Raw genomic sequence first — 57,671 nt, 5'->3', positions numbered from 1 at the left:
CAAGTAAATTTTAAGTCTTAGTTTTATGTTTAAATCGTAAATAAATTAAAGCATTGAAATAAAGATATTCAATGAGATAAAAATCAGCTAATAATAAAATTATGATTATGAGGTATATACGCACTTTTGAACACAAGGATGCGTCATGACAATTTATGACCTAAAACCCAAATTCCAAGCTCTATTACGCCCTTATGTAGAATGGTTATTCGCAAAAGAGATCACTGCAAATCAGGTCACGCTTTCTGCCTTACTATTATCCATTGTCGTTGGTGGATTGCTTTTGCTTTATCCTTATCCTCGTTTATTTTTATTACTCCCTGTTGTCCTTTTTTTCCGTATGGCACTTAATGCCATCGATGGCATGCTTGCACGAGAACATAATCAAAAAAGTGCACTTGGGGCGATATTAAATGAAGCCAGTGATGTTATTTCAGACATTGCACTTTATCTCCCTTTTGCCTTTATTTTTCCACAAGCCTACTGGTGGATCATGCTGGCACTTTTTTTAATGATAATGACTGAGTTCTTAGGGGTTCTTGCCCAAACAATTAATGCCACTCGTCGTTATGATGGCCCGATGGGAAAAAGTGATAGAGCCTTTATTTTCGGCACTATTGCCTTTTTTATCGGATTATTCCCCTCGCTGACATCATCAGAAAACACGCATTATCTTTTTATTATTATTAATTTATTACTTTTGTTGACTTGTTATCACCGAATTCATCGCGCACTAAAAGAAGCAACGATGACAGATAAAGATAAGGATACATCGTTATGAATCAACAACCACAATATCAAACTCAAAGGAATATGATTGAGTCTGAATTTACCACCAGCGATAAAACACCGTTGTATTATCGCCATTGGCCAGCTCAAATTACCACTGAGCCAAAAGCAATTATTTTATTTCATCGGGGGCACGAACACTCAGGCAGAGTTTCTCATCTAGTTGATGAGTTAGATCTTCCTGATTTCTCAATGTTTGCTTGGGATGCTCGTGGGCATGGTAAAAATGAAGGTGCTCGTGGTTATAGCCCATCAATGGGAACGTCAATAAAAGATATCGATGAGTTCGTCCATTATGTTGCATCTAACTATAATATTCCGATGGAGAATATTCTTGTTGTTGGCCAAAGTGTAGGCGCTGTTTTAGTCTCAGGTTGGGTACATGATTACTCACCAAAAATTCGCGGTATGGTATTAGCGTCCCCTGCATTTAAAGTAAAATTATATGTTCCTTTTGCACGCACTGGCCTTGCCTTGATGCAAAAAATTCGTGGACTTTTTTATGTTAATTCCTATGTAAAAGCTAAATATTTAACCCATGATCAAAGTCGTATAGACTCTTTTAATCAAGACTCGCTAATCACTCGCCCTATTGCCGTTAATATTTTATTAGAACTTTATAAAACGGCCGATCGCGTGGTTGAAGACGCAAATGCGATTACCTTACCAACACAATTATTTATTTCGGGTAATGATCATGTTGTTCACGCAAAACCTCAGCATCTTTTCTATGAGCGTTTAAATACCTCAATTAAAGAAAAACATGTTTTACCCGGTTTTTACCACGACACTTTGGGCGAGAAAGACAGGGCAATCCCCATCAATAAAATGCGTCACTTTATTGAAACCTTGTTTGCACAACCGCTTTATCAACATGATTACCAAAATGAAGATATATGGAGCCATAGTGCTGATGTTTATCGTTCATTACAGACACCACTTCCTCAATTTTGCCCCAAAAGACTCTATTACAAAGTGCTTAGTCGTTCGATGAGCACGTTAGGTAAAGCATCTGAAGGTGTGGCACTAGGTTACGATAAAGGTTTTGATTCTGGATCGACACTTGATTATGTCTATCGCAATCAGCCACAAGGAAAAGGCTTATTTGGCCGTATCGTTGATAAACAATATTTGAACAGTATTGGTTGGCAAGGTATTCGCCAACGTAAAATCAATATTGAAAATACTATCCGATACGCTATTCGCCAATTAACACAAAATAATATGCCAGTACATATTATGGATATTGCTGCTGGGCAAGGCCGCTACCTTTTTGATGCGGTTAATGACTATGGTAAGGTCGATTCAATTTTAATGCGTGACTATAGCCCGATTAATGTTGAACAAGGCCGAATTGCCATTAAAGAACGTCACTTAGAAGACAAAGTGCGTTTTGAAGAAGGTAACGCCTTTGATGCAGAAAGTTTGAGTACCGTTTCACCATCACCAACTTTAGGTATTGTCAGCGGACTCTATGAATTATTCCCTGAAAATCATTTGCTAAGAGAGTCTTTAAAAGGACTATCGCAAGCCATTCCAAGTGGCGGTTTATTAATTTATACCTGCCAACCTTGGCACCCTCAGCTTGAAATGATTGCCCGTGTATTACCCAGCCACCAAGATGGTCAACCGTGGATCATGCGTTGTCGCAGTCAAGGTGAAATGGATGCACTAGTAGATGAAGCTGGTTTTGAAAAGCTCGATCAACAAATTGATCACTGGGGTATTTTTAGTGTATCGATAGCAAAACGTCGCTAATAAAATACACTATGGCTAAATTAATTATCGCTATATGGCAACATCAACATATAGCGATAATTTTAAGCAAACTGCAAAAATAGAAAAAACGATAAACAAAAAAAGGAAATTTAGTATGGAGGGAACTCAACACTCTCAAATAACATCATCAAGAAAAAGTATCTGGCTTGCTGGGATTGTATGGCTGTTATTTCTAGCCCCTTTTTTCTATTTAACTTATATGCAAGTCAATGCTTATACTTCTACTTTATCTGATGTTCCTTCTTTTGTTTATTCGTGGGAAAACGCTATTCCCTTTTTACCGTGGACAATCATTCCTTATTGGAGTGTGAATATTGCCTATGGTATTTCACTGATTATTTGTACAACGTTAAGAGAACAATTTATACATGGACTACGTTTAATTGTTGCCTCTCTTATTGCTTGTGCTGGTTTTTTATTATTTCCTTTAAAATTTAGCTTTATTCGCCCAACAACAGAGGGATTTTCTGGTTGGTTATTTACCCAATTAGAAGGTTTCGATTTACCTTATAACCAAGCCCCTTCTTTACACATTATTTTATTGTGGATTATTTGGTTACGTTTTCGCGCACATACTCCAAAATCATGGCAATGGTTTTTAAATTTATGGTCATTGCTTATTGCTGTTTCTGTACTGACAACGTGGCAACATCACTTTATCGATATTATTACGGGTTTTGGTGTCGGCGTGTTTATTTGTTATTTATTACCAATAAACTCTCGTTGGAAATGGCATTTTACTGGCAGTAAACGCAGTTTACGTATTGGTAAAAACTATGCGTTATCAGCAATGGTGTTTTATCTGTTATCTTTTGGCTTACAAGGATTCTTTTGGATCTTTCTATGGCCAGCAATCACATTAACTTTTGTGACTTTGGGCTATTTAGGCGCTGGTGCTTCTATTTTTCAAAAAAATACACAAGGTGAAATTCCACTTTCTGCACAGATAATCCTATTACCTTATCGCTTCTTTGCATGGTGTACTTATCGTTATTATTTAAAACAATGCCAAACACCGAGTTTAGTCACTGAAGGCATTTTATTAGGTGGGCGCCCTCTTTATGATCTCAACGCCAATGCGGTATTTGATTTAACTTGTGAGTGGCCAAGAAATAAGTTTAGTCAAAATAAGCTTTATTTAGCACAGCCTCAAATCGATTTATTACCTTTATCTCCAGATGATATTAACAGAGCAATGTTATCAATGGAGCAACTCAATCAAACGGGTATTGTTTATATTCATTGCAAACTAGGCTATTCGCGTAGTGCAACCATTGTCGTTGCTTGGTTGGTTTACAATGGCACAGTAGCAACGTTAGAAGATGCGATAAAAAAAGTCTCTCAAGTTCGTCCTCAAGTGATTTTAAATCCAGAAACACGAGAGGCACTACAAATTTGGTATTCACATTTTCAGCACATTAAATAACGAGACAACCATGTTAACAACTAAAACTAGCGGTAAAGTGATTGTATCTTTAACACAAAGTTGGCGCTATTTACTGTTTTTATCGCTTTTTCCTTATTTGAGTACATGGCCTGTATTTAGTCTACACTTTCATCATCAACTGACTTTTTTTGTTGCTTCTTTTTTATTTTTATTTACCCAATATTTTCTTTTTCGTTTATGGCTTGATAGTCATTTTTTTCGGGCTCTTTATCGTTATCAAGATGATATTAGCTTTGATGAAAGTCTCTCTATATTATTTCCTAAACGCCCCCAAAAACAGACAATGGAAGCTCGCTGGCTAGGGACTAAACGTCTATTTTCTTTTGCAATAATTGGCGTTTCAGTTCAATGGATATGGTGTTTGACGATGCTCTTTTTTACGCTTTTTAGTTATTAAAAGGCTCAGTTAATAACCTTATTTAGCATATAAAACAATATGTTATAACAATTAAATATAAAGATTTATATCAAATTAATTGAACATTTCTATCACAGTAATTCTTTTCTCAAAAAAATGACTCATGTTACTATCATTTACCTTACAAATGATTTTTTATGAGTATTATGGAAAACACCGCACCACAAACATCACTTAGCAAAGGTCTTATTCTGCTAATGGCCGTTGCTACAGGCATGGTTGTCGCCAGTAACTACTACGCACAACCTCTACTTGATTCTATCGCAAATTATTTTCATATATCAGCGACTTTAGCCGGATTTATTGTCACCACGGCACAACTCAGCTATGCCGTAGGACTGATGCTATTAGTGCCTTTGGGCGATATTTTTGAACGCCGTTCACTCATTATTACCATGACATTAATTTCTGCTAGTGGGCTATTAATTACTGCGATGGCAACGAATATTTGGGTGATGTTAATAGGTACCGCACTCTCTGGTATGTTCTCTGTTGTCGCTCAAATTCTAGTTCCTTTTGCAGCCACTCTCGCCGCACCACACCAACGAGGAAAAGCCGTTGGCACAATTATGAGTGGCCTTTTGTTGGGTATTTTACTGGCTAGAACAGTATCTGGGCTGATGGCGTCATTTACAAATTGGCAAGGTATATTCTGGGTTGCGAGTGTTTTTCTAACAATCTTAGCTATTACGTTATGGCGTTGTTTACCCACTTATAGAAGTCAAACAAACTTAAATTACTTTCAGTTATTAGGTTCTATCTTCAAATTATTTGTTACAACCCCGGTACTTCGAACTCGCTCAGTAATTGGCGCGCTGATTTTTGCCCACTTTGGCTTATTGTGGACATCAATGGCCTTTTTGCTGGCGGCAGATCCATTTAACTACTCTGATGCAGTTATTGGATTGTTTGGTCTTGTGGGCGCTGCGGGCGCATTGATGGCAGGAAAAGCAGGCGTATTAGTCGATAAAGGGAAAGGCAAGAAAACCACCACTATCGGATTAATTATCCTCCTTTTGTCTTGGGGTTTTATTATCATTGCACCTTATTATCACTGGGTTGGACTCATCAGCTTTATTATTGGTGTTGTCCTGCTAGACTTAGCTGTTCAGGGTGTACATGTCACAAATCAAAGCACCATTTATCGTATTTTACCTGATGCTAGAAATCGCCTAACCGCAGCTTATATGACAAGCTATTTTATTGGTGGGGCATTAGGCTCTTTATTATCAGGTTATGCCTATCATCAATATGGGTGGATGGGGGTTTCTATTGCTGGACTGGTCATTGGCATTATCGGTCTTATTGTTTGGTTATTAGGTTATAAAAATGATCCAATAATCCATGCTGAATAATTTTCAGACCCAAGGATGGGCTATATTATTCCTATAATCCCACTCTAATCAGAATAAAATGTGAATGTTTTAACAGCGTGATTACTATTGATGTATATCATCATCCCATTCTTTATTAAGAAAATTATATCAATCTTATCAATAAAGCACTGTATAAATAATTTCAATTCGGTATTATCCACATGGTAAGCATTGGTGATTAAAATAAATTTATTACGTGTTTTATCGTAAAAAACGATCCATTTTTTCGCAAATAGACTACTATTCATTGTCAGATAAGTGATAAATTGATTTTATTAACTTATTGCAAAGAGATAAGTACCTATCCTTTTTTTGTGTTATCATTCATAAAATTTATGAATCAGGTAACATAATCAAAAAAACATAGTGACTATAAATAATAAAAATTGCTAAATTGTGTGTTTAATATACCATTTAACATGTTGATAACAGCATTATCCTAATTTTCGAAACTAACAAGGTGTCTAAAAATGGAAAGCTCATTTACGCCAACAGAAGAATTACTAAACACTCGCGCTACACAACAGAAATCGCTTAACAAAGATATTCCTTATCAAGAAATTTTGTTAACTCGCCTTTCTATGCATGTTCAAAGCAAACTTCTTGAAAGTCGTAATAATATGTTGAAGTCTCAGGGTATTAACGAGACGTTATTTATGGCACTAATGATTTTAGATACGACAGAAAATCGTAGTATTCAACCTTCAGAGCTAAGTGCTGCGCTGGGCTCTTCAAGAACAAATGCAACACGCATTGCTGATGAACTTGAAAAACAAGGTTGGATTGAGCGTCGTGAAAGCCATAATGACCGCCGTTGTTTGCATCTCCACTTAACGGATGCCGGTGAAGAATTTTTAAATAGCTTATTACCTCCACAGCATCAATGTTTAAAACAAATCTGGTCAGTGTTAGATCAACAGGAACAAAAACAGCTTGAAACGCTAATGCGTAAGTTGTTATTACAACTGGATACTTTGGCTGAAAAAGAGTGTGAATAAGCCATATAATAAATAGTTTTATTGATCTAATCCTATTTACGCCATAAATCGGCAAACATACTTACCCATTAGCATTTATAATTTACCTTCACGCTAATAATTATTCTAAGATTGACTTTATAATTATGTTTCCAGTTTCAATACTGGAAACATATCTAATGATGTTTTTCTGGTTTTATGGAGATCTTCTAAATGAGTGTTAATGAGGAAAATACCCCCCCTCAGGCTCCCATTCGCAATAAAAAACGAACTCGCCGAAATGTTCTACTGCTGCTGACTATTCTATTTATTTTAGCTGGGGTGGCTTACACCGCTTATTGGTTTATGGTGTTAAGACATCATGAAACAACTGATAATGCTTATGTCACAGGCAATCAAATCATGATTATGCCGCAGATTTCTGGTTCTGTTACCACCGTTTATGTTGATAACACCGATTTTGTAAAAGCGGGTGACCCTTTAGTTTTATTAGATTCAAGTGATGAAAAACTGGCTTTAGAAAAAGCAAAAACAGCATTAGCGAATAGTGTTCGTCAAATGCATCAACAAATCATTAATGGTCGCCAATTAAAAGCAAACATCGTTTTACGCGAAACAGAACTAACTAAATTACAAAATGACCTTCGTCGCCGTGAAGTTTTAGGCGAACGCAATGTGATTGGTAAAGAAGAACTTCAACACGCCAGAGAAGCTGTTTCCACTGCAAGGGCGGCTTTAGAAGTTGCTAAAGAGCAATACAATGCTAATCAAGCGATTATCTTAAATACACCAATTGCACAACAACCTTCCGTTCTACAAGCATCAACCGATGTTCGTAATGCATGGCTTGCCTTAGAGCGTACTAAAATTTTAAGTCCAACAGATGGCTACGTTTCACGCCGTAGCGTTCAAGTAGGTGCACAAGTCGCACCAGGCAAACCTTTAATGGCTATTGTTCCCGTAACAGGTATGTGGATTGATGCCAATTTTAAAGAAACTCAGCTCGCTAATATGCGTATCGGCCAACCAGCAAAAATTACAACTGACTTTTATGGTAAAAAAGTAATTTATCATGGCACTGTATTAGGTTTAGATATGGGAACTGGAAGTGCTTTCTCATTATTACCTGCTCAAAATGCTAGTGGTAACTGGATAAAAGTTGTTCAGCGATTACCTGTTCGTATTTCATTAGATGAAAAAGAATTAGCAGAAAAGCCACTGCGTATTGGCCTTTCTTCAGAAGTTACCGTTGATACGATTAACCTCGATGGAAAAGTATTATCACACAGTGAACGCCAAGTACCTGCTTATCATACTGATGCATTAACTATTGATATGTCAGCGATTAATAAACTGATCAATGAAATTATTGAACAGAATGCGGGACAATAAAGGCGAGGTGTAAAGGTGATTAAAGAGCCATTACAAGGAGGAAGACTTGCCTTAATGACCATCGCCCTTGCGTTGGCTACCTTTATGCAAGTTCTCGATTCTACAATCGCTAACGTCGCTATTCCAACAATTGCAGGAAACTTAGGTGCCTCTAATTCACAAGGTACTTGGGTTATTACCTCTTTTGGTGTAGCAAATGCTATTTCTATTCCAATTACAGGTTGGTTGGCAAAACGCATTGGTGAAGTTCGACTCTTTATGTGGTCAACGGCACTTTTTGCATTAACGTCTTGGCTTTGCGGTATTTCACAAAGCCTTGAAATGCTGATTTTCTTTCGTGTGCTTCAAGGGTTGGTCGCTGGACCACTAATTCCTTTATCACAAAGTTTATTATTGAATAACTATCCACCAGCTAAGCGAAATATGGCACTTGCACTCTGGTCAGTAACCATTGTTGTCGCGCCAATTTTAGGCCCCATTTTAGGGGGCTATATTAGTGATAACTATCATTGGGGATGGATATTCTTTATTAACGTTCCATTTGGTGTGTTGATTATTATGTGTATATCAAACACCTTAGCTGGGCGAGAAACAAAAACCGAAATTAAACCAATTGATACCATTGGTCTTGTTTTACTTGTTGTTGGTATAGGTGCTTTACAAATCATGCTCGATCAGGGTAAAGAACTTGATTGGTTTAACTCAACAGAAATCATTGTACTCACCATCGTGGCAGTTGTTGCCCTTAGCTTCTTAATTGTCTGGGAGCTTACAGACGATCATCCAGTGATAGATCTTTCACTCTTTAAAAGTCGAAACTTTACCATTGGGTGTGTCACACTTAGCCTCGCCTATATGATCTATTTCGGTACCATCGTTTTACTGCCACTGCTTTTACAAGAAGTCTTTGGCTATACAGCAACATGGGCGGGATTAGCATCAGCATCGGTAGGTTTATTGCCTTTAATTATCACACCGATTATAGGTAAGTTTGGTGGTAAAGTGGATTTACGCTATATCATCAGCTTCAGCTTTATTATGTTTTCTGTGTGTTTTTATTGGCGAGCTTATACCTTCGAACCAGGAATGGATTTTGCCACTGTGGCATGGCCCCAATTTTGGCAAGGTTTAGCGGTTGCGTGTTTCTTTATGCCATTAACGACAATGACATTATCTGGATTACCCCCAGAAAAAATGGCATCAGCGTCAAGTCTTTCGAATTTCTTAAGAACATTGGCTGGGGCAATTGGTGCATCGTTAACGACGACAATTTGGACACAAAGAGAATCACTTCACCATGAAACCTTTGTAGAAAAAATTAATCCACTTGATCCTGATTCACAAATGGCATTCCAACAAATGAATGATCTTGGTCTTTCAAATGAACAGGCATCTGCCTATTTAGCGAAAACCATTACAGAACAAGGATTAATTATTTCAGCCAATGAGATTTTCTGGTTAGCAGCAGGTATTTTCCTTATCATGATGATTGTGGTTTGGTTTGCTAAACCGCCATTCTCTCCAGGAAAATAACGCAATTCACATAGATCTTATACATAAAAAAACCGCTTAAATCACAATGACTAAGCGGTTTTTTATCATTCTTTCTTTAAAACTATAAAGCAATTAGCCTTGGTGCTGACGCCACCATTCAGCTAATAATACACCTGAAGCAACAGAAACGTTTAAGCTCTCTACGTGCCCTGTTCCGCCGATGTAAATGCTCATATCACCTTGATTTAAAGTGCTTTCACTTAAGCCATCTTTCTCTTGACCTAAGATAAGTACCATTTTTGCAGGTAATTGTGCTTTTGATAATGGCACACTGCCTTTATGGCTTGATGTTGCCACTAGCGTATAACCCGCTTTTTTAAATTTATCTAAAGTTTGAGCAAAGTTATCAGCATCAATACCTTGGATATATTCAGCACCACCTTCTGCGGTACGAACAGCCGCACCAGATTCTAATACAGCAGAATCAGGAGAGATAACCCCTTTTACGCCAAAATGCGCACAACTACGCATAATTGCACCTACGTTATGTGGATTACCTACATCTTCCAGAGCTAATACACAATCACTCTCAGGAGCATCTTTCAGATAAGTTTCTGCATCATGACCAACACGCTTTTTAATTAAGAAGCATACCCCACCATGGTGATCGGTGCGGGCGGCTTTGACCATCTCTTCTTCTTCAACAACGTGATAGGCTTTACGATTTGCAGCCATCCATTTTAATGCGTCACGAAAACGTGGCGTAACGTCTTGTAAAAACCAAGCACGAACAATCGCATCAGGACGGTTTTTAAACATTGCCTGACAGGCATTTTCACCATAAATACGTGTTTCTTCTAAGCGCTGACGACGAAGTTGTTCAGGATCGATTTGACTCTTACCCGTAATGCCATCGTGCTCTTTTATTGCCTCTTCACCAGCAGGGCGAGAAACAGTTTTCCATGGAGAAAAACTTCCGCCTTCGCTATCGCGAGAAGGTTTTGATTCATTACGTGATGCGCCACGCCCTGAAGGCTTACCTGCACCGCGGTCATCATGACGAGAAAATTTGTTATCACCACGTCTGTTATCGCGATTTTTATCATCACGGCTATCACCGCGTCTGTTATCACGATTTTTGTCGTCACGGTTATCACCGCGTCTGTTGTCACGGCTATCACCACGACCATTTTCAGGACGACGGGATGGTTTTTTAGGTTTATTATCGGCATTGTCCTCACTACGGACATACATCACTTTTACTTTGCCGTTTTTACCTTCATAAGAATCGTTCATTTGTCTCTCCAACTGCAATAGGGGCGCAGATTACATGATAGTTTAGCAACTGTCACCGAGAGAATCACGCATAGGAATCGATAAACTAATCAGGATCAATTGATAATTAAATTCAGCATAGATATAAGCAATATATCAATATGATTTTTATGAAAAAAAAGTGCTGAATAGTTTGTTTGTTTTTAACATGATAAAATCCGTTTCTTTTTTATTAGTGTTGGTTTATTTGCTATGCATGACAATGCAGTCTCTCGACTTCGTCAATATCGACTTTCAGTTTCAACCCGTCCTTTTAAAGCCAGAGGATTTCGGATAAAACGCTGTAGCTTCTGCTTATTACCTGAAAAGCAGTGCCTTTGTGACACAATTGTCAGCCAACCTGCAAAAAGCCAATTTTGTTTATTGATGTATGATACTGAAGTAATGAAACCAAGTAATACAGGGAAATTAATTGCCGATGTATTATCAGACACGCAGGCATTTTTATGGTCCCGTACTACTCCTGAACAGGCCTTGCTTGACCTAATCAATACACCAGATAAGCAAGCTTATGTTGTTTTCCCTGAAAGCTATGCTTCGAGTGGACGTGTTGTATACAACCAGCTCCCAGTTAATAGCAAACCCCCTCTGTTTATCCTTTTAGATGGTACATGGAGTGAAGCGCGTAAAATGTTTCGTAAAAGCCCTTACCTCGATTCATTACCTATCTTTTCACTTAATGAAGCCAGTAAATGTGATTACGTACTTCGCCAAGCCGCAAGAGAAGATCAACATTGTACTGCTGAAGTAGCTGCGTCTATTTTAGAAAATGTGGGTGATATAAGTGCATCACAACAACTCTTTTCCCATTTTAGTTACTTTCGTCAACAATATTTAATCGGAAAACCAGACCGCCGTCAGGCAAAAGAAGAGTAAATCAGCTACATTGAATAAAAGTTGATAAGCAAACTCTGGAGTGGATATGAGCCAACGAGGTCTTGAAGCACTATTGCGTCCTAAATCTATTGCGGTAATTGGTGCCTCTGAAAAATTAGGTCGTGCAGGAACCACTATGATGAAAAATCTACTCAGTGGTGGATTTAACGGACCTGTGTTTCCAATTAATCCCTCTCGTGGCTCTGTCTCAGGGGTTTTTACTTATCCGTCTATTGATAAATTACCCCAAGTTCCTGATCTAGCAATTATCTGTACCCATCATCACCGTAACCTTGAATTACTAAAGCAATTAGGTGGATCAGGTTGTAAGGCTGTTATTGTCCTTTCAGCACAGCCTGAACAGTTTCAACCAATAAAGTTGCTCTGCCAGCAATATCATATCCGTTTGCTAGGCCCTAATAGTTTGGGTCTTTTAGCACCTTGGCAGGGACTAAATGCCAGTTTTTCACCTCTCCCTGTTAAAAAAGGAAAACTTGCTTTTATTTCACAATCGGCGGCTGTCGCCAATACTATTTTAGATTGGGCTTATTATCGCAATATTGGGTTTTCTTACTTTATTGCCTTAGGAGATAACCAAGATATACAAGTCGATGACTTACTGGATTTTCTAGCAAGAGACAGCAAAACTAGCGCTATTTTATTGCATTTAGAGCATATTAAAGATGCTCGCCGTTTTATGTCTGCCTCTCGAAGTGCTTCACGCAACAAACCTATTTTGGTCATAAAAAGTGGTCGTACCCAAAAAGCGCAGCTGTTATTGGGTGATACGCCAAGTTATGACATCGCTTATGATGCCGCATTTCAACGCGCAGGGTTATTACGCGTACAAGATACCCATGAAATGTTTTCTGCCGTAGAAACTCTTAGCTATATGACGCCCCTAAAAGGCGAAAGATTGATGATTATGAGCAATGGCTCTGCACCTGCGGCCATGGCAATAGATGAGCTATTCTTGCATTCAGGCAAGCTGGCGAAACTGACAGATGAAACAACGCAAAAACTACAAAGTGTTATTCAAGAAAAAAACACCATCCGTAATCCATTAAACTTGGGTGATGATACAACCGTTGATCGCTATGTTGCAACGCTCAATTGCTTATTAGATAGTCATGATCATGACGCTTTATTACTTATTCATACCCCAAGTGCTATTGCACCTAGTATTGAAACAGCACAACGCGTCATAGAAGCCATCAATAAACACCCTAGACGTAAATGGCTTACTGTTTTTACTAACTGGGGCGGAGAATATTCATCTCAACAATCACGAAAATTATTTAGTGAAGCGGGTATTCCTACTTATCGCACCCCTGAAGGTGCTGTTACTGCATTTATGCATATGGTGGAATATCGTCGGAACCAAAAACAATTAAAAGAAACACCTGCATTGCCTTTAGATGTCAAAATGAATACGCAACAAGCGCACCGTTGTATTGAAGAGGCATTACAGAATAAGCAATATCGATTAGATACACACCAAGTTCAGCCAATTATGGAAGCTTATGGTTTCAATACACTTCCTACTTGGATTGCTCATAATGCACAAGAAGCGGTAAGTATAGCGGAAAAAATTGGCTATCCCGTTGCACTAAAATTACGTTCTCCGGATATTCCTCATAAATCTGAAGTTCAAGGTGTCATGCTTTACCTACGTGACAGCACTGAAGTTTCATCAGCGGCTCATGCCATTATTGAACGAGTAACAGAACTCTACCCTCAGGCTCAAATTCAGGGTTTATTAGTGCAAAGTATGGCAAATCGAGCAGGCTCTCAAGAGCTGCGAGTGGCAATTGAGCAAGATCCTATTTTTGGCCCATTAATTCTATTGGGTGAAGGGGGAGTTGAGTGGCAAATTGAAACTAAGGCCGCCGTTGCATTACCGCCTCTGAACATGGCACTTGCCCGTTATTTGGTAATTAACGCCATTAAAAGTGGAAAAATACAGCCAAGAAGTGCTTTACAGCCTCTAAATATCTTAAGCTTAAGTCATTTTTTGGTACAGGTTTCTCATCTACTTTTAGATTGCCCACAAATAGTTAGGCTAGATATTCACCCATTACTGGCTTCTGGCAATGATTTTACACTATTAGATGTTGCAATGGAGTTAGCACCACTGCAAGGTGATCCCCACCAAAGACTTTCTATCCGCCCTTATCCTAATGAATTAGAAGAAACATTTTATCTAAGAGATAGCAATCCTTGTTTTATTCGTCCTATTTTACCTGAGGACGAACCTCTACTAAAAACGTTTATTAACCAAGTGACAAAAGAAGATCTTTACTATCGTTATTTTAGTGAAATAAGTGAATTTACTCATGACGATCTCGCGAATATGACTCAAATTGATTATGATCGAGAAATGGCATTTGTCGCCATTCGAAATCCAGATGATCAACCTGAAATCATTGGTGTAGCCCGTGCAATGGCAGATCCGGATAATCAACATGCTGAATTTGCTATCCTTGTACGATCTGATTTAAAAGGAAATACTCTAGGTCATCAACTTATGACTAAACTTATCAACTATACTAGAGTACATGGCATTAAACGTTTAACCGCAATAACCATGCCTGAAAATCGCAACATGATAAGTTTAGCGAAAAAATTAGGTTTTTCGGTTGAAGTACAGTTTGATGAAGGAATAGTGAATCTTGACTTGCTTCTTTGATCCTCAAAAGAGCTGTAAGTGCGATAATCATAAGTGAAAGTTTTGTTATGTGATTATTCACGCATCCTTTGATAAATTAGCTATATATGATGATTTTATGCGTACATCCCATATAACTAATGTTATGATCAGAAGATCGGTTAAAGAAAATCTACATGGACGATGGCTCCATCTGCCATCATAAACAAGAGAACTAAGCACTGTGATGTTGTCTAAACTAAAACTTGCTAAGCATCAACAACACCTTGCACAACTGCCTAAATTAGCTCAGTCAGTTGCTGATGTTGAAACGCTTTATCAGACGTCCGCGTTTCGCAGCACCTTATTGAAATATATTGCTCAAGCCAAAAAAGAGATCTTTATTACAGCTCTTTATTTAGAGCACGATGAGGCTGGTGAAGAGATCCTTGATGCACTTTACACCGCAAAACAACAACGTCCTGAATTATCCATTACCGTTATTGTTGACTGGCACCGTGCTCAACGTGGGCGAATTGGTGTCTCTGCTGATGCGACAAATGCAGATTGGTATTATCATGTTGCACAGCAACATCCTGATATAGAGCTCCCTATCTATGGGATCCCTGTTAATACTCGTGAAGCACTAGGTGTATTACACCTTAAAGGCTTTATCTTTGATGATACGGTTATTTATAGTGGTGCAAGCATTAATAATGTGTATTTGCATAAGCTAGATAAATATCGCTATGACCGATATCATATTATTCAAAATAGTGAATTAGCGACCACAATGAAACAGTTTATTGTGAATGATCTTCTGCAATCTGAAGCTATTCAACGTCTTGATATTAAAGATAGAGTTCGTTGTGCTGAAATAAAAAATTGCATACGTCAATTTCGTTTTAATTTACGCACACGTGATGGCTATGATATTAAAGCCAATGCTTCTAATCATGAATTAGCAGTAACGCCTTTAGTAGGTTTAGGTAAGAAAAATATCTTAAATAAGACCATTTCTCACCTAATGGCTTCTACAGAAGAAAAATTAGTTATTTGCACTCCTTATTTTAATTTACCAGCGATCCTTGTTCGTCAAATCAGCCATTTATTAAGAAATGGCAAACAAGTCGAAATTATTATTGGTGATAAAACAGCAAATGATTTTTATATTCCACCTGAAGAGCCGTTTAAAATTATTGGTGCCCTGCCTTATCTCTATGAAATCAATCTGCGTAAATTTACCCAGCGTTTCCAACGGTTTATTGATAATGACCAATTAACACTAAGGCTCTGGAAAGACAGTGATAATACCTATCACTTAAAAGGTATGTGGGTTGATGATAATTGGCAATTAATTACAGGTAATAATCTTAACCCACGAGCATGGGGATTAGATTTAGAAAATGCGATATTAATTCATGATCCTAAACATGAATTGCATGAGCAACGGCATAAAGAGCTAGCCTGTATTCGCCAAAAAACACGTATTGTAAAACATTACCAAGAGCTAGAAAGTATTAAGCTTTACCCACTTAAAGTGAAAAAATTAATCAAGCGATTACGACGTATTCGTGTTGATAGATTAATTAGCCGTATACTTTAACGCTAGCACTTCCTGCTTCGAAGCCTTACTTAATATCAGTAAGGCTTTTTTGTATTAACAATCATCTTTTATACTCTACATATCTTATTTATGATCATAAATTCTCTGTGAGAAGGCTTTTATTTTTATGAAACTAAAGCTCAAATATGGTTCTGTGATAATTTTATTTTCAATAATGACTTTAACAGGTTGCCAGTCATTTCATTTTGCCAATGATAATTGGCGAGGAAAAGATAAAGCTCAACATTTCTTGTTTTCTATGGTGGCATCAGCGGGTGCGAATGCTTATGCAGATCATCAACATTATGGCCATAGAGAGGGATTATTAATTGGGCTCTCGTTTTCGATTAGTTTAGGGGCTGTAAAAGAGCTTTATGATAGTCGTCCAGAAGGCACTGGCTGGAGTTGGCATGATTTTGCTTACGATGTTGCAGGGGCAGCGGCAGGTTCATTACTTTATCAGCAATTAAAATAGTTTTTTATTCAGAGTATCTAAGCTCCAAACGCAAAAAAGCCAACCCAATGGGTTGGCTTTTTCGTCTTATTTAATGCCTGGCAGTTCCCTACTCTCACATGGGGAGACCCCACACTACCATCGGCGCTACAACGTTTCACTTCTGAGTTCGGCATGGGATCAGGTGGGACCGCTGCGCTATGGCCGCCAAGCAAATTCTGTTTAATCACCCGTTATTTTGTATCTCTACGCAATAACCAGCAATATTCAATCTTAAACAAGCTTACTTCATCTACTTTTCGTCTCTCAGACAAAACACCTTCGGTGTTGTCAGGTTAAGCCTCACGGTTCATTAGTACTGGTTAGCTCAACGTATCGCTACGCTTACACACCCAGCCTATCAACGTCTTAGTCTTAAACGTTCCTTTAGGTCACTCAAGGTGACAGGGAAGACTCATCTCGAGGCAAGTTTCCCGCTTAGATGCTTTCAGCGGTTATCTCTTCCGCACTTAGCTACCGGGCAATGCCATTGGCATGACAACCCGAACACCAGTGGTGCGTTCACTCCGGTCCTCTCGTACTAGGAGCAACCCCTCTCAATCTTCCAACGCCCACGGCAGATAGGGACCGAACTGTCTCACGACGTTCTAAACCCAGCTCGCGTACCACTTTAAATGGCGAACAGCCATACCCTTGGGACCTACTTCAGCCCCAGGATGTGATGAGCCGACATCGAGGTGCCAAACACCGCCGTCGATATGAACTCTTGGGCGGTATCAGCCTGTTATCCCCGGAGTACCTTTTATCCGTTGAGCGATGGCCCTTCCATTCAGAACCACCGGATCACTAAGACCTACTTTCGTACCTGCTCGAGCCGTCACTCTCACAGTCAAGCTGGCTTATGCCTTTGCACTAACCGCATGATGTCCGACCATGCTTAGCCAACCTTCGTGCTCCTCCGTTACTCTTTAGGAGGAGACCGCCCCAGTCAAACTACCCACCAGACACGGTCCCCGATCCAGATTATGGACCTAGGTTAGAACATCAAACGTTAAAGGGTGGTATTTCAAGGTTGACTCCATGCAGACTGGCGTCCACATTTCATAGTCTCCCACCTATCCTACACATCAAGGCTCAATGTTCAGTGTCAAGCTATAGTAAAGGTTCACGGGGTCTTTCCGTCTTGCCGCGGGTACACTGCATCTTCACAGCGAGTTCAATTTCACTGAGTCTCGGGTGGAGACAGCCTGGCCATCATTACGCCATTCGTGCAGGTCGGAACTTACCCGACAAGGAATTTCGCTACCTTAGGACCGTTATAGTTACGGCCGCCGTTTACTGGGGCTTCGATCAAGAGCTTCTCCCTAAGGATAACCCCATCAATTAACCTTCCAGCACCGGGCAGGCGTCACACCGTATACGTCCACTTTCGTGTTTGCACAGTGCTGTGTTTTTAATAAACAGTTGCAGCCAGCTGGTATCTTCGACTGGCTTCGGCTCCGTCCGCAAGGGACTTCACTTACCGCCAGCGTGCCTTCTCCCGAAGTTACGGCACCATTTTGCCTAGTTCCTTCACCCGAGTTCTCTCAAGCGCCTGAGTATTCTCTACCTGACCACCTGTGTCGGTTTGGGGTACGATTGTTGGTAACCTGAAGCTTAGAGGCTTTTCCTGGAAGCAGGGCATCAATTGCTTCACCACCTTAGTGGTTCGTCATCACACCTCAGCATTAAGTGACCGGATTTGCCTAATCACTCTGCCTACATGCTTGAACCGGGACGACCGTCGCCCGGACAACCTAGCCTTCTCCGTTCCCCCATCGCAGTTACCACCAGTACGGGAATATTAACCCGTTTCCCATCGACTACGCTTTTCAGCCTCGCCTTAGGGGTCGACTCACCCTGCCCCGATTAACGTTGGACAGGAACCCTTGGTCTTCCGGCGTGCGGGTTTTTCACCCGCATTATCGTTACTTATGTCAGCATTCGCACTTCTGATACCTCCAGCATACCTCACAGTACACCTTCGCAGGCTTACAGAACGCTCCCCTACCCAACGAACGTATCCTTAAATTCGCTTATCTGGCTTTCGCCTCGACTTTAATGGACGCATTGACGTCTCTTCGTTCCGTCAATCGTTTCTCACTCAAACAAATTTAAGTGATACGTTCGCTGCCGCAGCTTCGGTGCATGGTTTAGCCCCGTTACATCTTCCGCGCGGGCCGACTCGACCAGTGAGCTATTACGCTTTCTTTAAATGATGGCTGCTTCTAAGCCAACATCCTGGCTGTCTGAGCCTTCCCACTTCGTTTCCCACTTAACCATGACTTTGGGACCTTAGCTGGCGGTCTGGGTTGTTTCCCTCTTCACGACGGACGTTAGCACCCGCCGTGTGTCTCCCGTGATAACATTCTTCGGTATTCGCAGTTTGCATCGAGTTGGTAAGTCGGGATGACCCCCTAGTCGAAACAGTGCTCTACCCCCGAAGATGAGTTCACGAGGCGCTACCTAAATAGCTTTCGGGGAGAACCAGCTATCTCCCGGTTTGATTGGCCTTTCACCCCCATCCACAAGTCATCCGCTAATTTTTCAACATTAGTCGGTTCGGTCCTCCAGTTAGTGTTACCCAACCTTCAACCTGCCCATGGATAGATCACCGGGTTTCGGGTCTATACCCTGCAACTCATTCGCCCAGTTAAGACTCGGTTTCCCTACGGCTCCCCTATACGGTTAACCTTGCTACAGAATATAAGTCGCTGACCCATTATACAAAAGGTACGCAGTCACCCCATCCTCAAATGTCCCGCTTGCTTTTACTGTCAAACTGGCTCGATTTTTTAACTTCCGTTGCTCGTGTACTTCTATGTACACTGCGCGACGGCTTGAAATAATCAACCCATTTTGTAGGTAAACGCTTCGCTGTTTTCGAGTGGTTTGTCCAATCACTCAGTGCAAGGCACTTGAGTGATGGGGCTCCTACTGCTTGTACGTACACGGTTTCAGGTTCTTTTTCACTCCCCTCGCCGGGGTTCTTTTCGCCTTTCCCTCACGGTACTGGTTCACTATCGGTCAATCAGGAGTATTTAGCCTTGGAGGATGGTCCCCCCATATTCAGACAGGATAACACGTGTCCCGCCCTACTCGTCGAGTTCACAATAACAGCATCTTCAGATACGGGGCTATCACCCTTTACTGCCGGACTTTCCAGACCGTTCTCCTGATGCTGCTATTGATTAAGACTCTGGGCTGTTCCCCGTTCGCTCGCCGCTACTAGGGGAATCTCGGTTGATTTCTTTTCCTCGGGGTACTGAGATGTTTCAGTTCTCCCGGTTCGCTTCATGACGCTATGTATTCACGTCATGATAATATCCATTGGATATTGGGTTTCCCCATTCGGAAATCGTCGGTTATAACGGTTCATATCACCTTACCGACGCTTATCGCAGATTAGCACGTCCTTCATCGCCTCTGATTGCCTAGGCATCCACCGTGTACGCTTATTCGCTTAACCTCACAACCCGAAGGTGTTTCTTCTTGAAGACGTCTGGGTGGTGATGGCTGTGCAGATTACATTTCGTCGTTGGGCAGTGCTCGCCATGCTCACATACTCATGTATGTTGCGCTGGCTGTGCGCTGGCCGCCTCGAACTGTAAATTGCTCGCTCATCCCACTTCGATGTCGAAAAACACATTCAAAGTTTGAGATTTTGAGAGACTCATCAATATACCTCGGTGATATATTGATTTGTTTTCAATTTTTCAGCTTGTTCCAGATTGTTAAAGAGCAAAATAATTCGCAGTATACTATTGCTAATATACTCTGAATTATTGTTTTTATATTCAAGAGATTATGGTGGAGCTAAGCGGGATCGAACCGCTGACCTCCTGCGTGCAAGGCAGGCGCTCTCCCAGCTGAGCTATAGCCCCATAATGCATTCTTAATACCGTGTCGTTTCTCAGGTTTCTTTCTTATCAGGAATTTCCCTTAAGTAAGAATTGAGCCAATCGCAGTGAGACAAGGCGTGGAGTCACGAAGTTTACATTAAGTAAACGAGTGAATTCACAACGCAGTATCAATACGATTTGGTAGGCCTGAGTGGACTTGAACCACCGACCTCACCCTTATCAGGGGTGCGCTCTAACCACCTGAGCTACAAGCCTATACCGGTATTTCTGCTCGTTCTTCATCAGACAATCTGTGTGAGCACTACACATAACACGTATCTCTTAGGTAAGGAGGTGATCCAACCGCAGGTTCCCCTACGGTTACCTTGTTACGACTTCACCCCAGTCATGAATCACAAAGTGGTAAGCGCCCTCCCGAAGGTTAAGCTACCTACTTCTTTTGCAACCCACTCCCATGGTGTGACGGGCGGTGTGTACAAGGCCCGGGAACGTATTCACCGTAGCATTCTGATCTACGATTACTAGCGATTCCGACTTCATGGAGTCGAGTTGCAGACTCCAATCCGGACTACGACAGACTTTATGAGTTCCGCTTGCTCTCGCGAGGTCGCTTCTCTTTGTATCTGCCATTGTAGCACGTGTGTAGCCCTACTCGTAAGGGCCATGATGACTTGACGTCATCCCCACCTTCCTCCGGTTTATCACCGGCAGTCTCCTTTGAGTTCCCGCCATCACGCGCTGGCAACAAAGGATAAGGGTTGCGCTCGTTGCGGGACTTAACCCAACATTTCACAACACGAGCTGACGACAGCCATGCAGCACCTGTCTCAGAGTTCCCGAAGGCACTCCTCTATCTCTAAAGGATTCTCTGGATGTCAAGAGTAGGTAAGGTTCTTCGCGTTGCATCGAATTAAACCACATGCTCCACCGCTTGTGCGGGCCCCCGTCAATTCATTTGAGTTTTAACCTTGCGGCCGTACTCCCCAGGCGGTCGATTTAACGCGTTAGCTCCAGAAGCCACGGTTCAAGACCACAACCTCTAAATCGACATCGTTTACAGCGTGGACTACCAGGGTATCTAATCCTGTTTGCTCCCCACGCTTTCGCACCTGAGCGTCAGTCTTTGTCCAGGGGGCCGCCTTCGCCACCGGTATTCCTCCACATCTCTACGCATTTCACCGCTACACATGGAATTCTACCCCCCTCTACAAGACTCTAGCCAACCAGTTTCAGATGCAATTCCCAAGTTAAGCTCGGGGCTTTCACATCTGACTTAATTGACCGCCTGCGTGCGCTTTACGCCCAGTAATTCCGATTAACGCTTGCACCCTCCGTATTACCGCGGCTGCTGGCACGGAGTTAGCCGGTGCTTCTTCTGCGGGTAACGTCAATTGATAAAGGTATTAACTTTATCACCTTCCTCCCCGCTGAAAGTACTTTACAACCCTAAGGCCTTCTTCATACACGCGGCATGGCTGCATCAGGCTTGCGCCCATTGTGCAATATTCCCCACTGCTGCCTCCCGTAGGAGTCTGGGCCGTGTCTCAGTCCCAGTGTGGCTGATCATCCTCTCAGACCAGCTAGAGATCGTCGCCTAGGTGAGCCATTACCTCACCTACTAGCTAATCCCATATGGGTTCATCCGATAGCGCAAGGTCCGAAGAGCCCCTGCTTTGGTCCGTAGACGTCATGCGGTATTAGCCACCGTTTCCAGTAGTTATCCCCCTCTATCGGGCAGATCCCCATACATTACTCACCCGTCCGCCGCTCGTCAGCAAGAAAGCAAGCTTTCTCCTGTTACCGCTCGACTTGCATGTGTTAGGCCTGCCGCCAGCGTTCAATCTGAGCCATGATCAAACTCTTCAATTAAAAGTGTTTGATGCTCAAAGAAATCGAAAACTTAGCTATTCATAAATGAATTTACTTTTGTTGTTCACTCTTCAAGACTTGATACATCTAATATTTTAGAAGATATCGTCTCTGCGAGTGCCCACACAGATTGTCTGATAATTTGTTAAAGAGCAGTGCAACATTTGCTGCCGTTTCCGGTCTTCTGCGTTGTTGCGAGGAGGCGTATATTACGTTATTCCTCTGAAGAGTCAAGAGTTTTTTCAAACTTTTTTCTTTTCTCTTCGCTGTCCTTCGTGGCTGTTGTCAGCTCATCGTCGGTCAGTGGATGCGCATTATAGGGAGTTTTCTGAATGTGACAAGCATTATTTTAAAAAAACTTTCCGACAGCGTACTTAATAATCAAATTGGTCTTCTTGGTGTAAATAGTAGACAATCATTGTGTAAAAAAGTTTCAAATATAAAAAAAACACCATTTGCAGATTATCTTTATTCTTCCTTACAAAAACACAAACCATAAAAAAGAGGCTTATATAAGCCTCTTTTTCTGTTTCACAGTTATCTCTTATAATAGAAAAGATGCTCTATTACTGTTTTGCAATTATCTTATTATCATCTAAATCTAAGATAATCTCTTTGCCTGGCAATAACTTACCTGACAAAATATCTTGAGCCAGTGGGTTTTCAACCTCTTGTTGGATAGCTCGTTTCAATGGACGAGCACCATAAATTGGATCAAAACCAACTTCACTCAATTTTTCTAATGCTGCACCTGTAATAGTGACGTGATAACCACGCTCTTCTAAACGTTGGTATAAACGACGTAACTGAATTTGTGCAATCGCTGCAATGTTTTCTTTGCCTAATGGGTGGAATACCACAACTTCATCAATACGGTTAATAAACTCTGGTCTGAAATGATGGCCAACTACATCCATCACTATTGTTTTCATTTCAGGATAATCAAGTGTCCCGAAACGTTCCTGAATTAAATCAGAACCTAAGTTTGATGTCATAATCACAACAGTATTACGAAAATCTACGGTTCTACCTTGTCCATCAGTTAAACGACCATCATCCAATACTTGTAATAAGATATTGAATACATCAGGGTGCGCTTTTTCAACTTCATCTAATAAGATGACTGAATAAGGACGACGACGAACTGCTTCTGTTAAATATCCACCTTCTTCGTAACCAACATATCCTGGAGGCGCACCCACTAAACGAGAAACGGAGTGTTTTTCCATAAACTCAGACATATCGATACGAACCATTGCATCATCACTATCAAACAAGAAGTTTGCTAGTGCTTTACATAATTCTGTTTTACCCACCCCTGTTGGTCCTAAAAATAGGAACGAACCAATTGGGCGATTAGGATCAGACAACCCAGCACGACTGCGGCGGATCGCATTTGATACTGCGCTTACAGCTTCTGCCTGACCAATAACACGTCTATGTAATTCTTGTTCCATTCTTAGCAGTTTTTCACGCTCCCCTTCTAGCATTCTAGAAACAGGAATACCGGTCCAACGCGCTAAGATTTCAGCAATTTCAGCATCAGTGACTTTATTACGTAACAGCTTCATATGTTTATCTTCAGCTTTATTCGCTTCAGCAAGCTGTTTTTCTAACATCGGAATTTGCCCATATTGGATTTCTGACATTTTTGCCAAATCACCACTACGGCGAGCTTGCTCTAATGCAATACGAGCTTGCTCTAATTCTGATTTAATATGTTGAGTTCCTGTCAGCTCTGCTTTTTCTGCTTTCCACTCTTCTTCTAAAGCGGAATATTCTTTCTCTTTTTCAGCAAGCTCTTCATTTAGCATTTCTAAACGCTTTTTACTTGCATCATCAGACTCTTTTTGCAGGGCTTGTTGTTCAAGTTTCAGCTGAATAATACGTCTATCAAGTCTATCTAATGCTTCTGGTTTTGAATCCATTTGCATACGTAGGCTTGCACCTGCTTCATCAATTAAGTCAATCGCTTTATCTGGTAACATACGATCCGATATATAGCGATGTGATAAAGTCGCAGCTGCAACGATAGCTGGGTCTGTAATTTGAACATGATGATGAAGTTCATAACGTTCTTTCAGACCACGTAAAATAGCAATGGTATCTTCTACTGTTGGCTCTGCTACATACACTTTTTGGAAACGGCGCTCTAAAGCAGCATCTTTCTCAATATATTGACGATATTCATCAAGTGTTGTTGCACCAACACAGTGTAACTCACCACGTGCTAAGGCAGGTTTTAACATATTACCCGCATCCATAGCACCATCGGCTTTACCTGCACCAACCATTGTATGTAATTCATCAATAAACAGAATTACACTACCTTCCTGTTTAGATAAATCATTTAAAACTGCTTTTAAACGCTCTTCAAATTCACCGCGATATTTAGCGCCAGCTAATAAAGAGCCCATATCAAGAGAAAGCACACGTTTATTTTTTAAACCTTCTGGTACTTCGCCGTTAACAATACGTTGAGCTAATCCTTCAACAATCGCCGTTTTACCGACACCCGGCTCACCGATAAGCACTGGGTTATTTTTAGTACGACGTTGTAAAACCTGAATGGTTCTTCTGATTTCTTCATCACGACCAATGACAGGATCAAGTTTGCCTTGTTCTGCTCTTTCCGTTAAATCCACAGTATATTTTTTCAATGCCTGACGTTGGTCTTCTGCATTTTGATCGTTCACTGTTTCTCCACCACGTATTTTTTCAATCGCTATCTCAAGACTTGCTTTATTAGCACCCGCAGCTTTTAGCATATCAGCAACTTGACCACCGGTTTCCATTGCAGCTAAAAGGAAAAGCTCTGAGGAAATAAATTCATCACCTTTTTTCTGTGCTAACTTATCGCACAAATTAAGATGTTTAATAAGATCATTAGAGGGATGAACCTCTCCACCAGCACCTTCAACTTTAGGTAATCGAGACAAAGCTTCATTAATTCGCTCATTAAATTGCGATGCATTAACACCTGTTGATGTTAATAGAGGGCGAATTGAGCCACCTTGTTGATTAAATAACGCACTCAGTAAATGTATGGGTTCTATAAATTGATTATCGTTCCCAAGTGCCAATGACTGGGCGTCTGCGAGAGCTTGCTGGAATTTATTGGTTAATTTATCCAGACGCATAACACCTCCAAGTAAAATTTAAAGTAAAATTCGTAACTGGAGAATAGATGAGGTCATTTTGACAATATTCAAGCTCAAAATAAAAATTTTGAGCAAAAATATTTATCAATATTTGAGATAAGTGAGAAAAGCGGTTGAGAGAAGTTTATTTAATCCAGATTAATGATGCCATTCGACCTGTTATCTGTTCACGTCTATACGAAAAGAAACGCGATTTCTCTGTCACAGTACAGAAATCACCACCGTAAATCTGAGTTACCCCATTTTCCTGTAAAATTATTCTCGCTAACATATAGATATTAGCTAAATATTTATCATTATGAGGAATAAATGCAGGATCAAAGGCCTTATTTTTTTCAATAAAGGCCAAACGTACTTCAGCCCCAACTTCAAAAGCATTGGGGCCAATTGCAGGTCCCAACCATGCCATTATTTGATGTTTGGGTGCTTTAAACTGTGCAAGTGTATTTTGTAATACACCATGGCAAAGCCCTCTCCATCCACCATGTGCTGCACCAACTTCTGTTCCATCAAGCGTTGTAAAAAGAACAGGTAGGCAATCTGCCGTCATAATTGCACAAACTTTTTTCTCGGTAGCGGTATAAAGGGCATCACCTTCTACTTCATTATTTTTCTCAGCTTTTAACGTAACAACGTGAGTGCCATGAACTTGTTCAAGCCATAATGGCATTTCAGGTAACTGCGCTTGTTGGCAGAGTCTACGCCTATTTTCTTCAACGCAAGACAATTCATCACCAACATGTGTACCTAAATTAAGGCTATGATAAGGCGGTAAACTGATACCGCCTTCTCTGAGCGTACTGCAAGCCCCAATATTCTCAGGTTGTGGCCAATCTGGAAAAATCAATGAAGTCATTTACCAATCCATTTCATCTTTAAATTGTTCAGCATCATCTTTTAATACATCGATAAGCTTAACCATATCATCAGGTAACGGCGCATGCCATTCCATTTCAATACCCGTGATCGGATGATAAAGACGTAACATTGTTGCGTGTAATGCTTGTCTATCAAATAAACGTAGCGTTTCACGCAACTCTTCTGATGCACCTTTTAAAGGGCGTGGTCTTCCTGCATAAAGCTGATCACCAATTAATGCATGATGAATATGCGCCATATGAACACGAATTTGATGGGTACGCCCCGTTTCTAAGCGTAAACGTAAACGTGTATGAGCACGGAAATGCTCCATGACGCGATAATGCGTTACTGCTGGTTTACCCATTGGGTGTACAGCCATATGCGTACGCTTAGTCGGATGTCGAGAAATGGGTTCATTGACTAATCCACCCGCAGTCATCCTTCCGGTCGCAACTGCTTCATACTCACGCGTGATTTCACGACGTTGTAAAGCTTCAACTAAATGAGTTTGAGCAGGAACTGTTTTTGCAACAACCATTAAACCTGTTGTATCTTTATCCAAACGATGGACAATACCTGCGCGAGGTACATTAGCAATTTCAGGATAACGATAAAGTAATGCATTTAATACGGTACCATCAGGGTTACCAGCACCAGGATGAACAACGAGATCCCTTGGTTTATTGATAACTAAAATATCGTCATCTTCATAAACGATATTTAACGGAATATTCTGAGGCTCCCAGCGTGCTTCCTCTTCAATTAAGGCATCGACTTCAATTTTTTCACCGCCAAGCATTTTTTCCTTTGGCTTATTGATGATTTTATCGTTAACCTGCACTCTATTGTCTAAGATCCACTCTTTTATACGAGATCTTGAATAATCAGGGAACATTTCGGCCAAAGCCTGATCTAAGCGTTGACCCAGCTGTGAATCTGCGACTGTAGCATTAAGTCGTATTTGTTGAGACATAAATAGTTTTCTATTAATTAAGTTAGTGTTTTGACGGCACAGCCGTTTCATTTAAAATGAGTTATAGTGTAACCGATTTTAGGGGAGCTTCACGGAGAGACTCCCCAAACCTATTCAGAGGATAATCAATACGTGATGAGACGCATTAAATACCTGGTGGCAGCGGCCACTGTAAGCCTGTTACTTTCTGGCTGTTCGAGTTCAGACAAAGACGCTACTGCCGATATGTCGCCTTCTGAGCTTTACACAACCAGTCAGGAAAAATTGCTAGATGGCAATTATGGAGCGGCTATCAAACAATTAGAGTCTCTCGATAATCGCTATCCTTTTGGCCCTTACTCGCAACAAGTTCAGCTCGACTTGATTTATGCTTATTATAAATCAGCGGAACTGCCAATGGCGATTACTGCAATCGACCGTTTTATGCGATTAAACCCAACCCATCCTAATATTGACTATGTTCTTTATATGCGAGGCTTAACTGCTCAAGCATTAGATGATAGTGCATTACAAGGATTCTTTGGTATTGATCGTTCAGACCGTGATCCTCAACATGCAATTGTGGCATTTAAAGACTTCAGTCAATTAGTACGTTATTACCCTGATAGCCTTTACGTCGCTGATGCAACCAAGCGCCTTGTCTTTCTTAAAAACCGTTTAGCGAAGTATGAACTTTCAGTTGCGAAATTCTATACTAAACGAGGGGCTTATGTCGCGGTTATTAATAGAGTAGAGCAAATGATGCGTGATTATCCTGATACACAAGCTACTCGTGATGCGCTTGAATACATGGAAAACGCCTATAAAGAGTTAGGTCTGACACAAGAAGCAGATAAAGTGGCTTCATTGATTGCAGCAAATCCAGCTTAACCCAAACATCACTATCAAAAACAGCAGCTTATCGCTGCTGTTTTTTTATTCTTTTTTAGCTAAATTATCTTTACTTTTCATCAGCCCAACCTTCCTAATATGACTGAATAAATACAACTTAACAAGCGCTCTTTTTCAACTATTTATCATTTGTCACGTTTCTATTACTTGTTACACATACAACCAACAAAAAGTGATTTTGATCATGTTTTTAATTGTGTATCACGATATTCTGAAGTTATCGAAGACGGAGTAATTAAGAGGTAACTATATGATTATAAATATTACTAGCAAACAAATGGAAATTACCCCAGCACTACGTGAACACATTGAAAGCCGTCTAACTAAACTTAATAAATGGCAGGTGAATTTAATCAATCCTCGTATTATTCTGACAAAAGATCCTAAAGGTTTTAGTGTTGATGCCAGCATTCACATACCAAATGGGCAATTGGTCGCTAATGCACAACACACAGATATGTATGTCGCTATTAATGATTTGTTAGCAAAACTTGAGCGCCAATTAAACAAAGTTCAGCATAAAAATGAATCTCGTCGGGCTGATAACAGCTTGAAAGAAGAAAATTTACTTGTCGATGAAATGTAAATAGTAAAGCTAGATTAAAAATTAGAATAAATCACTGACTCAAAACGCCTCTGCGCATCCTCGTGATGCGCTTTTTATTGTATTTTTCTTGACTCCTTTCACATCATCATGTTTGATAGCTATATGTTAAATAATTTACCAAACAATATAATGACGACGCATTCGTTTTTGTCTTTCTTCTTTTTCTTTTTACTCTTTCATTAAGAGGCTTTGTCATTTCAGAAAGAAAAGTAAGAACGACAATAGCCTCCAAAAATGGAGGCTTTTTTTATTTATAATGGTATGACGCAAAAGTATAGGGCTAAAACATGGAAAAACTCGATTTATTAGCAATCAGAGATAAAATCACAACGTTAGATTCAGAATTACTCACGTTGTTAGCAAATAGACGCCAATTATCTGCTGATGTCGCTCAATTTAAATTGAATACACATCGCCCTATTAGAGATAAAAATCGTGAGCGTGAATTACTTGATTTATTAATTGAGAAAGGAAAAAAAGTTGGTCTAGATGGTTTTTATATCAGCCGCATTTTTCAAATGATTATTGAAGATTCCGTATTAACCCAGCAAGCTATTTTACAGCAACACCTAAATGCGACACCAAATGAATCTGCAAGGATTGCTTATTTAGGCCCTAAAGGCTCTTATTCACATATTGCTGCTCGCCAATATGCGGCTCGTCATTTTGATACAATTATCGATTGTACTTGTCACAAGTTTGACGATATTTTCACACTGGTTGATACAGGGCAAGCTGATTACGGTTTATTGCCTATTGAGAATACCAGCTCTGGCGCAATTAATGATGTTTACGATTTACTGCAAACAACATCACTGTCTATTGTGGGTGAAATTCGTATTCCTATTAATCATGCACTTTTAACCAGCGTTGATAGTTCGACAGAAGAATTGCAAACTATTTATAGCCACCCTCAACCTTTCCAACAATGTAGCCATTATTTAAATCAGTATCCAAACTGGAAAATTGAATATTGCGAAAGTACGGCCGCTGCAATGGAAAAAGTAGCTCTTGCACAATCACCACATGTTGCCGCTATTGGTAGTGAAGCGGGTGGATCTCTTTATGGCTTAAAACCCTTAGCGAATAATTTAGCAAACCAGCAAATAAACGTAACACGCTTTATTGTTATCGCACGTAAAGCGATTGATGTGTCAGAGCAAGTTCCTGCAAAAACAACGTTCTTAATGGCTACAGGGCAACAAGCGGGGGCTTTAGTCGATGCTCTAATGATTTTAAAAAAATACGACATTATTATGACAAAATTAGAATCTCGCCCTATTAATGGTACGCCTTGGGAAGAGATGTTTTATATTGATGTTCAAGCTAATCTGCGTGATATAAATATGCAAAAGGCTTTACATGATTTATCACAAACAACACGATCATTAAAAATATTAGGATGTTATCCTTCAGAGAACGTAGTGCCTGTCGAAGTAAAATAATAAAAAAGCGCATTCATTAATAAATAAGCCAGATAGTGCATCACTATCTGGCTTCTCTTTTTATCTCATATTTTTACGTTATCTCTAATTATAAGAAACCATACATCGCTGCAAATACCCAACCAAAGACACAGGAAACTGTTACACCAATTAATCCCGGTAGGATAAAACTATGGTTTATAACAAAACGCCCTATTCGAGTTGTACCAGAACGGTCAAATTGAATAGCCGCTAAGTCACTAGGATAAGTTGGCAAAATATAGTAACCATAACAAGCGGGTGCAGATGCAATGATATAAGCAGGATCAACACCAATACCTAATGCTAAAGGAACAATTGCGGCTAAAGCTGCTGCTTGAGAGTTAACAAACTTAGATACCAATAATAAAACCACAGCATAAGCCCAAGGATATTCTCGTACTAATTGTCCTAATGCTGCTTCTATTTCTTTCATATGTGCAGAGAACATGGTTTCTGCCATCCAAGCAATACCATATACAGCAACAATTGCTATCATCCCTGAACGGAATACTTCATTTTTAGATATAAGAGACGGATTGGTTTTACAAATAATAATAATTGATGCGCCCGCTAATAACATAAACATCTGAATAACGAGCACCATAGATAACGGTTTACCATTAAATACAGGACGTATTTCAGAAAAAGCACCTAATATCGCAACAACGGCAATAGCACCTAAAAATATCCACATTGCCACCCAGTTTTTCATTGGCAATTTTTTATCTAAAAGTGTTGCTGTATCACCGTAAACATAATCATGGTTTTCAGGAACTGAAATAAACTCTTGGAAGCGTTGGTCTTTATCTAAATCCTTACCTCTAAACCAACTAAAAATACCAATCGCTAAAATACCAATAAAAGTAGAAGGAATAGTAATTGCTAATAAATCTAAAAACTCAAGATGCTTACCATTAAAAGTGACATCACCTAACATTGCCACTAAGGTTACAACAGCAACAGAAACAGGGCTTGCAATAATCCCCATTTGCGAGCCTATAGTACTTGCTGCCATTGGCCTTTCTGGTCGGATATTATTTTTAATCGACACATCATAGATAATTGGCAAAATGGTATAAACAACGTGTCCCGTACCACACAGGATTGTGAGTGTACAAGTTACAAGTGGTGCAACAATAGAAATATATTTTGGATTTTTACGTAATAATTTTTCTGCTATTTGCAACATAACATCTAATCCACCTGATGCTTGTAATGTCGCAGATGCAGAAACAACAGCAATAATAACTAACATTACATCAACTGGCGGTTTTCCTGGTGGTAAGTTAAAAATGAAAACTAAAATAACTAAACCGACACCACCGAGCAGACCTAATGCTATTCCCCCTTTCCTAGCTCCATAAAATAGACACACTAATATAATGGCGAGTTGTATTATAAAATCCATAGTTTACCCCTTGAAAAACACGTCGGAATACAAATAAAAAATAATACAATTGATTTTTTAGCACTTCTTGTAAAAAACATAGTTTATAAAATGTAATTTACGATAACTGTTATACCTATTTTTTTGATCATTGTTATATTTTCAATAATACTTTTCTATTTCATTCAATTTTAAGAACTCATCAACAAATTATTTTTAATAAAAGACAATATCGAACATTAATAGTTATTTAATTAAACTCAATAATAACAATTGAATAACAATGAATATGAAAAATATTAGGGGATTAATAAAAACAAATATTTATCTTGTTGTTTTTAAATATATATTTAAGTTTACCTACCCTTATTTTCTAAATAAGAGTAGGAGATCCTATTTATTATCAAATTTGAAAAAGACAGGAGAATAATATGAATACTTTTATCTTACTGATTTTAAGTGTATTTTTTAATAATAATGCAGATAGAGTTGATCCCAAGGAGGGTTATTACGCTTATTCTTTGAGTAATCAATCACATTTACAGCGTTGTACAGTAAGTCCATGTCCAGATCCTAAGGACTATTAATTTATAACTATATTATTTTAAAGGGAATTTATATGCTTAAACTATATATTTTAATACTTTCATCTCTATTTTCTAGTTATATAAGTGCTCAATATCATAATGAAAACATACAAAAAAAATCATCAATAAATGAGTATTCACATAATGAGACTAATACAACTGATCCTAGTGGTTGCGTTTGGCCACCTTGTGATGATGAGTGGTAATAAACTAAAAAAACAATAAATAATTAGCAAAATAAAAGCCGAACAATCACTGTTCGGCTTTTTATACTGTTATTCCTTTATACCTTTATATAGGTAGCTAAATACTATATATAGTTATATACGGCTATCATTCGCTTTTTGTAATAATACGCCACTCTCTTTCATAAATTGAGAAGCATAATCACCAAACCAATCACTCACGTTATTAAATGAATGGATAAACTCATTCTTTGCATTTATATCTAATAGGTCGATAGCCTGACCTAATGAGTGATGATATCTACGAATTAATTCAATATTCTCTTTCGATGATAAAATAATATCTGCATACAGTTGAGGATCTTGAGCAAATAACCGCCCTATCATTGCCAGTTCTAAGCGATAAATAGGAGATGAAAGTCGCAGTAAACTCGCCAGATCGACTTTTTCTTTTGCTAAATGCTGACCATAAGCAAAGGTAGTAAAATGTCGAAGAGCTTGAATAAAACTCATGTTTTTATCATGCTCTTCTGGTGTAATTGCCTCAATTCTAGCGCCCCATACCATCAATTGCTCTAACAACCATTCAAATTCTTGATGGTTACGACCTTCACAATAAGCCACAACCTGTTTTGCTAAGCTAGGCACATCAGGTCCAAACATAGGATGAAGACCTAAAACAGGCCCACTATGTGCTTTTAACATTGCGTCTAAAGGTTCTTTTTTAATAGAAGCGAGATCCACTAACAAACAACTTTCAGGTAAAGGAGGAAGCTTCCCAATAACCTCAACGGTTAAATGGATAGGTACACTAATAATAACCATCCCTGCATTATCAAAAATAGCAGGTGATTTTATTTGCCATTCATTTGCTTCTAAACTTTCAACTTGATAACCAGAAAGGGTAAATAAACGGGAAAATAGTTTTCCCATTTTGCCATTCCCCCCCACAATCACAATTTTACCCAGTTGAGGATTTAGCGTTTTAAAGCCTTTGTCATTCTCTTTGGTATAAGATTCACGCATTACTCGGCGTAACACATCTTCAATCAAATCTGGGGATATTCCCATTTTCTGCGCATCATTACGCCGAGAAGCAAGCATTGAGGCTTCTCTATCAGGAGCATAAATCGGTAAACCATGGCGATTCTTAACTTCACCAACTTCAGCTACCAATTGCATTCTTTTCGCAAGTAAAGAAAGCAGTGATTTATCTACCTGATCGATTTGCTCACGCAAATTTTGTAATTCTTCAGCCATCTATGCTTGCCTCTTTTTCTTTATGATTATCTAACTTAGCTTACTTTTTTAAATTGCTCTTCACGCTGAGCTAAAATAGGTGAAATTTGCGCATGTAAATTTCTTAATACAGATTCTGTTGTTTCCCAGCTAATGCACGCATCGGTGACTGAAACACCATATTTCATTTCGTTACGAGGCTGTTCTGATGATTGATTGCCTTCATTAATATGACTTTCTAACATAATACCAGTGATAGATTGATTACCTTTAGTGATCTGTTCAATCACTGAATCCACCACGGCGGTTTGACGACGAAAATCTTTATTCGAATTACCGTGGCTACAATCGATCATTAATGACGGTTTTAAGCCTGCTTTTACCATATGGGCTTCACATTGCGCCACATCTTCTTCATGGTAATTTGGCGTTTTACCACCACGTAAAATAACATGTCCATCAGGATTACCTTGCGTTTGTAATAAACACACCTGCCCTGATTGATTAATTCCCATAAAACGATGTGGCATAGAGGCAGCCTTCATTGCATTAATCGCCGTATCAAGATTACCATCAGTTCCGTTTTTAAAACCCACCGGCATTGAAAGTCCTGATGCCATTTCACGGTGAGTCTGAGATTCTGTTGTCCTTGCACCAATCGCAGACCAACTAAATAAATCCCCTAAGTATTGTGGATTATTAGGATCTAATGCTTCAGTTGCCAAAGGCAAACCTAATTGTACAAGTTCAGTTAATAGTTTACGGGCAATATGTAACCCTTTTTCCATTTCAAAGCTACCATCCATAAATGGATCGCTAATTAACCCCTTCCAACCCACTGTTGTACGAGGTTTTTCAAAGTAGACACGCATCACAATGTACAGACTATCACTTAATTCAGACGCTAATACCTTCAGACGTTTTGCGTAATCGATAGCAACATCAACGTCATGAATGGAACAAGGCCCACATACCACAAGTAAACGAGGATCACGACGTTGAACAATTTCAGAGATTGTTTGACGTGATTGAGCAATGGCATGCAGGTCATTGCGACTCAATGGGTATTTTTGTTTTAACTCTTCAGGCGTAATTAAAACCAGCTCTTCGCTGATATTCACATTATTGAGTGCGTCTTTTTGCATGATCATAATTTTTACCTTTTTATATCTGTCATTGTGATTTGTTGTCTGCCTGAAAGATAAGATAACACGCAATGTAAAGAAATCAATCCGTATTTTTAATAAAAATGATATAATTGTAACCTATAGTTTACACTAAATAAGAAAGACAAATATAATTATTAAATTACAACAAGTTAAAGCATAATTAAAAAATAATAATAATGTGACATTGATTAAATTAAAACAATAAAGTGTAATCAAATGTTTACATATTATCTTTTAATGTATTTTGGAATAAGAGGAGTTAAAAAGAGAGGAATATAAAAATAAGTAACAATATAATAAAAATTCAACATAAAAAAAGGTCAGCAAACGCTGACCTTTTAACAATAACTTTCGGATGTGCGAAAGCGTATTATTTAGCGTTAAGACGCTCTTTGATACGAGCAGCCTTACCTGAACGCTCACGCAGGTAGTACAGTTTAGCTTGGCGAACCGCACCACGACGTTTCACAGTGATGCTATCTACGACTGGAGAGTGAGTTTGGAATACACGCTCAACACCTTCGCCATTAGAAATTTTACGAACAGTAAATGCAGAGTGCAGACCGCGGTTACGAATAGCGATAACCACGCCCTCGAATGCCTGCAGACGTTTTTTAGAACCTTCAACAACCCATACCTTAACTTCTACATTATCGCCTGGACGAAATGAAGGTACATCTTGCTTCATTTGTTCTTGTTCGATTTGCTTAATAATATTGCTCATAATAACTCTCTTACCCTAGGTAAACTGATATTAATGACACCTTGTGTCAGACTTACTCTGCTGTACTTTCCAGATATTCCCGTTGGAACTCTGTTAACAGCACTCTTTGCTCGTCAGTCAGAGCTAGGCTTTCCAGAAGCTCAGGTCTTCTTAGCCAGGTTCGACCCAGTGATTGTTTCATACGCCAGCGATTAATATGTGCATGGTTACCTGACAGTAGAACTGCCGGAACTTCCATACCATCTAATACCTCTGGGCGAGTATAGTGAGGATGATCCAGTAAACCTTCAGCAAAAGAATCTTCTTTTGCTGAGGCCGCATGCCCAAGAACCCCCGGAACAAAACGAGCTACAGCATCTATCATTATCATGGCAGGTAATTCCCCACCACTTAATACGTAATCACCTACAGACCATTCTTCATCGATTTCAGTCTGAATGACACGCTCATCTATACCTTCATACCGACCACAAACTAGAATTAGCTTCTCATTTGTTGCCAGCTCACAAACTCCTTGTTGATCGAGTTTGCGTCCCTGAGGTGATAAATAAATCACCTTTGCTCCATCACCTGCCGCAGCTTTCGCTTGATGAATAGCTTCCCTTAAGGGCTGTACCATCATCAACATACCAGGACCACCGCCATAAGGGCGATCATCAACGGTATTGTGTCTGTCGTATGTAAAATCTCGGGGATTCCAACATTCTACATTAAGCAAACCATGCTTAACTGCCCGACCAGTCACCCCGTACTCGGTTATAGAGCGGAACATTTCTGGAAATAGGCTAATTACCCCAATCCACATTTTCGTGTCCCACTATTGAGAACCGTTAACCGGATAATCTAAAAACCAGGATCCCAATCAACGATAATTTTTTTCGCTGAGAGATCGACTTTCTTGATAACCTGCCCATCAAGAAACGGAACTAACCGTTCCCCAACACCGAATGCATCTTTCAGATTAGCTTTAATGACCATTACGTCATTTGAGCCAGTTTCCATCATGTCAGTAATGACACCTAAATCGTAACCTTTGTCAGTTTCAACATGGCAACCCATCAGATCTTTCCAGTAATACTCACCTTCAAGTTCAGGCAGTTGCGATGCATTCACGACAATTTCAACATTAGTTAGGAAATTAGCTGCATCTCTGTCGTCAATACCTTTTAGTTTGACGATAATATCTTGGTTGTGATGTTTCCAACTTTCAATTTCAATAGTTTCCCATTGTCCATGTCGTTGAATAAACCACGGTTGATATTCAAAAATGTTTTCGGCATGTTCGGTGGAGGAAAAAACTCTGAGCCAACCACGGATCCCGTAAGGTGAGCCCAACTTCCCCATAACAATAGGTTCTACAGGCTCTTTTAAGGTTTTTTGTTCGCTCATTGTTACCACCGCGACAGATTAAGCGCTTTTCTTCGCTGATTTGATCAGGCCAGCAACACGTTCTGAAACAGTTGCGCCTTGAGCAACCCAGTGTTCAACACGGTCTACGTCTAAACGTAATTCTTCTGCATTACCGGTTGCCAGTGGGTTATAAAAGCCTACGCGTTCAATGAAACGACCATCACGCGCATTGCGGCTATCGGTTACTACTACTTGGTAAAACGGACGCTTTTTTGCGCCGCCACGAGCTAAACGAATTGTTACCATAACATCCTCATTAGTTAATAAAACAACCAGACGCCATCGAGGAACGGAGTCCGGTTGTCATATAAAAAGCCCGAAAAGTTTACTCACTTTGGGGAAAAAAGCAATCCAAAGCACGTTTTTTTTCCGGCTTTTTGATTTTAACGGCCTGGAAATCCAGGTGGCATCATACCTTTCATGCTACGCATCATCTTAGCCATGCCGCCTTTTTTCATTTTTTTCATCATGCGTTGCATATCATCAAACTGTTTTAACAAACGGTTGACGTCTTGCACTTGCGTTCCTGAACCCGTCGCAATACGGCGTTTTCGAGACCCTTTGATGATTTCGGGTTTTTGGCGCTCTTTTTTAGTCATGGAATTAATAATGGCTTCCATTTTCACTAAAATTGAATCATCCATTTGTGATTTTACAGCATCTGGCACTTGAGACATACCCGGCATTTTGCTTAACATACTCGCCATGCCGCCCATGTTTTTCATTTGCTTTAATTGATCTAAGAAATCATTTAGATCAAAGCCATCACCTTTTTTAAGCTTCGTCGCCAGCTTTTCAGCTTGCGCTCTATCAACTTTGCTTTCAATATCTTCAATTAAAGATAGAACATCACCCATACCTAAAATACGAGAGGCAATACGATCTGGGTGGAAAGGTTCTAAAGCTTCTGTTTTTTCCCCAACACCGAGGAATTTGATAGGTTTACCTGTGATATGACGAATTGATAACGCCGCACCACCACGCGCATCACCATCAACTTTCGTTAAAACAACCCCTGTTAATGGTAATGCTTCGTTAAAGGCTTTTGCTGTATTTGCTGCATCTTGACCCGTCATAGCATCAACAACAAATAAAGTTTCAACCGGGTTAATGGCTTTATGAAGAAGCTGGATCTCCTCCATCATGCCTTCATCTACGTGCAAACGTCCCGCGGTATCCACCAGTAACACATCATAAAATTGAAGCTGTGCATGTTTTAATGCATTACTTGCAATCGTCACTGGGTTTTCTTGCACTGTTGATGGGAAGAAATCAATACCAACTGTTTCAGCCAATGTTTCAAGTTGTTTAATCGCCGCTGGGCGATAAACGTCAGCAGAAACAACCAGAACCTTTTTCTTCTTTTTCTCTTTTAAGAATTTACCTAATTTTGCAACACTGGTTGTTTTACCAGCACCTTGCAAGCCTGCCATTAAAACAACAGCAGGTGGCTGAGCAGAAAGATCAAGGTCAGTATTGACTTCCCCCATCGCATTGACGAGTTCATTTTGAACTATCTTCACAAACTCCTGACCCGGTGTCAGGCTTTTGTTAACTTCATGTCCTACTGCGTTTTCTTTAATTCGCGCAATAAAATCACGAACCACTGGTAAGGCAACGTCGGCTTCTAATAACGCCATACGCACTTCACGCAGTGTCTCTTTAATGTTTTCTTCGGTCAGTCTTCCTCGACCGCTTATATTGCGCAGCGTGCGCGATAATCTGTCACTTAAATTCTCAAACATTATCTTAGCTCAGTGTTAAAGTTGGGCTTATCAGTATGTATGTCATCGATTATATCACGATGACTCTCGGATCTCTGCATAGAGATTTAAGCTTAATGACTTCAATAGTTGGAGCCGAATGCTCCTAGCGCTATACTAGGAAGTTATTCAAACAATATATGTAAGCGAAACTATGCCCGTTATATCAATCTCTATCGTCGCTGTCTGCGCTTATTTACTCAGTCTGGTGCTCATTTTACCGGGCCTGTTACGAAAAGAGCAGAATGGATACCGTGGATTAGCACTCCTCTTCGCGGTTATTGCGCTTGTTGCGCATGCTATTTCATTAAAATTTTTAATTTTCCGTCCTCATAGCGGGCAGGATCTTTCACTCACCAATCTAGGTGCCGTTGTAAGCCTGATGGTCTGCGTTATTATGACGATTGTGGCTTCTCGTGGCCGAGCATGGTTTTTACTGCCTATTGTTTATTGTTTTGCAATAGTCAATCTTGTCATTGCGGCACTCATGCCGGGTGAATTTGTTACACATCTTGAAAGTAGCACATCACTCTTTATTCATATTGGGCTTGCATTATTAAGTTATGCCACATTATTGATTGCAGCGTTATATGCATTACAACTGAGTTGGCTAGACTATCAACTAAAGAATAAGAAACTAAAATTTTCACCTCAAATGCCACCATTAATGACAATTGAACGAAAAATGTTTCACATTACACAGGTGGGTGTTGTGTTACTAACACTAACATTGTGTACAGGTTTGGTGTACATGGATAATATTTTTGGTAAAGAAAATATCCATAAATCGATTTTTTCTATCATCGCTTGGTTTGTTTACGTCATTTTATTATGGGGACATTTCCGCGAAGGATGGAGAGGAAAAAAAGTCATTATTTTTAACTTGATTGGCGCCATTATTTTGACATTAGCTTTTTTTGGTAATCGTTTATTACAAGAGTTAGTGCTTAATTAATTTTTATTTTAGGGTAGCAAAAGGATCTCAATTTTGGAGCATGTGTCGACAACTACGCTCATTATCATACTAATAGCGATGATTATTGCCTCAGCTTATTTTTCTGGAACAGAAACCAGCATGATGACGATTAATCGTTATCGTCTTCGTCATGCGGCAAAACAAGGAAATCGCTCTGCAAAACGTGTTGAAAAACTATTACAACGTCCGGACAGATTGATCAGTTTGGTATTGATTGGCAATAATCTGATTAATATCGTCGCATCTGCATTAGCGACTATTGTGGGTATGCGTTTATATGGTAATGCTGGTGTTGCTATAGCCACAGGTATATTAACTTTTGTGATCCTTATTTTTGCTGAAGTATTACCAAAATCAATCGCAGCACTGTATCCAGAACGGGTCGCCTATCCAAGTAGTGTTATTCTCTCTCCTTTGCAAAAACTGATGCTACCTATTGTTTGGTTTTTTAATAAAATCACATTAATACTGATGCGAATTTTAGGGATCAAATCGCCAGTAATACAAGGTAATGCTGTTTCAAAAGAAGAGCTACGAACAATTGTAAATGAGTCAAAATCAAAGCTTTCCCAAAGAAATCAAAATATGTTGCTTTCTATTCTTGATTTAGAAAAAGTGACTATTGGCGATATTATGGTACCAAGAAATGAGATTTTTGGTATTGATGTCAATGATGAATGGAAATCCATCGTAAGACAGTTAACCCATTCTCCTCATGGTCGAATAGTGCTTTATCGCGATACACTTGATGATGCCATTGGTATGCTACGAGTACGAGAAGCCTATCGCTTAATGACTGAGAAAAAAGAATTCACCAAACAAATTTTGATAAAAGCGGCAGATAAAGTCTATTTTATTCCTGAAAGCACACCTTTAAATTTACAGCTTGTCAATTTTCAGCTGAATAATGAAAAAGCGGGTATTGTGGTTGATGAATACGGTGAGATTCAAGGTTTAGTCACCGTTGAAGATATTCTAGAAGAAATTGTGGGTGACTTTACCACCTCAATGTCACCTTCATTAGCAGAAGAAGTTATCCCTCAAAAAGATGGTTCATTGCTCGTTGACGGTACAACAAATATTCGAGATATCAATAAAGCATTTGGTTGGCATTTACCTGAAGATGAAGCCAGAACCATTAACGGCGTCATTATTGAAGAGCTTGGCGATTTACCCGTTGTCGGCAATAAAATAAAAGTCAGTGATTATGAATTTGAAATACTTGATGTTCAAGACAACGTCATCAAAAAGGCTTTAATTCGCCATCTCGTGCTACCTCATCTTTAACGATGACTAGTCCTGATATAGGTTGACAACTTTTCAGGCATAAAACGCTCGATGTACTTCATCGGGCGTTTTATAGTTTAACGATAAGTGTGGCCGTTTTTCATTATAGAGTTGAATTGATTCTTCTACTAATTTTCTTGCTTGTTCTAGATTACTCGGTTTTATCAGTAGATACTCCATTTTTAATATTCCATTAATTCGTTCTGCTAAGGCATTTTGATAACAATCATACCCATCAGCCATAGAACATTGAATATTATGCTCTTTATGTATCTCCTGATATTCCGAAGAACAATACTGTATCCCTCGATCTGAATGATGGATTAACGAAGTTGTCGAAGTCCGTTTTTTTAACGCCTGAACCAACGATTTCTTCACTGAACTTGTTTTCATATTGTTATCTAAATGATATCCCACGATTTTTCGTGAATACGCATCCGTAATTAAACTTAAATAAGTATCACCTTCATGCGTCGATAAATAGGTAATATCTGCCACCCAAAGCTGTTCTGGTTGTGTGGGGATAAACCCTGACTTAATTAAATTTGGATGCCGATGAAAACGATGATGGCTTAAGGTTGTTCGATGATAAGCCCGTTTATTAGGCACCAGTAACTGATGTTCTTTCAATAAAGAAAATAGCCGATCACGACCAATAACCATCTGTTTTTGCTTTAAAATAAAATGTAATTTACGCCCACCCAGTCGAGGTTGTAAGACTCGTTCAGATTTAACAACATCAATAATGGCCGAATCTGCTTTCTTTCGTTCCTCAGTTCTATCCAGCCTCTTGTAATAAGCCTGTCGGCTGATCTGCATAAAACGGCAAGCAATTGTTACGGTGAGGTTTTTAACCGTTTTTTCTTTAATAACTCGGCTTTGCGCTTTTTTGACAAACGAACTCCAAAGTCTCTATCCATGACTTTAACCACAGCTTCGAAAAAATCGGATTTAAGCCGAGCTTCTTCAAGTTCCTTTTCAAGGATCTTAATGCGTTGTTCCGGCGTTTGTTGTTCAGAAGATTGGGTCATAGCTGAACCTCTATAAAAAGTATCAGGGGTACCGTTTGACCAATCTAACCTACCATGCTTACGAAGCCAAACTAAAACAGTAGAGCATCCTTGTATACCATAGTGATCTTGGGCTTGTTTATAGGTTATTTCGCCTTTTTCAACTTGGTCAACAAGCTGTAATTTAAAAGCGAGAGAATAATCGCGTTGAGTCCGTTTAGTGATTGGTTTCATTACATTCTCCAATTTCAGATTGGAAAAGTGTCAACCTTATTTAGGACGGGTCACGAATACAAAATAAAGCGCTTATTTAAGCGCTTTATTTTTGCTGTTTATCCCAATTCAAATCGTAATTTACTATTACGAAAATCAAATTCTCTCGCAGGTTTCAAATAGAAAGGAGTTATCACTTGTTCTGTCTTAAGTTGAGTGGGTCTTACTTGTTGATAATCAGAATAAAAACCATGATTCTTTATCCACATCACTAAATTAAGTGCAGGCTCATGAGAATAAGAATAACCGTACTCTTCTCGTCGGCAAATAAAACACGCTGTTTCGCCTTTGCTTAAAGTAAGAGAAAGAGACTTGCGTGGAAAATTAGTAATGATAGAGCCATCACCTTTTACTGATTCAATATTGAAATTATGAGGTGCTAAAGTCTGAATATTTTCATATTTTAAATCTAAACTTTCACCAGAATAACTATTAGTTTTAATTCTATCCTCCTGAAAATACCAATGATATTCTTCATCTTCTTTTTCTTTATAGAGATAATCCCCACCGATTTTGATTATCGTATTAGTTTCAGCTTTAGTTATTTTTTCAAATCGTTGAGTCTCTATTTCTGAGGAAAATAACAAATGTTCAGGCTTGATAATGAGCTCAGGCTCAGAGTGAAACCGCCTAACATACTGTTTATGTACACGCTCAAAATAACGATATTCTTGTGCTTTAGAGAGGCCCTGATAGAAAAAAGCATCTTTAGGAAATTGAGTACGCAACGTACTTTTACCAAAAAAATAAAATTCTCGAACAAAAAACTCTAAAACCAATTTAGGCGATAAGAATTGGTGATTTTCCATAACAAAAGTGTACTCCGTGTATTAAGCATAAATTTAATCCATTATTGTAATAACAATATAAGAAGATAAGAAAATAAAACAATGGGATAACGAAAAGAAAAAGAGGAAGGATATTAGAATAAAAAGAGACAATAAATCAGGATGCGAATTTCTTGATCTATTGTCCCCTAGTTTTATAAAGTAGCTAAATCTAGATATGTAGCTCTTTTAATGTCTCTTCAGGAAGTGCTAATTCGTCGTTATGATTAATACCAATATTATGAGCTAAAATGTCTCGTGCAATATCTTGCGCTTCAGTCAGAGAATGCATTTCATAAGTGCCGCATTGATACACATTTAACTCAGGGATATGATTTTGATCTTTTACTTTCAAAACATCTTCCATTGCTGCTTTCCATGCATTAGCAACTCGCTGTTCTTCTGGTTGCCCAATTAAGCTCATATAGAAGCCGGTACGGCATCCCATTGGGGAGATATCAATAATCTCAACACCATTACCATTAAGATGGTTACGCATGAAGCCAGCGAACAAATGCTCTAATGTGTGAATTCCTTTCTCAGGCATGGCTTTTTTATTTGGCACAGTAAAACGCAAATCAAATACCGTGATGGTATCACCAGATGGCGTTTTCATTGTTTTAGCAACGCGTACAGCTGGTGCAGACATACGTGTATGGTCAACAGTAAAGCTATCCAATAAAGGCATAAAAAACCTCCTAAGAAAAATTTAAATATTTTTAAGAAAAAATGAAACTTTCTGCAAGTAGCTCGGTCTTAGTAATGAATACGCGCAAAATGTTATCATCCCTATTTCTCTATAGAATTTTTCAGCCACACAAATCTTAGTGTGGCTTTTTTCTATCTAAGTTTAGGAAGCCACGTTATCGGCATTTGCCCCTGCATGGATCTTCAAATACTCATCAAAAGAAATGGTATCACTCTTTTCTAACTCTTCTTGACGTTTTATGGATGAAATTCTCTCATGATCAAAAGCTTCATCAGTCAACGTTTCATAAGGTGTTTTAATTAATTCTTGGTAATATTCTTCCGCTAAAGATAAACCATAACTGCCAATGCCTTGTGTTTTGATTTTCTCTAACAGCCTACCAGAGAAGGTTAGCTCTGGATTATCAAACATTTCTTCTAACTTAACACAAACTTCCATGTATTTTGTGCCAGAACAACAATCAAGCACATTTGCCACACGTTTTAAATCCGCAAATAACGCTTTACCTACTTGTGCTAATGGTTCTTTTCTTTCACCACAACCCATTCCAATAACTTGACCAGGCTTACGCCCTTCTAGAATAACGTTATTCCAATTTGCACGACAACACGCTAATTCAGAAGCACTCATTTCAGGTGCATCAGCTAAAACACACCAAATTAAGAATAAATCAAGGAAACGAATTTGTGTTTCATCGACACCAATTGGCGTAAATGGATTGATATCGAGTGAGCGAACTTCGATATATTCAATACCACCACGTAATAAAGCATCAGAAGGCGATTCATCCCCTTTAACGACACGCTTAGGACGAATAGGTGCATAAAGCTCATTTTCAATCTGCAGTACATTGGTGTTTAATTGAATGTACTCACCATCTTTATTCTTAATACCCAGTTTAGCAAATTCGTCAGATGGTTTATGAATCGCTTTTTTCAGCCCTTTAACGTAGGTTCCAAGGTGATTAAAGGTAATATCTAAATCACTTTGTGATTTATTGGTATATCCCAAGTCACTTAAACGTAATGACGTTGCATAAGGTAAATATTTCGCACCTTTTGGCGTACTTTCAAATGGTAAGTTTGTCTCTCTTCCCTTCAAGAAAGATCCACAAATTGCTGGCGATGCACCAAAAAAGAATGGAATAACCCAACCAAAGCGATAATAGTTACGGATCAAACGCAGATAACCGTCTGAAATCGCTTCTTTACCACTCTCTTCATCTTTTACATTCGCCCATGCTTGCCAAAATTCAATAGGTAATGAAAAGTTATAATGCACACCTGAAATGGTTTGCATTAAAGCACCATAACGATTTTTCAATCCTTCACGATATAACGTTTTAAAACGCCCTACATTGGATGTGCCAAATTGAGCAAGCGTAATCTTATCTTCCGCTTCAATAAAGCAAGGCATACTCATAGGCCACATACGTTCATTGTCTAAGTGACGCGCCGTATAGCGATGTAAATCGCCTAAAAAATGCAAGGTATGTGAAATATTGTCATCAACAGGCGTAATAAACTCTAACAGAGACTCAGCAAAATCCGTTGTGATCCATTTATGAGTTAATGATTTACCCAATGAAATAGGGTGTTCTGTTGATGCTAAATTGCCTTCTGGCGTTACTCTTAAGGTTTCGCGCTCAATACCACGGTGGATGCCACATAAAACTTTAGGGTGTGCTTCCAACCAAGAAAGCGCTTTGGATACGTCCGGGATCAAAGGTGACCTCCCGCGTTGATTAATGTAAGTAAATAGATAGGAGTTACTTTATCGTAAAGTCACTAAATTGTCGCTGATTAGATGATGTTAGCATTGTTAGTTGATGCTAAACAAAAGATTAACATCATAAGAAATAAGCGAATTATAGAAAGCAAAAAGCCTCGCTATTGCGAGGCTTAAAAGATGGTGCATCCTGGAGGATTCGAACCTCCGACCGCTCGGTTCGTAGCCGAGTACTCTATCCAGCTGAGCTAAGGATGCAGGTCTAACGAATTATTCTAGAAATGATTTACTACAATATCTGATAAAAGATGGTGCATCCTGGAGGATTCGAACCTCCGACCGCTCGGTTCGTAGCCGAGTACTCTATCCAGCTGAGCTAAGGATGCGTCGTAGTAATCTTTCTAGCTGCTCATATTGCAATTGGCATAATGAGTAATGAGATGGTGCATCCTGGAGGATTCGAACCTCCGACCGCTCGGTTCGTAGCCGAGTACTCTATCCAGCTGAGCTAAGGATGCGCCGTTTTTATACTTTACTCTTTTAATGCAAATTATTCACCATTTGCACCAAAATAAAAACCCCATACATTAATCATGGGGTTGGAATTGGTGCATCCTGGAGGATTCGAACCTCCGACCGCTCGGTTCGTAGCCGAGTACTCTATCCAGCTGAGCTAAGGATGCAATCTAAATGGCGGTGAGAGAGGGATTCGAACCCTCGATGCAGCTTTTGACCGCATACTCCCTTAGCAGGGGAGCGCCTTCAGCCTCTCGGCCATCTCACCATATTTAGAACCACTCGAAGAAGTTCTTACTGAACATCTCGTCTCTGTGTGGCGCACATATTACTTTCTCAGCCTAAGAAGTCAAACAATTTTTCTCAACTTTTTACGAATATACGTTTGTTTGAACACTTCACAAACAAACTGATGCGTTTATCAGCAAGATTGGCTAAAAAAGTCCTAAACACAATGATATCTCTGATGAAAAATCATTCAAGTATTTTATTCTCATAACAAATATATTTATTCTCAAAACAAATAATTGTGAAGCGAATGATTAGAGGTAAAAAGAGTTTCAATTCTGTCAATCAGAATAAACGGATAGTGTAATAATAAATGCAACTCAAGGAGAGTGAAGATAGGAACCAAAAAGGGAATAAAAAGTCTTAGAAAGAGAAAAGCGCCCAGACCCGGCAAAAGTGTGGACGCTTACGAATGAATTGTAACTAACTAAAAATGGGAATTTGTTTAGTAGTTATCGGTAGGCTGAGTTTTCTCGGCCTGAATTCGTTGATAGATCTCTTCACGATGGACAGATACTTCTTTGGGTGCATTTACGCCAATCCGTACCTGATTACCTTTAACCCCTAAAACGGTTACGGTTACATCATCGCCTATCATAAGCGTTTCACCAACTCGACGAGTTAGAATAAGCATTCTTTGCTCCTTGAAAATTTACAAGAGTCGGGTCTCTAGAATTTCCCGGCCATTATCCATCATACATTGTCAATTCGTATAATCATTATTTATCACAAGTAACTCATACTTCATAACAAAATATAAATTTAGTGACTGATTATTTAACGGATCATCAATATCTCTATAAGGCGTTATCCCTATAAATAAGGAATAACGCCTTTTTTCAGGTTATTATCGCTTACAGATGCGATTCAACCCACTCGTCAACACTTGCCAAAGCCACAGGTAAAGCATCAATATCAGTACCACCAGCTTGAGCCATATCAGGGCGACCGCCACCTTTACCGCCGATTTGCTGTGCTACAAAACTAATTAACTCACCTGCTTTAACTTTAGCAGTCAAATCTTTAGTGACCCCAACAATTAAGCTCACTTTACCATCAGAAATAGTAGAAAGCACAATAATTGCTGAACCCAATTGATTTTTTAAATCGTCAACCATCGTTCTTAACATTTTTGGCTCAACACCATTAAGCTCACGAACTAAAAGTTTGATACCTTTCACGTTTTTAGCTTGTCCACCCAAAGAAGAACTTTCTTGGGCAGCTTGCTGATCTTTTAGTTGTTGGAGTTCTTTTTCTAATAAGCGGTATTTTTCTTGGACTGTCTTAATTCTTTCAACCAAGTTTGTACCGTCACTTTTTAGAACTTGTGCAACAAGAGAGATAAGGTCTGATTGCTCATGAACACTCTCAATTGCTGTAATACCTGTAATTGCCTCAATACGGCGAATACCAGCAGCAGTACCTGACTCACTGATAATACGGAACAAACCAATATCACCCGTTCTAGAAGCGTGAGTACCACCGCAAAGCTCAGTAGAGAAATCACCCATGGTTAAAACACGAACACGTTCATCGTATTTCTCACCAAACAGTGCCATAGCACCTTTCTCTTTAGCGTCTTCAAGATCCATTAACTCAGTGACAACAGGTGAGTTAAGACGGATTTGTGCGTTTACAATGTCTTCGATTTTGCGCAATTGTTCTGGTTTAACTGCTTCAAAATGAGAGAAGTCAAAACGCAGGTATTTATCGTTAACCAAAGAACCTTTTTGCGTAACATGCGTACCCAGTACTTGGCGTAATGCAGCATGTAATAAGTGAGTCGCAGAGTGATTTAAGCGAATGGCATCACGGCGAGCAATATCAATGTTAGCATTGATTTTATGGTTAACAATAAATGACCCTACGTTAACTTTACCAATATGGCCAATCGCTTTACCGTATTTTTGCGTATCTGTGACTTCAAACTGACTATCTTTGCCTATCAGAACACCTTTATCGCCAACCTGTCCACCAGACTCGGCATAGAATGCCGTTTTATTTAAGAAGATAATCCCTTCTTCGCCTGCTTTTAATTCAGTGACTGATTGTCCGTTATGGAAAATGGCAGTAATTGTACCCTGCTGTTCATTATGATCATAACCAGAGAAATCACTGCGACTATCAACTTTAATAAGACTATTATAGTCAGTACCGAAACCGCTGGATTCACGAGCACGTTTACGTTGCTCTTCCATCGCGACTTCAAAGCCTTTCTCATCAACTTTGATATTTCTTTCGCGACAAACATCAGCAGTTAAATCAAGAGGGAAACCATATGTATCATAAAGGCGGAAAGCGGTTTCACCCGGAAGAACGTCATCTTTTAATTGAGCAAGCTCTTCATCTAATAGTTGAAGACCACGTTCTAATGTACGAGCAAACTGCTCTTCTTCCGTTTTTAATACTTTTTCAACGATAGCTTGTTGGCGTTTTAATTCTTCACCCGCTTCTGCCATCACTTCAATTAATGGAGCGACTAATTTATAGAAGAAGGTATCTTTGGCACCAAGCATATAACCATGACGTACTGCTCGACGAATAATACGACGCAGAACATAGCCACGGCCTTCATTAGAAGGGATAACGCCATCGCAAATAAGGAATGAACAAGAACGAATATGATCGGCAATAACGCGTAATGATTTATTTTCTAAATCCGTTGCATTAGTCACTTGTGCAACAGATTTAATTAAAGAACGGAATAAATCAATGTCATAGTTAGAGTTTACATGTTGTAAAACAGCGGTAATACGCTCTAACCCCATTCCCGTATCAACAGATGGTTTCGGCAGTGGATCCATAGTGCCATCTGACTGACGATTAAATTGCATGAAAACGATATTCCAGATCTCAATATAGCGATCGCCGTCTTCTTCTGGTGATCCTGGAGGTCCGCCCCAAATGTGGTCACCATGATCATAAAATATTTCGGTACAAGGTCCACAAGGGCCAGTGTCACCCATTTGCCAGAAGTTATCTGATGCAAATGGTGCGCCTTTATTATCACCAATGCGGATTATTCTTTCGGCAGGAATACCAATTTCTTTATTCCAAATATCATAAGCTTCATCGTCTGTGGCATATACCGTTACCCAAAGTCTTTCTTTAGGTAAGTTAAACCACTCTTTGCTGGTTAATAATTCCCAAGCAAAATTGATTGCGTCATGTTTGAAATAGTCACCAAAACTGAAATTACCTAGCATTTCAAAAAAAGTATGGTGACGAGCAGTATAACCCACATTTTCTAAATCGTTATGTTTACCACCTGCACGCACACAACGTTGTGCAGTTGTCGCTCGGGAATAAGGTCTATTGTCCAATCCAAGAAATACATCTTTGAATTGGTTCATCCCTGCGTTTGTAAACAGCAATGTTGGATCGTTATTTGGAACCAAAGAACTGCTAGGTACTATTTGATGTCCTTTAGTATGAAAAAAGTCGAGAAACGCCTGACGGATCTCAGCGGTGCTTTTGCTCATAATTATCCCGAAATCAAGCTGGAAAAACAGAAATTAGAAATCTAGTTAGAGGAGGTTTATTGTTACCTCTACTTAGCCAACGAATACATAAGTAGGGATAAGATAGAATTTCTTCTGTCAGAAGTAAAACCCCCGATAAACTTATTCGTGTTGACATTGTAAATCGTCTAGTTTTTTTCTGAAAGTGGGATTGTTATCTGAGAATGGGACTTTTCTCTATTTAAGAGAGATTATTCTAAGAAATGTAAGTAGTTTAAAGTATTTTCATTTTGTAATTATTAAAAACTATTTGTTATTATTAGTTTTTTATCTCATCACATACTATATGTGTTTTTTTCTTAAATAATTTCTTTTTCTTATAGCAATCAATAATAAACACATAAGCATTATCACTTAAAACAAATAATAAACTCACGATAACTTGCTAAAATAAAAGTGTTTCTCAGTATAAAACCTATCTCATCACTAAATAATCTCTAAAATACTATCTAAATTAGATTCAAATATCTTGAAGGTATTTATCACTATATGTCAATTATTTACTATCTGGTTCAACCAGATGATAGTAGTGATTCTTATTTAGATTTGTAATTTATGAGAATATATCATCAAAACTTCACTATATAAACTTTCATACAACTATAAAAAATAGTTAGTAAAAAATATCGTTATATCAAATAAAATAGTGTTAAAGGCTGATTTTGATGGATAGAAAATAGAATAAACTCGATATAAACCCTAAATTGGATAAATAATACTGCATACAACAAAAAGGAAGCTTTTTTAGAGCTTCCTTTTTTAAGTGAGTTAAATCACATTAATTGACTAACCATTTATCATTATAATGATAATAAATTGTCTAAATATGGAATCAGTTAGTGGTTTTATCACAAACTAAGAGAGATTATTCTTCCGCCTCTCCGAGATCGGCCGCATCACCTTCATTCGTGAAATCAGCTGCACTTGTAAACTCACCTGCGTGGTTTAATAACATTTCACGTAGTTTGGTATTTAAATCATCGTACATTTCTGAATGCTCTTTTAGGTAAGTTGTTGCATTGGCTTTACCTTGACCAATCTTCTCACCATTATAGCTGTACCATGCACCCGCTTTCTCTACCAATTTATGTTTAACACCTAAATCAATCAGTTCACCAAAGGTATTGATGCCTTCGCCATACATAATTTGGAATTCAGCTTGTTTAAATGGTGCTGCAATTTTATTTTTCACCACTTTAACGCGTGTTTCACTACCCACAACTTCATCACCGGTTTTAACAGAACCGATACGACGAATATCTAAACGAACAGATGCGTAGAACTTAAGCGCATTACCACCAGTTGTGGTTTCTGGGTTACCAAACATAACACCAATTTTCATACGAATTTGGTTGATGAAAATAAGTAATGTATTTGAGTTTTTCAGGTTACCCGCTAATTTACGCATAGCTTGGCTCATCATACGAGCAGCAAGACCAACGTGAGAATCACCGATTTCACCTTCAATTTCAGCTTTTGGCGTTAACGCAGCAACGGAGTCAACAACGATAACATCAACAGCACCAGAGCGAGATAATGCATCACAAATTTCTAAGGCTTGCTCACCGGTATCAGGCTGAGAACACAGCAGATTATCAATATCTACGCCTAATTTTTTTGCATAAATTGGATCTAATGCGTGTTCAGCATCGATAAACGCACATATTTTACCTTCACGTTGAGCTGAAGCGATAACTTGTAGTGTTAAAGTTGTTTTACCTGAAGATTCTGGGCCATAGATTTCAACAATGCGACCACGTGGTAAACCACCAGCACCTAAAGCAACGTCTAATGATAAAGAACCTGTAGAGATGGTTTCAACGTTCATGGAACGATCTTCGCCCAGACGCATGATAGACCCTTTACCAAATTGCTTTTCAATTTGACCAAGTGCTGCGGCCAATGCTTTTTGTTTGTTTTCATCAATAGCCATGTTATCTCCCTCTGGGCAGTGAAGCATAAGGATGGGTCACTACCATTAAAACGTGTATGATTTTGCTTGTTGAAATTTATTATACTGTATAATCATACAGTATCAAGTTAATTATTTATAATTTCTCTAAGTATTGATTTTAAAGAAAAAATAACAGATTCCGCTCTTACTTGCTCTCGTGAACCACTGAATATACAGTGTTTTGCTGTTACCTGAACACCTGTTGTTGTTTTAACAGCAAAGCCAAACCAAACTAACCCCACTGGTTTTTCTTTACTGCCTCCACCAGGGCCAGCAATACCGCTAACTGAAATAGCAAAATCTGTATTTGCAGCGCTAAGTGCGCCTTTCGCCATTTGAAGAACAACTTCTTCGCTAACAGCGCCGTATTTAATCAAGGTTTGTTCATCAACGCCTATCATTTCATGCTTTGCTTCGTTACTGTAGGTCACAAAGCCACGATGATAATAATCAGAACTTCCTGCAATATCCGTGATGATTTTTGCAATCCATCCACCAGTGCAAGACTCTGCCGTTGTTATTGTGCTCTTCTTTTCAATTAACGCTTTACCCACCTCAATACTTAGGCGAGTCATTTCATCGTAATTTATCATTAAGGTTCATCTAACCTCTATTCTAAACTTTACTGTTTAAGATTTCTTTCTGGTGCAATCCCATAACCATAGACCACCAATTGCGAGTGCAAAGATGGCACCAAAACCAATTCCGATGGCAACAACAGAAATACCAATACTAGTGACTAGTGAGAACAAGCCTAACATTAATAGCATCGCTGTATTTTCACCTAAGTTTTGTACTGCGATAGCATTACCAGCTCCCACACTGTGTTTGCCTTTATCTTGTAATAGCGCATTTAATGGCACCACAAAGAAGCCACCAAAAACACCAATAACGATAAGAATTAAATAGGATGGAATAATTGAGGTTTGCAGTGAAAAATAAACTACCCCAAGACCAATTAAAATGCCCGCTGGCATACAGCGACGTACTGTTTTCAGTGTCACAAATTTAGCGGCTAATCCAGCCCCTACAACAATGCCAATAGCCACCATTGCATTTAATATCGTTGGAGTGGTGTTGTCAGTCATGCCCAATGCAATAGGCACCCATTGAACAAGCAGAAAACGCAAAGTTACCCCAGCGCCCCAAAACATACTTGTTCCTACTAAAGAAAAGCGACTTTCCTTATCTGCCCATAAAGTACGTGTTGCCTCGATAAATTGAGCGAACATTTTTTTTATGTTCCAACCCCGACCTATTTGAGCAGCAGATAATTTAGGTATGCCAAAGTTAACAAAAACTGCCAAAGCGTACATTGCAGCACAGACACCTAATGCAAAAACAATACTCCAATCAGAGAGTAAACCACCAATTACTGAACCTAATAAAATAGCCGCTATGGTTGATGCTTCCATTAAACCATTTGCTTTTACTAAGCGTTCACCATCAGTTAATTCTCCTAAAATACCATATTTGGCTGGTGAATAAACTGCAGCACCAATCCCAACTAAGGCGTAACCTAAGAAGGGATCAGAGCCAACACAAATGAGAAAAGCACCCACGAATTTTAAGATATTACCACTGAGCATAACCCTACCTTTAGGGTTACGATCAGCAACTTGCCCAACAAAAGGTGCTAAGAGAATAAAAGCCAGCACAAAGACCATTTGTAAAACAGGTTGGCTCCATTCAGGGTAAAGAGCTGATTTAAACTGAGCTAAAATGGCAAAAAGTAGTGCGTTATCAGCAAAAGCAGAAAGAAATTGCGATAACAATACTGCTTTCATTCCCCGACTCATTAATGGAGGCTGGCTAATATTCTCTGACATTAGTTATTTTCCTGTTCAGCTAGTTTTTTCAATGAGACAAAATCCGTTTTCCCACTCCCAAGAACAGGAATTTCTTTGATAAAACGAATATCCTTCGGTACGGCTATTTCAGCAACACCTTCAGCTTTAGCCAATGTTGATAACGCGCTACGATCCAATTGCTTATCGGTTGTAAATAGTACCAATGATTCACCTCTACGTTTATCACTGATTGTCACAACAGCATGCTCGCCAGTGGATGCTTTACGTGCAAGCTGCTCGACACCTTCAAGAGAGACCATCTCGCCAGCAATTTTAGCAAAACGTTTTACCCGTCCTTTAATAGTGCAAAAGCCTTCACTATCGATAGCAACAATATCACCAGTATCGTACCAACCTTCTTCGTCAATACCGTCCGCATTTGTAGCTACAGGGATTTCTAGTTTTTCTGGTGATTCAACACGTAGATACCCCATCATTACATTCGGGCCACGTAATTGTAATCGTCCCCCTTCCGCGATCCCATTCATTGGGATAAGTCGGCCTTCCATACCCGGTAATAAACGACCTACTGTATGTGTTTTAGCGCTCATAGGTACGTTAATTGACACAACAGGCGCACACTCGGTAACACCATAACCTTCTAATATGCGGATACCGAACTTTTCTTGCCATAAAATACGGGTTGATTCTGATAGTTTTTCAGCACCAGCAACCACATACCTAACCCTGGCAAAATCGTAAGGATGAGCAAACTTTCCGTAATTACCTAGAAAGGTTGATGTACCAAATAACACCGTACAATTTTGGTCATACACTAATTCAGGCACAACACGATAGTGTAATGGACTTGGATAAAGAAAAACACGAGCACCCAAGCAAATCGGCGTTAATAGACAAGCAGTTAGGCCGAATGCATGGAATAACGGTAATGCTGACATAAATTTATCTTTAGGTGAAAAGTCAGCAATAGCACGAATTTGATCTACGTTAGCCAGTAAACTCGAATGACTATGAACAACACCTTTCGGTGTACCTTCAGATCCTGACGTAAATAGAATAACCGCAGCATCAGTCGATTTTTGCGGTAACATCGCTTTATGTGGCGTAATAAGGTGTTTGAGGACCCAACGCTTATCTTCACTCGTCACACTATCTTTGAGATCTTCAAGGTAAATCCAATTCGCTTCTGGGGTTTGTTCAGGAATATGTAATAAATTCCCTTTTTCTAAAAATTGGCGTGATGTAAAAATGGTTTTGATTGAAGCTGCTTTCATCGCATTTTGTACACCTAAGCTACCCGCAGTGTAGTTAAGCATAGCAACAACACGTTGACGCATTGTTGCACCTAATAATGCAGCTGCTGTTACTGTTGTATTTGGAAGTAACAAGCCAATGCGTTCATTAGGCTCTGTGTAGCGTTCAATTAGTCGGCTGATCCCTAATGTTTTTTTCAGCAATCCTTGGTAAGAATCTTCTTTTAGATTGATATCTGAAATTAACGGGCTAAATCGACCATATTGAGACATAGCCTGTAAAAATGCCTCATACAGTGTAATTTTAGGGCGTGTATCCATGATGGCATTCATCATGATATCACGCATTGCTTCCCCAGCTAATCGACGACGCTCAGCTGATTTTTCTGCTTTTGGCATCGGTAAATCAACGGCTGGAAGTACCTTGATTGTGATTTTAGGAAAGAAATGAGATTTCACACGCAGACTTTTGCGTACTCGTGAAAAGTAGCTAAATTCAGCACCTTCAATCCTAACAGGAACAACTTTAGCGCCTGATTTAGCAGCAATAAAAGCAGCCCCTTCATAAATCTTCATTAATCCATTCGTTACTGTGATCCTTCCTTCTGGAAAAATCACCACAGGACGACCTTTATCGACTTCTTTTACTAATTGACGCACCGCCATTGGGTTTGCGGGATCTAAAGGCACAATATCAGCATAACGACCTAACCATCTTGTCGTTTTTGCAGAAGCCACAGAGGTATAAACAGCAAACACAGGATTAATAGGTAGGAATAAACGTAATAATATACCATCAATAAAAGAAGTATGATTTGGTGTAATTATACATTTTTCATATTGGGAAAACTGATTAACAAGTCCTTCAATTCTTATTCTAAATAAGAATTTAAATAGTGTTTTAAAAAACGCTATTAACATCATATCCATATCTCATTTTGCTATAATTAGCCTTACTATAAATAGGATGTGATGAAAATAAAATAGATGGCCTCTGTTTTGTCCTTTATATCAGACGACTTCCTAATTATTTGGCAAGTTTTGCGAGAATTACTGCAATAATTTCATTAATAGATAATCCAGCATCAACAATAATATCTGCGCATTGCATGTATAAAGGTTCACGCTTAATTAAAACATCATGCATTTCTGAAACTAAGGTTTTTCCTGTCAAACTAGGTCTTTGTGCTTCATTCGGATCTTGGGATAAACGTTCAACTAATGTCTCAAGCGAGGCCTGTAAATAAATTGTAACACCTGAGGTTTTCATATAAGCACGATTTTTATCTGCTAAAACCATCCCCCCACCAGTTGAAATAACTTGGTTAGGTTGGCTTACTTGAACAAGAGCGTCTGACTCAATTTGACGAAAGAAATCCCAACCCTTATCTTCCACCATAGAAGATATAGTTTGTTGATATTTTTGGGTTATCCAATAATCCGTATCAATAAATCTATAATTTAAAGAGAGAGAAAGTGCTTTACCTACTGTTGTTTTCCCTGCACCTCGAGGTCCGATAAGGTAAATTGTACTTTCCATAAAATGCACTATCTCCATAGTGTGTCCCCATTAGGGTGTAATTAAAAATTTACATTCTGTAAAGTGTAAACATCATACCTGATGTAACAAAAAAATAAAGCCACACTTTAGAAAAGTATGGCTTATTTAATATTCTCAATAATTAGCGACGAATTGTATTATCACCGTAACCAATCCATTTGTAGGTCGTTAAGGCATCTAATCCCATTGGGCCTCTGGCATGTAATTTCTGCGTACTAACAGCAACTTCTGCACCTAGGCCGAATTGTCCGCCATCCGTAAAGCGTGTACTTGCATTGACATACACTGCGGCAGAATCAACTTGACGAACAAAACGGTCAGCATTAGAAATAGATTGCGTTAAAATAGCATCCGAATGCGCTGTGCCATAACGGCGAATATGGCTAATAGCTTCAGTTAAGCCACCCACCACTTCTACATTTAGATCAAGTGATAACCATTCATCACAATAATCTGCATCTTTTACATCAACAACAGTTGCTCCACCTTTTTTCAGCCCAGCTAATGCTTTTTCACTTGAGTGCAAAGTGACCTTTTGAGCAGCCATGGCATTACTTAGCTGTGGTAAAAATACATCAGCAATGTTTTCATGTACTAAGAGTGTTTCTAACGAATTACATGCGCTTGGCCGTTGCACTTTAGCATTAACAATAACGGTTAATGCTTTTTCTAAATCGGCACTTTCATCAACAAATGTATGGCAAACACCAATCCCACCAGTGATAACAGGGATCGTTGATTGTTCACGACATAATTTATGTAATCCAGCTCCGCCACGAGGAATAAGCATATCAATATACTCATCCATTTTTAGCATTTTAGCGACTAACTCACGATCAGGTTTATCAATCGCCTGAATTGCCCCCGCAGGAATACCACATTTTTCTAAAGCTTGTTGAATAACGGCAACCACGGCTTGATTGGTATGGTGTGTCTCTTTTCCACCACGAAGAATGGCTGCATTGCCCGTTTTTAAACATAATGAAGCAACATCAATCGTGACATTAGGGCGAGCTTCATAAATAACGCCAACAACACCTAGTGGCACACGGCGACGTTCTAAACGTAAACCGCTGTCTAACATACGGCCATCAATAACTTGTCCCACTGGATCTTCTAAGCGACATACTTGTCGAACATCATCAGCAATAGCTTTTAAACGTTCAGAAGTCA

At 39.2% G+C, this 57,671-nt stretch carries 42 protein-coding genes, 7 tRNA genes, 3 rRNA genes and 1 other annotated feature (1 of these 53 cut by a window edge); of the genes, 18 read left to right on the top strand and 34 right to left on the bottom strand.

Going from position 1 to position 57,671, the window contains the following annotated elements; genetic code table 11:
- The first annotated feature begins 145 nt into the window (after positions 1-145).
- From LW139_RS05185 to emrB, 8 genes are all read left to right on the top strand, one after another.
- Positions 146-781, top strand: coding sequence for a CDP-alcohol phosphatidyltransferase family protein (locus tag LW139_RS05185; RefSeq protein WP_166540934.1), 636 nt, complete (start codon positions 146-148; stop codon positions 779-781).
- Positions 778-2,547 carry a bifunctional alpha/beta hydrolase/class I SAM-dependent methyltransferase gene (locus tag LW139_RS05180; RefSeq protein WP_247850716.1) on the top strand — a complete coding sequence of 590 codons (1,770 nt, stop codon included), beginning with the start codon at positions 778-780 and terminating at the stop codon, positions 2,545-2,547. Before LW139_RS05185 ends, LW139_RS05180 begins: the two co-directional genes overlap by 4 nt.
- Before the next feature lie 115 nt (positions 2,548-2,662).
- Positions 2,663-3,994, top strand: coding sequence for a phosphatase PAP2/dual specificity phosphatase family protein (locus LW139_RS05175; protein WP_247850715.1), 1,332 nt, complete (start codon positions 2,663-2,665; stop codon positions 3,992-3,994).
- Between the two features lie 10 nt (positions 3,995-4,004).
- Positions 4,005-4,412 (top strand): hypothetical protein, encoded by a 408-nt coding sequence (locus tag LW139_RS05170; protein ID WP_109409491.1) that lies wholly within the window; start codon positions 4,005-4,007, stop codon positions 4,410-4,412.
- Positions 4,413-4,579: 167 nt separating this feature from the next.
- Positions 4,580-5,788: an MFS transporter gene (locus tag LW139_RS05165; protein WP_109409490.1), complete on the top strand. Its 1,209-nt coding sequence runs from the start codon at positions 4,580-4,582 to the stop codon at positions 5,786-5,788.
- A 491-nt stretch (positions 5,789-6,279) separates the two neighbouring features.
- Entirely contained in the window at positions 6,280-6,807 is a 528-nt protein-coding gene (gene mprA / locus LW139_RS05160) for a transcriptional repressor MprA (protein WP_109409488.1), read from the top strand.
- Between the two features lie 192 nt (positions 6,808-6,999).
- Entirely contained in the window at positions 7,000-8,178 is a 1,179-nt protein-coding gene (emrA, locus tag LW139_RS05155) for a multidrug efflux MFS transporter periplasmic adaptor subunit EmrA (RefSeq protein WP_166540929.1), read from the top strand.
- 15 nt (positions 8,179-8,193) lie between these two features.
- Positions 8,194-9,711 carry a multidrug efflux MFS transporter permease subunit EmrB gene (gene emrB, locus LW139_RS05150; RefSeq protein ID WP_109409486.1) on the top strand — a complete coding sequence of 506 codons (1,518 nt, stop codon included), beginning with the start codon at positions 8,194-8,196 and terminating at the stop codon, positions 9,709-9,711.
- A gap of 93 nt (positions 9,712-9,804) precedes the next feature.
- On the opposite strand, the gene LW139_RS05145 is transcribed toward emrB, so the two are convergent.
- Positions 9,805-10,968: a tRNA/rRNA methyltransferase gene (locus LW139_RS05145; protein WP_166540928.1), complete on the bottom strand. Its 1,164-nt coding sequence runs from the start codon at positions 10,966-10,968 to the stop codon at positions 9,805-9,807.
- Positions 10,969-11,199: 231 nt separating this feature from the next.
- Here LW139_RS05145 and LW139_RS05140 point away from each other — a divergent pair, with 231 nt between their 5' ends.
- From LW139_RS05140 to LW139_RS05125, 4 genes are all read left to right on the top strand, one after another.
- Positions 11,200-11,883 (top strand): tRNA-uridine aminocarboxypropyltransferase, encoded by a 684-nt coding sequence (locus LW139_RS05140; protein ID WP_247850714.1) that lies wholly within the window; start codon positions 11,200-11,202, stop codon positions 11,881-11,883.
- 46 nt (positions 11,884-11,929) lie between these two features.
- On the top strand, positions 11,930-14,572 hold the full coding sequence (locus tag LW139_RS05135) for a bifunctional acetate--CoA ligase family protein/GNAT family N-acetyltransferase (protein WP_166540926.1): 2,643 nt from the start codon (positions 11,930-11,932) through the stop codon (positions 14,570-14,572).
- Positions 14,573-14,777: 205 nt separating this feature from the next.
- Positions 14,778-16,136 carry a CDP-diacylglycerol--serine O-phosphatidyltransferase gene (pssA, locus tag LW139_RS05130; RefSeq protein WP_166540962.1) on the top strand — a complete coding sequence of 453 codons (1,359 nt, stop codon included), beginning with the start codon at positions 14,778-14,780 and terminating at the stop codon, positions 16,134-16,136.
- Between the two features lie 127 nt (positions 16,137-16,263).
- On the top strand, positions 16,264-16,611 hold the full coding sequence (locus LW139_RS05125) for a YfiM family lipoprotein (RefSeq protein WP_166540925.1): 348 nt from the start codon (positions 16,264-16,266) through the stop codon (positions 16,609-16,611).
- Between the two features lie 75 nt (positions 16,612-16,686).
- Here LW139_RS05125 and rrf read toward each other — a convergent pair.
- The 8 genes from rrf to rluD all read right to left on the bottom strand — a co-directional run bounded on the left by rrf (position 16,687) and on the right by rluD (position 27,356).
- A 5S ribosomal RNA gene (rrf, locus tag LW139_RS05120) occupies positions 16,687-16,802 on the bottom strand.
- Positions 16,803-16,921: 119 nt separating this feature from the next.
- A 23S ribosomal RNA gene (locus LW139_RS05115) occupies positions 16,922-20,098 on the bottom strand.
- Between the two features lie 339 nt (positions 20,099-20,437).
- Positions 20,438-20,513, bottom strand: a tRNA-Ala gene (locus LW139_RS05110).
- A 157-nt stretch (positions 20,514-20,670) separates the two neighbouring features.
- Positions 20,671-20,747, bottom strand: a tRNA-Ile gene (locus LW139_RS05105).
- A gap of 71 nt (positions 20,748-20,818) precedes the next feature.
- Positions 20,819-22,361, bottom strand: a 16S ribosomal RNA gene (locus LW139_RS05100).
- The 16S, 23S and 5S rRNA genes sit together here with 2 tRNA genes alongside, the layout of an rRNA operon.
- A gap of 566 nt (positions 22,362-22,927) precedes the next feature.
- Entirely contained in the window at positions 22,928-25,501 is a 2,574-nt protein-coding gene (gene clpB, locus LW139_RS05095) for an ATP-dependent chaperone ClpB (protein WP_166540963.1), read from the bottom strand.
- Positions 25,502-25,646: 145 nt separating this feature from the next.
- Positions 25,647-26,378 carry a purine nucleoside phosphorylase YfiH gene (gene yfiH / locus LW139_RS05090; protein WP_166540964.1) on the bottom strand — a complete coding sequence of 244 codons (732 nt, stop codon included), beginning with the start codon at positions 26,376-26,378 and terminating at the stop codon, positions 25,647-25,649.
- Entirely contained in the window at positions 26,379-27,356 is a 978-nt protein-coding gene (gene rluD, locus LW139_RS05085; RefSeq protein WP_166540965.1) for a 23S rRNA pseudouridine(1911/1915/1917) synthase RluD, read from the bottom strand. It lies immediately after the preceding gene.
- 135 nt (positions 27,357-27,491) lie between these two features.
- Here rluD and bamD point away from each other — a divergent pair, with 135 nt between their 5' ends.
- The 3 genes from bamD (at position 27,492) to pheA (ending at position 30,299) form a co-directional block, all read left to right on the top strand.
- Complete coding sequence (bamD, locus tag LW139_RS05080; RefSeq protein WP_072070872.1) at positions 27,492-28,226, top strand: outer membrane protein assembly factor BamD; 735 nt, start codon at positions 27,492-27,494, stop codon at positions 28,224-28,226.
- A gap of 271 nt (positions 28,227-28,497) precedes the next feature.
- Positions 28,498-28,833, top strand: a complete 336-nt coding sequence (raiA, locus tag LW139_RS05075; RefSeq protein WP_109409475.1) for a ribosome-associated translation inhibitor RaiA — start codon at positions 28,498-28,500, stop codon at positions 28,831-28,833.
- Positions 28,834-28,988: 155 nt separating this feature from the next.
- Positions 28,989-29,105 (top strand) — a sequence feature (Phe leader region).
- A 36-nt stretch (positions 29,106-29,141) separates the two neighbouring features.
- Complete coding sequence (gene pheA / locus LW139_RS05070; RefSeq protein ID WP_109409474.1) at positions 29,142-30,299, top strand: bifunctional chorismate mutase/prephenate dehydratase; 1,158 nt, start codon at positions 29,142-29,144, stop codon at positions 30,297-30,299.
- Positions 30,300-30,387: 88 nt separating this feature from the next.
- On the opposite strand, the gene LW139_RS05065 is transcribed toward pheA, so the two are convergent.
- Complete coding sequence (locus LW139_RS05065) at positions 30,388-31,728, bottom strand: anaerobic C4-dicarboxylate transporter (RefSeq protein ID WP_109409473.1); 1,341 nt, start codon at positions 31,726-31,728, stop codon at positions 30,388-30,390.
- Between the two features lie 410 nt (positions 31,729-32,138).
- Here LW139_RS05065 and LW139_RS05060 point away from each other — a divergent pair, with 410 nt between their 5' ends.
- Positions 32,139-32,294: a hypothetical protein gene (locus LW139_RS05060; protein ID WP_166540966.1), complete on the top strand. Its 156-nt coding sequence runs from the start codon at positions 32,139-32,141 to the stop codon at positions 32,292-32,294.
- A gap of 320 nt (positions 32,295-32,614) precedes the next feature.
- On the opposite strand, the gene tyrA is transcribed toward LW139_RS05060, so the two are convergent.
- The 7 genes from tyrA to ffh form a co-directional block, all read right to left on the bottom strand.
- Positions 32,615-33,739, bottom strand: a complete 1,125-nt coding sequence (gene tyrA, locus LW139_RS05055; protein ID WP_166540967.1) for a bifunctional chorismate mutase/prephenate dehydrogenase — start codon at positions 33,737-33,739, stop codon at positions 32,615-32,617.
- A gap of 35 nt (positions 33,740-33,774) precedes the next feature.
- Complete coding sequence (locus tag LW139_RS05050) at positions 33,775-34,869, bottom strand: 3-deoxy-7-phosphoheptulonate synthase (protein WP_109409471.1); 1,095 nt, start codon at positions 34,867-34,869, stop codon at positions 33,775-33,777.
- Positions 34,870-35,257: 388 nt separating this feature from the next.
- Entirely contained in the window at positions 35,258-35,611 is a 354-nt protein-coding gene (gene rplS, locus LW139_RS05045) for a 50S ribosomal protein L19 (protein WP_036932575.1), read from the bottom strand.
- Between the two features lie 52 nt (positions 35,612-35,663).
- Positions 35,664-36,416 carry a tRNA (guanosine(37)-N1)-methyltransferase TrmD gene (gene trmD / locus LW139_RS05040; RefSeq protein ID WP_072070877.1) on the bottom strand — a complete coding sequence of 251 codons (753 nt, stop codon included), beginning with the start codon at positions 36,414-36,416 and terminating at the stop codon, positions 35,664-35,666.
- 38 nt (positions 36,417-36,454) lie between these two features.
- Complete coding sequence (rimM, locus tag LW139_RS05035; protein WP_036932577.1) at positions 36,455-37,000, bottom strand: ribosome maturation factor RimM; 546 nt, start codon at positions 36,998-37,000, stop codon at positions 36,455-36,457.
- Between the two features lie 18 nt (positions 37,001-37,018).
- On the bottom strand, positions 37,019-37,267 hold the full coding sequence (rpsP, locus tag LW139_RS05030) for a 30S ribosomal protein S16 (protein WP_004244772.1): 249 nt from the start codon (positions 37,265-37,267) through the stop codon (positions 37,019-37,021).
- A gap of 137 nt (positions 37,268-37,404) precedes the next feature.
- Complete coding sequence (ffh, locus tag LW139_RS05025) at positions 37,405-38,766, bottom strand: signal recognition particle protein (protein ID WP_166540968.1); 1,362 nt, start codon at positions 38,764-38,766, stop codon at positions 37,405-37,407.
- Positions 38,767-38,938: 172 nt separating this feature from the next.
- Between ffh and LW139_RS05020 the strand changes: the two genes are divergently transcribed.
- Together LW139_RS05020 and LW139_RS05015 are read left to right on the top strand one after the other, a co-directional pair.
- Positions 38,939-39,739, top strand: a complete 801-nt coding sequence (locus tag LW139_RS05020; protein WP_166540969.1) for a cytochrome C assembly family protein — start codon at positions 38,939-38,941, stop codon at positions 39,737-39,739.
- 33 nt (positions 39,740-39,772) lie between these two features.
- The gene (locus tag LW139_RS05015) at positions 39,773-41,047 is read left to right on the top strand and encodes a CNNM domain-containing protein (RefSeq protein ID WP_166540970.1); all 1,275 of its coding nucleotides are present in this window, start codon (positions 39,773-39,775) and stop codon (positions 41,045-41,047) included.
- A 33-nt stretch (positions 41,048-41,080) separates the two neighbouring features.
- On the opposite strand, the gene LW139_RS05010 is transcribed toward LW139_RS05015, so the two are convergent.
- The 17 genes from LW139_RS05010 to LW139_RS04930 form a co-directional block, all read right to left on the bottom strand.
- Positions 41,081-42,291 (bottom strand): IS3 family transposase gene (locus LW139_RS05010; RefSeq protein WP_247850713.1). Its coding sequence is split into 2 segments (ribosomal slippage): positions 41,081-41,949 and positions 41,949-42,291, totalling 1,212 coding nucleotides; the frame shifts between segments, so codons are not numbered across the junction.
- A gap of 98 nt (positions 42,292-42,389) precedes the next feature.
- Positions 42,390-43,139, bottom strand: coding sequence for a hypothetical protein (locus LW139_RS05005; RefSeq protein WP_166540971.1), 750 nt, complete (start codon positions 43,137-43,139; stop codon positions 42,390-42,392).
- 190 nt (positions 43,140-43,329) lie between these two features.
- Positions 43,330-43,845 carry an S-ribosylhomocysteine lyase gene (gene luxS, locus LW139_RS05000; protein ID WP_109409466.1) on the bottom strand — a complete coding sequence of 172 codons (516 nt, stop codon included), beginning with the start codon at positions 43,843-43,845 and terminating at the stop codon, positions 43,330-43,332.
- Between the two features lie 162 nt (positions 43,846-44,007).
- Positions 44,008-45,591, bottom strand: a complete 1,584-nt coding sequence (gshA, locus tag LW139_RS04995) for a glutamate--cysteine ligase (protein ID WP_247850712.1) — start codon at positions 45,589-45,591, stop codon at positions 44,008-44,010.
- A 184-nt stretch (positions 45,592-45,775) separates the two neighbouring features.
- Positions 45,776-45,852 (bottom strand) — tRNA-Arg (locus LW139_RS04990).
- A 51-nt stretch (positions 45,853-45,903) separates the two neighbouring features.
- A tRNA-Arg gene (locus LW139_RS04985) sits at positions 45,904-45,980 on the bottom strand.
- A gap of 55 nt (positions 45,981-46,035) precedes the next feature.
- Positions 46,036-46,112 (bottom strand) — tRNA-Arg (locus tag LW139_RS04980).
- Positions 46,113-46,200: 88 nt separating this feature from the next.
- Positions 46,201-46,277: transfer RNA gene (locus LW139_RS04975), tRNA-Arg, on the bottom strand.
- Between the two features lie 8 nt (positions 46,278-46,285).
- A tRNA-Ser gene (locus tag LW139_RS04970) sits at positions 46,286-46,378 on the bottom strand.
- Positions 46,379-46,843: 465 nt separating this feature from the next.
- Positions 46,844-47,032: a carbon storage regulator CsrA gene (gene csrA / locus LW139_RS04965; RefSeq protein ID WP_004244778.1), complete on the bottom strand. Its 189-nt coding sequence runs from the start codon at positions 47,030-47,032 to the stop codon at positions 46,844-46,846.
- A 220-nt stretch (positions 47,033-47,252) separates the two neighbouring features.
- The gene (alaS, locus tag LW139_RS04960; protein WP_166540973.1) at positions 47,253-49,880 is read right to left on the bottom strand and encodes an alanine--tRNA ligase; all 2,628 of its coding nucleotides are present in this window, start codon (positions 49,878-49,880) and stop codon (positions 47,253-47,255) included.
- Positions 49,881-50,784: 904 nt separating this feature from the next.
- Positions 50,785-51,852: a recombinase RecA gene (gene recA, locus LW139_RS04955; protein ID WP_166540974.1), complete on the bottom strand. Its 1,068-nt coding sequence runs from the start codon at positions 51,850-51,852 to the stop codon at positions 50,785-50,787.
- Between the two features lie 107 nt (positions 51,853-51,959).
- Positions 51,960-52,466, bottom strand: coding sequence for a nicotinamide-nucleotide amidase (pncC, locus tag LW139_RS04950; protein ID WP_247850710.1), 507 nt, complete (start codon positions 52,464-52,466; stop codon positions 51,960-51,962).
- A 36-nt stretch (positions 52,467-52,502) separates the two neighbouring features.
- Positions 52,503-53,702, bottom strand: a complete 1,200-nt coding sequence (gene lplT, locus LW139_RS04945; protein WP_166540976.1) for a lysophospholipid transporter LplT — start codon at positions 53,700-53,702, stop codon at positions 52,503-52,505.
- Positions 53,702-55,861 (bottom strand): bifunctional acyl-ACP--phospholipid O-acyltransferase/long-chain-fatty-acid--ACP ligase, encoded by a 2,160-nt coding sequence (gene aas, locus LW139_RS04940; RefSeq protein ID WP_109409460.1) that lies wholly within the window; start codon positions 55,859-55,861, stop codon positions 53,702-53,704. Before aas ends, lplT begins: the two co-directional genes overlap by 1 nt.
- A 103-nt stretch (positions 55,862-55,964) precedes the next feature.
- Entirely contained in the window at positions 55,965-56,477 is a 513-nt protein-coding gene (aroL, locus tag LW139_RS04935; RefSeq protein ID WP_166540978.1) for a shikimate kinase AroL, read from the bottom strand.
- A 142-nt stretch (positions 56,478-56,619) separates the two neighbouring features.
- A protein-coding gene (locus LW139_RS04930; RefSeq protein ID WP_227336536.1) for a glutamate-5-semialdehyde dehydrogenase crosses the window boundary here: on the bottom strand, positions 56,620-57,671 show its 3' portion. It continues 202 nt past the right edge of the window; the window shows 1,052 of its 1,254 coding nt (coding positions 203-1,254); the start codon falls outside the window, past its right edge; it ends in the stop codon at positions 56,620-56,622.

Source organism: Proteus vulgaris, from assembly GCF_023100685.1.
Lineage (GTDB): Bacteria > Pseudomonadota > Gammaproteobacteria > Enterobacterales > Enterobacteriaceae > Proteus.
Note: the sequence above shows the minus strand (reverse complement) of the source record. Positions and strands in the feature narration are given on the sequence as shown.

Coding starts and splice junctions, on each gene's coding strand:
- LW139_RS05185 (WP_166540934.1), top strand. CDS start 146: ATGACAATTTATGACCTAAAACCCAAATTCCAAGCTCTATTACGCCCT.
- LW139_RS05180 (WP_247850716.1), top strand. CDS start 778: ATGAATCAACAACCACAATATCAAACTCAAAGGAATATGATTGAGTCT.
- LW139_RS05175 (WP_247850715.1), top strand. CDS start 2,663: ATGGAGGGAACTCAACACTCTCAAATAACATCATCAAGAAAAAGTATC.
- LW139_RS05170 (WP_109409491.1), top strand. CDS start 4,005: ATGTTAACAACTAAAACTAGCGGTAAAGTGATTGTATCTTTAACACAA.
- LW139_RS05165 (WP_109409490.1), top strand. CDS start 4,580: ATGGAAAACACCGCACCACAAACATCACTTAGCAAAGGTCTTATTCTG.
- mprA (WP_109409488.1), top strand. CDS start 6,280: ATGGAAAGCTCATTTACGCCAACAGAAGAATTACTAAACACTCGCGCT.
- emrA (WP_166540929.1), top strand. CDS start 7,000: ATGAGTGTTAATGAGGAAAATACCCCCCCTCAGGCTCCCATTCGCAAT.
- LW139_RS05145 (WP_166540928.1), bottom strand. CDS start 10,968: ATGAACGATTCTTATGAAGGTAAAAACGGCAAAGTAAAAGTGATGTAT.
- LW139_RS05140 (WP_247850714.1), top strand. CDS start 11,200: ATGCATGACAATGCAGTCTCTCGACTTCGTCAATATCGACTTTCAGTT.
- LW139_RS05135 (WP_166540926.1), top strand. CDS start 11,930: ATGAGCCAACGAGGTCTTGAAGCACTATTGCGTCCTAAATCTATTGCG.
- pssA (WP_166540962.1), top strand. CDS start 14,778: ATGTTGTCTAAACTAAAACTTGCTAAGCATCAACAACACCTTGCACAA.
- LW139_RS05125 (WP_166540925.1), top strand. CDS start 16,264: ATGAAACTAAAGCTCAAATATGGTTCTGTGATAATTTTATTTTCAATA.
- clpB (WP_166540963.1), bottom strand. CDS start 25,501: ATGCGTCTGGATAAATTAACCAATAAATTCCAGCAAGCTCTCGCAGAC.
- yfiH (WP_166540964.1), bottom strand. CDS start 26,378: ATGACTTCATTGATTTTTCCAGATTGGCCACAACCTGAGAATATTGGG.
- rluD (WP_166540965.1), bottom strand. CDS start 27,356: ATGTCTCAACAAATACGACTTAATGCTACAGTCGCAGATTCACAGCTG.
- bamD (WP_072070872.1), top strand. CDS start 27,492: ATGAGACGCATTAAATACCTGGTGGCAGCGGCCACTGTAAGCCTGTTA.
- raiA (WP_109409475.1), top strand. CDS start 28,498: ATGATTATAAATATTACTAGCAAACAAATGGAAATTACCCCAGCACTA.
- pheA (WP_109409474.1), top strand. CDS start 29,142: ATGGAAAAACTCGATTTATTAGCAATCAGAGATAAAATCACAACGTTA.
- LW139_RS05065 (WP_109409473.1), bottom strand. CDS start 31,728: ATGGATTTTATAATACAACTCGCCATTATATTAGTGTGTCTATTTTAT.
- LW139_RS05060 (WP_166540966.1), top strand. CDS start 32,139: ATGAATACTTTTATCTTACTGATTTTAAGTGTATTTTTTAATAATAAT.
- tyrA (WP_166540967.1), bottom strand. CDS start 33,739: ATGGCTGAAGAATTACAAAATTTGCGTGAGCAAATCGATCAGGTAGAT.
- LW139_RS05050 (WP_109409471.1), bottom strand. CDS start 34,869: ATGATCATGCAAAAAGACGCACTCAATAATGTGAATATCAGCGAAGAG.
- rplS (WP_036932575.1), bottom strand. CDS start 35,611: ATGAGCAATATTATTAAGCAAATCGAACAAGAACAAATGAAGCAAGAT.
- trmD (WP_072070877.1), bottom strand. CDS start 36,416: ATGTGGATTGGGGTAATTAGCCTATTTCCAGAAATGTTCCGCTCTATA.
- rimM (WP_036932577.1), bottom strand. CDS start 37,000: ATGAGCGAACAAAAAACCTTAAAAGAGCCTGTAGAACCTATTGTTATG.
- rpsP (WP_004244772.1), bottom strand. CDS start 37,267: ATGGTAACAATTCGTTTAGCTCGTGGCGGCGCAAAAAAGCGTCCGTTT.
- ffh (WP_166540968.1), bottom strand. CDS start 38,766: ATGTTTGAGAATTTAAGTGACAGATTATCGCGCACGCTGCGCAATATA.
- LW139_RS05020 (WP_166540969.1), top strand. CDS start 38,939: ATGCCCGTTATATCAATCTCTATCGTCGCTGTCTGCGCTTATTTACTC.
- LW139_RS05005 (WP_166540971.1), bottom strand. CDS start 43,139: ATGGAAAATCACCAATTCTTATCGCCTAAATTGGTTTTAGAGTTTTTT.
- luxS (WP_109409466.1), bottom strand. CDS start 43,845: ATGCCTTTATTGGATAGCTTTACTGTTGACCATACACGTATGTCTGCA.
- csrA (WP_004244778.1), bottom strand. CDS start 47,032: ATGCTTATTCTAACTCGTCGAGTTGGTGAAACGCTTATGATAGGCGAT.
- alaS (WP_166540973.1), bottom strand. CDS start 49,880: ATGAGCAAAAGCACCGCTGAGATCCGTCAGGCGTTTCTCGACTTTTTT.
- recA (WP_166540974.1), bottom strand. CDS start 51,852: ATGGCTATTGATGAAAACAAACAAAAAGCATTGGCCGCAGCACTTGGT.
- pncC (WP_247850710.1), bottom strand. CDS start 52,466: ATGATAAATTACGATGAAATGACTCGCCTAAGTATTGAGGTGGGTAAA.
- lplT (WP_166540976.1), bottom strand. CDS start 53,702: ATGTCAGAGAATATTAGCCAGCCTCCATTAATGAGTCGGGGAATGAAA.
- aas (WP_109409460.1), bottom strand. CDS start 55,861: ATGATGTTAATAGCGTTTTTTAAAACACTATTTAAATTCTTATTTAGA.
- aroL (WP_166540978.1), bottom strand. CDS start 56,477: ATGGAAAGTACAATTTACCTTATCGGACCTCGAGGTGCAGGGAAAACA.